Here is a 57,671-nt window from a genome sequence, read left to right as displayed (position 1 = left end):
GCCTTCAGCGGCACCAACTCGAACGCGGCTGAGGACTGCGGCGGACTGGACACCGCCCTGCAGAACAACCTGAACTTCATCGCGGGCCAGCAGGCCAACCCCGACGCCCAGTCGGACGCGCGCATCCAGAACCGCCAGCAGGTGGTCAACCTCATCAACCAGCGCCGTGCGGCGGCCGGGTGCGGCAACAACGTGCAGGCCAAGCCCGAAGCCGGGCAGGCCGCGACGTCCGGTGAGGACTGCGGCGGGCTCGACAAGGCGTTGCAGAACAACCTGAACTTCATCGCCGGGCAGAAGGCCGCCCCGGACTCCCAGTCCGAGGCCCGCATCGCGAACCGGCAGGCCGTGGTCGACCTCATCCAGCAGCGGCGCAAGGCGGCGGGCTGCGCGGGTGACGGCGGCGCGGGCAACGCGAACGCCGGCCAGGGCAACGCGAACCAGGGCAACGCCGGTAACAACGGTGGCAACCAGGCCCAGCCCACGCAGCAGCCCCAGCAGCCCGACGCGAACCAGGGTGCCGGCGACGGCGCCACCGGCCAGCAGGTCTGCAACGGCTCCACCGTCACGCTCTCCGGTGAGGGTGGCGCGCCGGCCGCGTCCAGCGGCACGTTCCCGATCGGCACCACCCTGAAGGTCACCAACCTGGACAACAACAAGTCCACGACCGTCAAGGTCGCGTCGGTGTCCGGCAGCTGCGCGCTGCTGAACAACGCGGCCTTCGAACAGGTCCGCGAGCCCGGCAAGTTCCTCATCCGCAACGCGCGCATCGAGAAGATCGGCTGATCTGTCCGCAAAGGACGGTCAGAACAGCACGGCGGGCGGGTGTTCCCTTCAAGGCGCGGGGGAACAGCCGTCCGCCGTGCTGTTTCGCGCTCACTGGGAATAGTGATCTCAGGTGTGGCCACCGACCCGTCCGGAGTGAGACTTTAAAAGCCGTGACGGACAAAGCGACGGCGCCATCTGTCCTGCGGAACACCGCGTTCCTGCGGCTGTGGACCGGCACCACCGCGTCGGGGCTCGCGATGTGGGCGCTGCCGTTCGTGCTGGGCCTCGCCGTGCTCGAACGCTCGATCACCGCCGTGGAGCTCGGTGTCGTGCTCGCCACCAGAACCGTCGGTTTCCTCGTCGCCGTTCCCGTCGCCGGTGTCCTCGCCGACCGGCACTCGCGTCGCCGCGTCGTCTTCTGGTCGTGCCTCACGGGTGCGGTCATGACACCGGTGATCGCGCTCGGCATGGGCCGGTCGCTGCTCCTCATGGCCGTCGCGGCCGCGGTCGTCGGCGCGGGTCAGGGCGGGTGCCGGCCCGCGTTCCAGGCGTTGGTGGCCGAGGTGGTGCCGGAGCCGCAGCGGCAGCAGGCCAACGCCGCCACGACGCTCGCCATCAGGGTCACGACGCTGGTCGCGCCGAGCCTCACCGCCCTCGCGGCCCTCGTCACCGACGCGAAGGTGCTGCTGGTCGTCACGGCCGTGCTCTGGCTGGTCGCGGCGCTCGTGCCGCCCAAGGGTGGCGACGCACCGGCCCGGACGACCGGGAGGACGAGCTTCGCGGCGGACTTCCTCGACGGTCTGCACGAAGCCCGCCGGCACCCGTGGCTGCTCGCCGGCCTCGGCGCGCTGACCTCCATGGTCGCCCTCGGCTACTCCGCCACGGCCGTGCTGCTGCCGGTGGTGAGCCGCGACCGCTACGGCACGGAGGCGGTGCTGGCGGCGGCCACGACCGCGTACACGATCGGCGCGCTGGCGGGAGCCGCGCTGATGGCCCGCTGGCGCCCGAGGACACCGGGCTGGACCGCGCTGGCCGGCATGGCCTGCTACGGCCTCGTCCCGCTCGCCCTGCTCCTGCCGGTGCACCCGTTCGTGCTGATCGCCGCGTACGTGGTGGGCGGCATCGGGATGGAGCTGTTCAACGTCCCCTGGTTCACCGCGGTCCAGCGCGAGGTCGAACCGGGCAAGCTCGCCCGCGTCTCCTCGCTCGACTTCCTGCTGTCCTTCGGCCTCGCCCCGGTCGGGCTGGCCTTCATGGCCCCGGCCGTCGACGAGTTCGGCAGCGGTGTCGTGCTCGGCGCCTGCGCCGTCGTCTGCTTCGCCGCCCCCGCGGCCGCCGCGCTGGTGCCGTCCTCGAAGGGGTTCACCAGGTCCAGCTGAAGCCGCGCACCCCGGGCCGCACGTCCAGCGCCACGTCCAGCAGGGTGCGGCCGGGAGCGACGGACGACCCGTCCGCGAGCTGCAGGACCGAGGTGGGGGCGTCGCCCTCGAACGTCACCTCCAGCACGTACTCCCGCGTCGGCAGCCGGAACTTGCGCTCGTAGTTCGACGCGGGCGGGCACGGGTCCTGGTTCACGAGCTCGTGCTCGATCACGACGCTCTCACCCTTGCGCAACGGCCGTTCGAACAGCAGCTCCGCGACCAGCAACCCCTCGGCAGGCTCCCGCACGACCTGCCCGACCGTGCAGTTCTTCAACGCGTTGACATGCGGCAACGGCCGGTCGTGGTCGTCGAGGTGCATGATCACGACCCACCGGTCGGGCCCGCTCATGGACGCCGACAGGACCTGCCGCGACCGGAAGACCCGTTCGGTGCGGTCGGCCCCGATCGTCACGAAGTCCTGCTGGCTCACCCGCAGCAGCTGGTCGTCCCACTGGGTGTCGAGGTCGTGCAACGCGTGCTCGACGGGCGCCGGGAACGGCCAGAACGCGGACATGGGCGCCGGTGCACCGCGCAACCAGCGGCCACGAGGCCGGGGCGGACCGAGGAGCTCGGACAGGTGGCCCGGCGGCACCTGCAGGATGTGCTCCAGGTGGACGACGGCCTGCAGCGACTTCTGCCGCTCCGGTCGGCTGCGGCCGGTCTGCCAGTAGCTCAGCGTCGCCATGGAGACGGAGACGCCGTTCTGCGAGAGGTGCTCGCGCAGGCGCTCCAGACCGAGACCGCGATTCGTGATCGCCGTCCGGAGAGCCTGCGCGAACTCGTCCACGCTGGTCACGCTAATGCATCTGCACGTCCTGCTGCACCCCTCCCGGAGGCTGGTACCGCCGGTAGGTGACCTGGCCGCCGTCGAGCACCAGCTCGACCTCGACGGTGTCGGGGAACGGCGGTCCCAGCGGGCGCAGCAGCTCCGGCTCGCGGCCTGCCTGGTGGATCCGGATGTTGACGCCCTGCTCCGTCGCGATCAGGTGTCCGAGCAGGTCACGGGCGTTGTAGAAGCCGTTGTTCTCGGCCGGGTCGCTGTGCATCCGCCAGTTGAGGTTCTCCACCAGCGCCCCGTACAGGTGGCCCTGGTGCATCGGGCGGCCGACGGAGTAGTCCGCGACGGCCTTCGTCACGGCCTGGTGGGTCGCCGCCAGGCTCACCACCTGCCGGCGCAACGCCACCGGGTCGACACCGCGGGCCTCACCGATGACGGCGTACAGACCGTTGCTCGTCACCGGTGGCACGGGCTGGCGCACCAGCACGCTCTCGTTGAGGTAGCGCAACTGCCGCTGCGTGGTGCTGACGTGGTCGGACGACACCAGCCCGTGCGCCGCGACGACCTTGTGCTCCTTCTGGATGCCCGCCTGCACCTGGTCGAACGGCGCGGGCATCGGCGCGGACACCGCCGGGTTCATCCGGTTCTTCTGCGGTGCGCCGAGCTGGGTCTCCACCTTCTTCGGCGGGTTCCACGTGTTCGTGGTCCGACCCTCGGCGGGTGGCAGGAACGGCTCGACCACGGCGTGGTCACCGGTGCCGAGGCGTTCGCGCTCCTCGGCGAACTTCGTGCCCGCCTTGGCGGACTTGCCGTCGAGGAACCGCTCCGACACGTTCGGCAGCGCGGTGTGCGACTGCGGCAGCTTGCCGTCCTTGATCAGCCCGTAGGCGATCCGGGACAGGTCGGTGCCGGTGTCGCCCCCGACGAAGTCCGTCGTGAACGCCTCGCCGCGCACCGGGTGCCGGTTGTTCTGGACGTCCACCTTGGCCAGTTCCAGCGCCGCGTCCATGCCCGCGGCGTCGGCCGGGGTGTGCAGCTTCACGATCTCCGTGGCGTAGAACCGGTTGAGCGACTGGCCGAGCTGCCCGAACTCCGCCTGGCCCTCGCCGAACCGCACCTTCGGCTCCACGAGCGGCACCAGGCCGTCGACGAACAGGTTGGGCTCCGGCGTGTAGGGCAGCAGCGGGTGGATGCCCTGCTGCGTCCGGCGCGCCTGCATGTCCGCGTCGATCGCCTGGACGAACTTCTCGTAGAAGCCCGCCTCGGCGAGCTTGTCCCGCAGCGCCTCCTTCTGCGCGTCCGAGGTCTTCGAGTCGCCGTTGATGCGGTCGAGGACGTCGCTGTGCAGCTTCTCCGGGGTGACGGCGACCCGGTAACCGCCGCCGATCAGCAGCGGCCGCGACGGGTCGCCCGCTTCGTCACCGACGCGACCGTCGATCAGCTGGGTGACGTGGTCGAAGACGTGCCCGCCCTGGCGGGTCGTGCGGTCGCCCGCGTCGAAGTCCATGACCGACACGTACGGGTGCGTCCCGTTGGCGGCCAGCGCCGTCACCGCGAACTCGTGGGCGTTGCTGTCCAGCGTGGCGTTGCGCGTCTCGCCGAACTTGAAGCCCTTGCGCCCGTGGGGAACGCTCACCAGCGCGACGGGCTCGGTGCGCCCGTTCATCGTCGGTGCGTGGGCCGCCATCGCGGCGTCGATCTCCGCCTGCGTCGAGGCGTTCACGCCGAGCACGAACGCCACGCGGCCGTCCACGTCCTGCGCTCCGGCCATGACGCCGTCGATCACGCTGTCGAGCTGGTCGAGCTCGCTCGCCCGCACGATCATGCTCACCACGAACGACGGCTTCTCGTTGTTCGCGATGCCGTCCCGCGTCCGCTGCAGGTAGTTCGCGGCGGTGATCGGCGTCAGGACCTGACCGTTCGCGAGGTTCTCGAACGCCGCGTTCTGCACGCCGTTCTCGTTGTCCAGCACGACGTGCCGGTCGGTCATCTCGACGTCGGTGTCCTCGATGGACATCTCGGCGAGGTCCTCGCGGGCGCGCTTGACGGCATCACCCGCCGGGTCGGCCGGCAGGTGCTCGTTGCCGCGCTTCGGCATGTTCGGCGCCGGCAGGTCCGACCGCTCCGCGACCTCGGGCTGCGGCCTGTTGTGCGACTGCAGCGCCTTCATCCGGTTCTCGACCAGCTCCAGGTGCCGCGGCTTGAGCCTGGCGTCCGCCTTGTCGATGCCCTGGGTCATCGGGGTGTTGTCGTTGACGACGTGACCCCGGCCGTCCTGGTGCTGGAAGATCGGCTTCACGTCGCCGGGCTCGAGGTACTCGTCGCGCAACCCGACGAAGTGCCCGACCTCGTGGGCCAGGCGCCGCGCGTCCGTGTGCGCGGGCCAGGTGAGCTGGTTGGCCCGCCCCTGCGGGTCGTTCGTGACGTCGATCGTGGCGTGCGCGTCAGCGGGGTCGTTCGTGAACTCGACCGTGACGTGGAACTGCTCGCCGCTGGGCAGCCGGTAACCCTGGTTGTACATCTCCTCGACGCCCGCGAGCGTGCGCTGCCGCACGTCGGCGTCGCCGCCGTTCAGGTGCAGCCGGACGGTGAAGTCCCGCACCGGCACGCCGTCGACGTCCAGGACGCGGTTGTCGTAGGCGATCGGGCCGCGCCAGGCCTTCATGGAGATGCCGTGCGGGCCGACCTTGGTGGAGTCGAGGACACCGCCGTCCTCACCGCGCACCCAGCTGGTGGCCGGGGTCGTGGCACGGGCGTCGGCGATGGCCTGCGAGGACACCGGGTCCCGCGGGTCGAACCACGGCGCGCTGGAGTCGGTGCTGTGCAACGAACTCGGGTCCGCGGGCGGCTGGTGCGACACGGGCGCGTCGACCGGGGGAGCGGACGGTTCCGCATCCGGGTCGTCGTCGACCATGCCGTACGACTGCAGGGTCTCCTTCAGCTCGTTGACCAGCTTCGGCGTCAGGTCGACGTCGAGCTTCGCGCCCAGTTCGGCCCGGTTGTCGGTGACTGCCCGGGTGAACACCTCGGGGTCGACCAGGCCGTCCGGCACGAGCTTCGACTTGGCGAGCACCTCGTGCACCCACAGCGCCTGGTGGGACGACTCCGTGCCCTGGAGCGCGACCTTGTTCATGGAGTCCGCCAGCGGCGGGGCGCCCATGATGTCGAGGAGGGCGGTCTCCTGCGCCATGTTGAAGGCGCGGTTGTAGCCCTTCTCGTGGTTGAACACCTCGGACGCGATCCTCGCGGGATCGGCCGAGTAGGTGGCGCTGCCCTCGAGCGTGCTCCACAGCTGGTGCGACCAGTCGCCGAACCTGCCGGGGTCCTCGGCGAACGCCGTGAGCTGCTGGCTCTCGATGATCGGCCGCTTGAACTGGTCGTTGAACGCCTTCGTGACGGCGTCGAGGCCGTGCTCGTCGATCAACGCCGAGATCTCGTCGGAGCGGGTGTGCAGGACCACCGACGCGCGGAGCAGGTGCAGGCCGGCCTCGTGGTCGAGGTAGGTCCGGGGCTTGCCCTCGAGCTCGGCCTTCACCTGGTTCATCAGCGGGGTGGCCGTGTCCATGGCCTCGTCGGTGAGGGCGAGGAGCTTGGCCTCGGCCTCGGGGAGCGGGGCCGGGGCGGACGGGGGGAGGAGGTCGGAGCGGTCGGTGGTCGTGTCGCGGGACGCGGCCTCCGGCTCGGCGGACCGGTCGGCCACGTCGTGGACCGGGGACGAGCGCTCGGGCTCGGCGGACCGGCCGGTGGTGCCGTTGTCCTGGGACGTGGTCCCGGACTCGGCAGTGGTGTCCACTTCGGACACCACTGACACCTCAGGCGTGGACTCGGCGGTCGTGTCCACATCGGACACCACCGGCACCTCGACCTCGGACGCCGCTTCCACGTCCGGGTCGTCGGCCACCATGCCGTCACCCTGCAGGTGCACCTTGAGCTCGGCGACCAGCTCCGGCGTCAGCTCGACGCCGAGCGCCGCCTCCAGCTCGGCCCGGTTGCCGTCGACCGCCTGCGTGAACGCCTCGGGGCTCACGATCGCGTCGGACGGGATGACCTGCGCGTCGCCCAGCACCTTCTGCACCCAGAGGGCCTGGCTGTAGGTGTCGGTGCCGTACTGCGGGGTGCCCGCGATGGCGTCGGCCAGCGGCGGGGCGCCCACCAGGTCCGCGAACGCCGCGTCCTGCGCGAAGTTCGTGCCGCGGTTGTAGCCCTTGTCGTGGTTGAAGACGTCGGCGGCGAGCTTGTCCGCGTTCGCGGTGTAGGACGGCGTGTGGTTGACGGTCTCCCACATCCGGTGCGCCCAGCCGTCGAACGCGGCCCTGCTCTCCGGGGTGCTCAGGTCACCGAACTGCGCGAGCTGCGCGGTCTCGATGATCGGGCGGCCGAACTCGCTGTTGAACGCCCGCGCGACCTGCTCGACGCCGTGGCGCTGGATCATCGTGGCGATGTCGTCGGCCCTGGTGTCGAGCACGACCGACGCCCGCAGCAGGTCGAGGCCCGCCGCGGCCTGCACGAAGCGGCCGGGGTTCGCGGTGAGCGTCGCCTGGACCTGGAGGGCCAGGGGAGAGGCGTTCGACATCGCGTCGGCGGTGAGGGCCTGGAGGTGGCTGCGCACGACGACGTCCGGGACGCGCGTGGGCGCCTGGTCGTCGGCGTTGGCGGAGGTGGTGCCGTCGGCCGAGGGGGCGTTGGTCGAGGGGGCGTTGGGCGGCTGGGGCGCCGGACGCGTGTCCGCGTCCGGCGTCTTCACCATGCCCTGCTCTTCCAACTCCTTGCGCAGCTCCGCGATCTTCGCGTCGGTCAGCGGGAAGCCGAGCGCGTCCCCGAGCACGCCCCGGTTGGCGGCGGCGGCCTGCGTGAACACCTCCGGGGTGACGGCCTTGTTCGCCGGGATGACCTTCGCCTGACCGAGCACGGTCTGCACCCACATGGCCTGGTCGTCGAGGTCGGTGCCCCACGGAGGGGTGGCACCGACGGCCTCGGCCAGCTCCGGCGCGGGCATGATCTCGGCGAGGGCGGCGTCCTGGGCCATGTTGAAGCCGCGGTTGTAGCCCTTGTCGTGGTTGAAGAGGTCCGCCACCTTGTCGGCGTCGGAGCTCAGCGCGTCGGACTCCCTGACCGTGTTCCACAGCTGGTGCGCCCACTCGTCGAACCTGGCCCGGTTGTCCGGGTCGTCCAGGTCGGCGAACTGCTCCAGCTGCGCGCCCTCGACGTACGGCCGCTCGAACGCCTTGTTGAACGACGCCGCGACCTCTTCCACGCCGTGCGTCCTGATGAGCTCGGCGATCTCGTCGGTCTTGGTGTCGAGCACGACCGAGGCCTTCAGCAGGTGCAGGCCCGCCTTGGACTGCACGAACCTGCCGGGGTCGCCCTCCAGCTTCGCCTTCACGGACTTCGCGAAGTCCGAGGCGTTCGCCTCGGCGTCCGCGGTCAGCGCCGCGAGCCGGACGTCGGTCTCGGTCGGTGCGGGAGCCTCCTGCGTGGAGTCCGCAGTGGAGTCCACGGCGGACGACGACGCGGGAGGCGGCGGCGCCGGACGCGTCCGGGCGTCCTGGCTCGTCGAGGCCTCGGCCGACTCCTCGGCGGGCGGCGCGGACCGCGAGCTCTCAGGCGCCGAAGGAGGCGCCGGCGGGAGTGGCGGCGGGGGCGGAGGAGTGGACGACGACGTGGTCGTGTCCGGCGGGTTGTTGTACTCGGCGATCTTCTGGTCGACCGCCTCCTTCTTCTTCCACCACTCCTGCTGCCGCGTGTCGGCCGTGCGCCGGGCGTTGTCGAGGTTGGTCTCGGCGGTCCGGACCAGGGCCTCCTGCGCGGCGCGGTCGGCGGCGAGCTGGGCCGCCGCCTGGTCGTGCCGGGCCATCGCCCCGACGCGGGCGGCGTCGAAGCGGGCGACCTTCTGCTGCTGGGCGACGAGTTCCGCCCGTCGGTCGCCTGCCTCCGTGCGCAGGTCGCCGATCGCCGCGTTGGCCGCGTCGAGCTGCTTCTGCGCCTCCTGCATGGACTTCTGCGTGTTGGTGAACGTGGTCTCCGCGTTCTCCAACGCCGTCCGGGCGTCCGCGTGCGCCTGGCGTGCGAGGTCGACCTGGCTCTGCAGGCCGGGGTTGCCCGCCAGTTGTTCCTCGAGCGACCGCAGCGTCTCCGCCTTGGTCTCGACGTCGGCCTTCGCGTCGTCCACCTCGAACTGCGCCGTCATGGCCAGCGCGCCGAGGCCGCCGACCTTCGGGGACAGCTCGGAGATCGACTGCAGCGTCCGGGCGACCTCCTGCCGGGCGCTCTCGGCCCTGGCCTCGAGCTCCGGGAGCTTCGCCTGCTGCTCCTCGAACTTCCCGATCGCCTTGTTGTAGTCGATCTGGACCGAGGTGAACGCCGAGTCGTTCTTCGCGAGCACGGCGGCCGAGGTGTTGATCACCTGCTGGGCCTCGTGGCGCCGGTTGTCGACCTCGACCTCGGCGGCGCGCCAGGCGTCCGCGGCGGCCTTGACCTCGGCCTGGGCGGACGTCAGCTCGGCGCTGAAGTCCTTGCGCAGCACGACCTGCGCGTCGGACGTGGGCATCCGGACCGCGGCCGAGTTCGGCACGGAGAGGTCGACCACGGCGGTCTTGCCGCCGATCGTCGCCACTACGCGGTACTCGACGCCGAACTGCACCAGGCCGGTCGTGGCCTTCGGCTTGAGGTTGTTGACCTTGTTGTCGGTCTGGCCGCCCGAGTTCGCGGTGGCGTCCTCGCCGGCGTGGCGGACCTCGAGGCCGCTCGTGGCGAAGTTGACGTTGTCCTTCGGGTCGGTGTTCTGCTTGATCCCGGCGCCACCGGTGGCGAGACCGGCGGACAGGTCACCGGTCTCGGTGACCTTCGAGTCCGTGCTGGTCGCGGTGATCTGCGTCTTCGGGTTCTCGAGCGCCACGCCGTCGCTGAGCGAGCCCAGCGTCGGGTCGACCAGCTTGGCGTACACCTTGACGTCGGCGTCCTGGCCGAACGTCAGCGCCGCCTCGTGCAGGCCCGGCACCGACAACGGGCCGGACAGCATCGACGGCAGGTGCGGCTGCAGGTTCTCCGGGCTGAGCGTGGCCAGCAGGCTGTTGAGCGAGCCCGTGCCCTTGCCGGTCAGGCCCTTCTTCGCGCCCGCGTCCTGCAACGCCTGGATCGCCGCGGCCCGCAGGTCCTTGGCGCCGCGCAGGTTCTCCACCGACGCGCCGGGCGGCAGCGCGGAGGGGCTGCCCTCCTGCCGCCAGTCGTCGATGGCCTGCGCGTTGCCCTGGTCGGGGGTCCGGGAGTGCTGTTCCCTGCTGTACGGCTGCGGCGCCGCGCCGCCGTGGACCTTCTGGTTGTCCGCGTGCAGGCGGACGGTCATCTCCCGCACGCCGCTGGGCGCGGTCGCGATGACCTTGTCGCCCTTCTCCACGACGAGCTCGAACTCGATCGGCACGGTGTAGCGCGCCGCCGGTCCGCTGCCCGCGCGGAAGCTCGCCTGCTGGTCGGTCGTCGAGGTGGTGACCGAACTGCTCGTCGACTGCCCGATGTTCGCGGTGGCGATCACGCCCGCGGTGCCGGAGACATTCGGGTTCGCGCTGCCCGGCGAGGCGAGGCCCGGTGCCTTGAGCCCGATGCCCCAGCCGGTGGCGCGGCCCTGGCCGTCGGTCACCTTGTGCGAGCCGGCGATCGTCGACTCCATCTCGACGCCGTCGTTCACCACGTTCTCGAACTTCGGCGTGTCCGCCTTGGCCCGCAACGTGACCTGGAACGAGTCCTTGCCGAACGTGCCGGGCTGGTGCACCAGCAGCGGAACACCGCCGTCCAGGGCGCTGTCGATCATCGCCTTGACGCTGGCGGGCGAGCTGAAGTCGACCAGGCGCTGCAGGTTGCTCATCGAGTCCTTGAGCACCGAGTCCGGCAGCAGCGGGTCGCCGAAGCGCTTCGCCGTCTTCTCGTTGACCTTCGTGGAGAGGTCCGCGACCACGTCCGACAGGTCGGGCACGCTCTCCACCACGGACAGACCCAGCGCGCCGGGCTCGTCCTTCGCCACCGTCGCCGGCGGCGCCATCTCCGGGAAGTCCGGCTTGGGCACGTTCGGCTGCACGTCGGGCAGCAGACCCATGTCCCGCGCCACGTCCTCGGTCACCCGCACGAACACCGACTTCGGCAGGGTGATCGTCGCGCCCTCGGACCTCGGCGTGGTGCCGGCGATGAAGTTCGCCGCCCGGCTCTCGCCGACCACGGTGACGTCCGCATCGAGCTGCACCAGCACGGTGCGGGCACCCGCGGGCGTCACGTAGTTGCGGTCGTGGCTGCCGCCGACCTCCTTGCCCGTGGTCTTCGAGTCCGACCACGGCGTGACCTTGCCCGCCACCGCGAAGCCACCGGCGCCGCTGGTGGGCGTGGGCTCCCCGGCGGGCGGAGCGGGGTCGTTCGGCTTGATCGGCACGTTGATGCCGCCGGTGATGTCGACGGCCCGGTTCGTCGTCGACGACTGGCCCGCCTTGTACCCACCCGTGCTGGCGTTCTCGGTACCGGTGTTGTCCGAGATGGACACGATCTTCGGGTTGCTCAGCCCGAACTTCACACCGATCGCGCCGGTGCGGTCGATGACCCGGCGGTCGTACTTGAGGCCCTGCTCCTGGATGCCCGTCTCGGTCAGCGTGCGCAGGTTCGCCTTGATGTTCTCCGGGGAGAACATCTTGTCGATCTGCGCGCGGGACGCGGTGCCCGGCACCGTGAGCGCCGAGTCACCACCGGCCGCGCGGTTGAGGGCGTCGATGGCCTGGTCGCGCAACGCCGTCGTGTTCGCGACGGCCTCCACGTGCAGGAACTCCGGCGCCTTCTCCTTCGGCTTCGTGCTGAGGAGCTTCTTGACGGACGGGGCGTCCGCCAGCGTGCCGACCTCCGGCTTGCCCGGCTCGAAGCCCTTGCCGGGGTCGTCGTCCAGGGTGGAGCTGTCCGACACCCAGAGGTTGACCTCGCCCTTGATGGGCGCGAGCTTGCCGTCGCCGGTCTTCGCGACCGTGGTCTGCTCCGGCGAGTGGAAGCCGGGGGCGCCGGGCACGACCCGCCGCACCCAGGCCCGCGGCCGGGTGAACGTCGTGATCTCGACCTCGAACTCGACGTCACCGCGGAACACCTGGGCGTTCGGGCTGCCGACGCTGAGCGACGTGCTGTTGACCGTCGGCCCGGCGGTGGTCTTGTCCGTCCAGGAGTGGTTGTACTTGACGCCCGCCTGCGGGGCCGGGCTCAGCTTCGCGGCCTTGGTCTCACCGGGGATCACGACCTTGCCCTCGACACCGCCGCTCCAGCCCTTGGTGGTGCTGGAGGAGCTGTCGAGCTTCGGGCCGGTGGACGAGGCGTCGCGGACGTTGCGCGCGTCGGCCTGCCCGAGGTGCTTCGGGTCGGTGACCTTCGCCTTGACCGTGATGTTGACGTAGGTGTTGGTCGACGTGCCGCTGTTCTTCAGCTGCACCTGGACGCCGGGACCCATGAGGCTGTCCATGTTGGTCCGCAGCGCCGCGGGGGAGAGCTGCGAGGTCAGCTTGCGCTGGTTCGCGAGCTGCTCGGCGACGTCGGCGAAGCCCTTGCCCTTGCCGCTGCGCGGGTTCACGGACGGGTCGTTCCACGTCGGCAGGAACTTGGCGAACCCGGGGATGTCCCGCAGCGCGTCCTCGACCTGCGTCTGGACCTCCGAGGCGACCGCGAACTCGCCGACCTTGGCGTTGCCGGTGGCGATCGCGTCGCCCATGTACGGCGGCGGGAACTTCTTGCCCTTGTTGGACTCGTCGACGAGGGAGCGGCGGGTGCCGTCCGGCGTCGGCAGTCCGGCGTGGGCCGCCTCGGGCAGACCCACGCGCATGTAGGTCGTGACGGGGATCGTCACGACGCCCTTGGGCGTGCGGACCTGGACGTCGGCCGTCACCTCGTACAGACCGGTGTCGCCCTTGAGCTGGATGCCGCTCTTGTGGGCGGTGTTGATGCCCGCGTTGACGTTCTCCGCCGTGCGCGCGGCGTAACCGACCGTGGCGCCGGCCTGGCCGCCCACCACGTTCGGCAGACCGGCGTTGAAGCCGAGACCGGCGGTGACGTCACCACCGGACTTGGTCGTCGACGAGACACCACTGCTGTGCGCGGTGGTCTCGTGCAGGCGGAGCTGACCGGTGTCGAGCGTGCCGACGAGCCGCGCGTCCTTCAGCGTCGCGGTCATCTGCACCGCGGCGCCCTTGCTGGCGTGCGGGCTGATCAGGTCCGGCGACGTCACGTAGGCGCCGCCGAGCATCGCGCCGAGGTTGTTGCGGATCTCCGTGGGGCTCAGGAAGTTCTGCAGCGCCTCACGGCCCGGCGAGCCGATCTTGACGATCGACGGGTGCAGGTCGCGTGCGACGTCGGCGAACGCCTTGTACGGGTCGCCGACCGTCACCGCCTCCGGTGCGGGGTGCTCGAGCTTGGTGCCCCAGTTCGGGTCCGCCGGGGGAGCGGACACCGTCGAGTTGCCGGAGGCCGTGATCTTCGCGAGGTCGTTCGGGATCTGCAGCGTCACGTCGGTGCCGGTGTCGACCGTCGCGACGGGCCTGAGCCCGCCGTTGGGGTCGGCCAGCGTGATCTCGTAGGACACCTTGACGGTGGCCTGCGTCGACCCCTCGCCGGCGCGGATGATCCGCTGGTCGGTGAGCGACGTGGACGTGCTCTGCGACTGCGCGGGCGTGGCGAACTGCGCCTTGCCGCCGAGCGAGCCGTACGCGCCGAACCCGGCACTGGCCGAGGCCGAGCCGCCGATGTCGTTGGCCGTGGCGACGGTGTGCGCGGTCGAGGACGAGTTGCCCGACTGCGCGGTCGCGTCGACCTTGACGCCGGGCGCCGCCTCGGGGGCGACGTCGGTCTGCGCCTGCATGGTGGCGCGGATGTTCGCCTCGTACCAGGTGTTGCCGATCTTGACCTGGAAGTTGCGGCCCTTGTCGAGGAACGACTCGAAGTCGCCCTTGATCGCCTGCTGGATGCGGGCGGCATCGGCCGGCTTGAGGTTGTCGATCGCGTTCGTGACGTTCTCGGCGCCGCGCACGTCCGTCGGCGCGATCGTGCCCAGCGCCTTGTTGCTCTGGAAGAAGCCGGGCAGCGTCTGCGCGGCCGGCATGACCTGGCCGACCGGCTGCGGGGCCAGCACGGTCATCGGGATGACGGGGTTCGGCGGTGCCGGCCGCGTCGGGGCGTCGGTCTCCGGCGCGGTCCACACCGGGGGCGCCGACCGGGTCGACGGTCCCTCGCCCCGGTCGTCGTGCGCGCTGAAGGTCGACTTGCCGTCGGGGTTGGTCTGCCGGTCGATGTGCAGCTCGGTCCCGTGTGCCGGCGCCTTCCACTTCTTGGCCTTGTCCTTGTCGGCCTTGGTGGAGTGCTCCTGGACCTCGGGCTTGAGGTCGTGCAGCGGCGCGAACGTGTCGACCGTCCCGTCCGCGTTGTGCACGACGATCGGCCGGTTCAGCTCGGTCGCGAGCAGCTGGACGGTGAGGTCCTCGGCCCTCTCGGACTTCTCGATCTCGGCGGCATCGGGCTCGTACGGCGTGACGGGCGGTGCCTGCGTGTGGCCGGGGAGCGGCGTCGTGGGCCTGGGCTCGATGAACGAGTTGACCAGGTGGCCGTTCTCCAGGTCGTGCTGCTGGCGGAACTGCGAGATCTGCGTCGTCACGCTCGTCGACGCGAGGGAGCCCTTCTGGATCGTGCTCGTGCGCAGATCCGTGGGGCTGGGAACCGCGACGCCGCCGCCCTGGGCGTTGGCCTCGTTGGTCAGCACCTCGTGCACGGCGTTGTACACGCCGTTGGTGCGTGGCGGGGCGACGTTCGGTGCGATGCCGTGTTCGAGCATGCCGAACGTGCGGGCCACGTTGCTGTTGTTGTCCGACAGCGCCATGTTCAGCACTGTCGCCATCTTCTGCTGCTTGGCGGTGGGGACGATGTGGCCGAGCTCGGCCTCCGTCCGGGGCGCGAGCGGCTTGCCGCCGGCGGGCTTCTGCCGGGGCGGCGGGTACTGCGTGCTCGCGTCGGTCTGCGGGTCGACCCCCATGTGGCCGTGGCCCGGGATCTCCTTGGAGATGCCGTAGTTGAGGGTGTTCTTGTCCTCCCAGCCGAGCTTGAGCGAGTCGACCTTCGACGGGTTCCAGCCACCGGTCCTGGTGTCGATGATCTTGCCGGTCGCCGCGTCGCGGACGTACCGGTGGTCGATCCGCGTCTGGGACTCCCGCTGGGCGTGCGACTTGCCCTGGAACCCGTTGCGGATGTCCGCGGCACTGATCTCGCCCTTGGCCGCCTTCGACGCCTGACCCGGCTCACCGCCGAAGGTCCGGTTCGGCACGGTCTTCAGGTCGACGTGCGACTGCGCCCACGACTTGCCGTCGTTCATGGCGAAGTCGAGCGCGATGCGGGACAGGTCGGTGCCGACCGCGCCCCCCACGAAGTCGGTCGAGAAGGTCTGACCGCGGTAGGGGTTGCGGTTGGACTGCAGGTCGACCTCGATGCCGGACTCGATCGCGACCGCCGTGACCGCGGCCTCGAACTCGGCGTTGCCCCGGACGAACCTGTCGTTCGCCTCGATCTCCCTGTTCACCTGTTCCAGGACCCTGGTCTGCCCCGCGCTCGCCCGGCCGCCCTGCTCGGCGATGTCGGCCTTGATCTGCGCCCTGGCCTCCAGCAGGTCCGCGTTGAGCTCCGGCCGGGGCAGCTTCGCCGTGTGGATCTCGACGATCTCCTTGCCGGCGAACTCGTTCATCGACTTGCCCAGGCCGTTGAACTCGGCCTCGGCGTCGCTGAACCGCACCGACGGGTCGACCATCGGCACGTTCGCGTCGATGAACAGGTTGGGCTCCGGCAGGTACGGCAGCAACGGCGCCGAAGCACCCTGCCGCACGCGCGCGTCCATGTCGTCGCGCATGGCCTGCTCGAACTTCTCGACGAACGCGGCCTGGTTCTCCGGCTTGAGGTGGTCGGCGACCAGGTCCAGCTGCCGCTGCTTCTCCGCCTTCTGCTTGGCGGTCAGCTTCTTGTCGGCGTTGAGCTTCGCCTGCTCCTTGACGCGGCGGGCCTCGACGTCCCGGACGAGCGCGTCGGCGTCTCCGACCCGGTAGCCACCCGCGTACATGAGCGGGCGGATCGGGCCGGTCTCCGGAGAGTGCAGGGTCTGGTCGAAGTGGTTGAAGACGTCCGTGCCGGACGGCACCCTCCTCGACCCGGAGTCGAAGTCCTGAATGGACAGGTACGGGTGCGTGCCCTTGCCGTTCAGCGCGCTGACCGCGAACTTGGTGGCGGAGCTGTGCATCGTGCCGTTGCGCATCTGGCCGTAGGGGAACGCCCCCTGCTCGGGCAGCTTGCCCAGCGGCACCAGCGCGATCGGCTCGGTGCGGTTCGCGACGGCGGTGTTCGCCGTGGCGATGTTGGCGTCCATGTCGACGCCGCTGGCACCTTCACGGCCGTTCACGCCGACGACGAACACCATGTTGTTCTTCAAGTCGCCGGCGTCGGCGGTGATCGCGTCGATGACGCTGTCGATGTCGCCGAGCTGGTCGTGGCTGACGATCATGTTGATGACGAACGACGGCGGGGCGTCGTTCTCGACGTTGCTCCTGAGCTTGTCGAGGTACGTGGCCTTGTCCGGCACCTCGAGGTTGCCGCTCGCGAGGTCCCCGAACGCCTTGTTGTACTGGAAGTCGACGTTGCCCAGCGACAGGCCGCCGAACGCCTCGGTCAGGTCGGCGAACTGGCCCTCGTTGCTGGAATCGACCTCGATGTCGGAGTCGACATCGCTGTCGGAGTCGACTTCCATCGCGTCGGTGTCGGCGTTGCTCGGACCGGCCTCGGTGTTGGTCCACCGGTTCGCTTCGGGCTTCTTCTTGGTGGTGCGGTCGTCGGCCCGGCTCCCGTTGTCGCTCTCCGGGCTGCGGTCGCGCTTCACCGGCCGGGTGTCGCCCTCGACGTCCGGCTTGGCGGTGGCGGGGGCCGGGTTGGCCGTGCCCGTGGTGGGCTTCGGCGTCCAGCCCGCGGGCGGCGGCACGGTGGCCGGGCCGGCCGGGTTGATCGTGGTGTCGGGCACCATGACCTGGCTGTTGGCGGTGCGCTCGACCAGCCACAGGTGCCGCGGGCGCAGGCCGGGCTCCTTGCCGTGGACGTCGGCGCCCATCATGCCGCCGTCGTCCTTGTGCACGCCCGAGTTCGTGTCGTGCTGTTGGAAGACGCGCGACGAGTCGCTGTACTCGTCCGGGACGCCGAGGTAGTGCAGCGTCTCGTGGGCGAGGACCTCGGGACTGGTGTTCGGGTTCCAGTGCGTCTGGTCGGCGTTCGGGTTGTTCGGGTCGACCTTGACCGTGGTGTGCGCGTCGGCCTTGTTGTCGACGAACTCCAGGTTCAGGTGGAACTGGTCACCGCTGGGCAGCCGGTAGCCCTGGTTCAGCAACGAGTCGACGCCCTGGGAGGCGTTCTCCTTCACCTGCGCCACGAGCGCGGGGTCGGTGTTCGCGGCGGGGTCGACGTACACCTTGACGGTGTACTCCTGCACGAAGTTGCCGGGGCTCGTCTCGATGCGGCGCAGGTCGTAGTTGATCAGGCCCTGGTAGGACTTGATGTTCGACGGCGTGCTGTCCGTGCGGACGTCGTGCACGACGACGTCGACGGTGCGCACGTCCTTGTCGTTGCGGCGGTCGGCCCACGTGCTGCGGTCGGCGGGCTTCTCCGGCGCGAACCAGTCGGCGGTCTTCGCCGGGTCGTGCCGCCACGACTCGTCGGTCAGGACGTCCTTGCCCTGGTGCGACTCCGGGGTCGGGGGAGTCATGGCGGGCGGCGCACCGCCCGCGCGGACGTTCTTCGGCTGCGCGTCGGCGTTCGCGGGAGCGGGACGCGACGAGCCCGCCTCGGCACCGCTCCTGCTCGACTCCGCGACGGAGGAGTCCTGCGGAGGCAGGGCCGGCAGCGGCTTCTGGTTCGCGTCCGGCGTGGTGTTCGTCGCCGGCGTGGTGCCGGTGTTCGCCGGCGTCGTGCCGTCCTTCGGCGGCACGGGCGGCGGCGTGGTGTTGAAGGTGGTGATCTCGCCGTCGACCTTGGCCTTGGCGTCCCACCACTTCTGCTGCTTGGCGTCGGCCTCGCGGCGGGCGGTGTCGAGCTTGGTCTCCGCGTCCTTGATCGCCTTCTCAGCGGCGGACTGCTCGTCGACGAGCTTCTGGCGCGCGGCCTCGGCCTCCGCCCGGGCGGCGGCCTTCTCGGCGGCGATCGCCTCGTGCGCCTTGATCTCGGTGCGGGTGTCCGTCGCGGTCTGGCGCTGGGAATCGAGTTCCGCACGCGCGTCGGCGACCTGCTGCTGCGCGTCGGTCAACGCGGTGTGCGCCGCGTCGGCCTCCTGCGTGAGGCGGTCGATCTCGGCCTGCGGCGCGCCGTTCGCCTTGGCGTCGGTGACCGCGTTGTCGGCCACCTGCGCGTCCTGGCTCAGCGACACGACCTGCGCGTTGAGGTCCCTGATCGTGGTGCGCGTCTGCGCCGCGTCCCTGATCGTGTTGTCGAACTGCGTCTGCCGCGACTCGACGTCGGCCACGGCGGCCTTGTGGTTCTCGATCGCCGTGTTCGCCTCGACCGAGGCCTTGCCGAGCGGCTGGTCGGTCCGCGCCATCACGGCCGCGGCCTCGTTGATCTTGTCCTGGGCGTCGTGCCGGGCGTCCTCGACGGCCTTCTCGGCGGTCCGCCAGTCGTCGGCCGCCTTCTTGACCTCGGCCTGCGCGTCCTTGAGCGAGTCGCTGAACTGGTGGTTCAGCACGGTCTCGGCGTCGGCGGCGGGCATGCGCACACCGGCGGAGCCGGGCACCGTCAGGTCGACGACACCGGTCTTGCCGCCGATCGTCGCCACCACGCGGTACTCGACGTCGAACTGCACGAGACCGCTGCGGGACGCGTCCTTCGGCTTGACCGCACCGGATGCGGACTGCGTGGGGTTGCCGGACACCGCCGAGGAGTCCTCGGCGCCGTGCCGCAGCTCCACGCCGCCGGTGCCGAAGTTGACGGTGTCGGTCGGGGCACCCTGCTTGATCGCCGCGCTGCCCTGAGCGAGACCGACCGACACGTCGGCGGTCTCGGAGACCTTGGCCTCGCTGGAGGTCTCGGTCGACCTCGAGTCGAGCGGCTTCTCGATCTTGACGTCGTCGCTGAGCGACCCGAGCTGCGGGTTGACGAGCTTCGCGTAGACCTTGACGTCGGCGTCCTGGCCGAACGTCAGCGCCGCTTCCTTCAGGCCCGGCACGTCGAGCGGGCCGGACAGCATCGACGGCAGGTGCGGCTGCAGGTTCTCCGGGCTGAGCGTCGAGAACAGGGCGTTGAGCGAGCCCGTTCCCTTGCCGGTCAGGCCCTTGCCCGCGCCCGCCTCCGTCATGGCCCGCACGGCGGCGTCACGCAGGTCCTTGGCACCGCGCAGGTTCTCCACCGACGCGGCCGGCGGCAACTGCGAGGCACGGGGGTCCTGCTGGAACGCGGCCGCCGCCTCCGGCGTGCCCTGGTCGCTGCCGCGCTTGCTGGCCGCGGACATGTACGGCTGCGGGGTCGCGCCGCCGGCGATCTTCTGGTTGTCCGCGTGCGTGCGGACCTTCATCTCCTGCGGGCCGCTCTCGGCCCGCGCGATCTCCTTGGAGCCCTTCTCGACGACGAGCTCGAACTCGACCGGGACGGTGTACTGCGCCGCCGGTCCGCTCGCCGTGCGGTTGGCGCCGAAGCCCTCGGTGACCGAGGTCGAGACCGAGGTGCCCTTGCTGGCACCGATGTTCGCTCCCGCCGCGACACCGGCGGTGCCGGAGACGTTCGGGTTCGCGCTGCCCGGCGAGGCGAGGCCGGGTGCGCGCAGACCGGCGCCCCAGCCGGTGCCGCGACCGGTGCCGTCGGTGGTCTTGCTGGAGCCGGCGACGTTGTGCGACATGTCGACGCCGTCGTTGACGACCTGGTCGAACTGCGGCGTGCCCGCCTTGGCGCGCAACGTGACCTGGTAGCTGTCCTTGCCGAACGTGCCGGGCTGGTGCACCAGCAGCGGCACGCCGCCGTCCATGGCGCTGTCGATCATCGCCTTGACGCTGGCCGGCGAGTTGAGGTCGACGATGCGCTGGAGGTTGCTCATCGAGTCCTTGAGGACCGAGTCCGGGATCAGCGCGTCGCTGCCGAACTTCTTGGTCTTCGTCGAGAGCTCCGCCGTGAGGTTGTTGACGACACCGGACAGGTCCGGCACCGACTCCACGTTGGACAGACCGAGCGCGCCCGGCTCGTTCGTCGCCACCGTCGACGGCGGCGCCATCTTCGGGAACTCCGGCTTCGGCACGCTCGACTCGACCTTGGGCAGCGCGCCCAGGTCGCGCGCAACGTCCTCGGACACCCGCACGAACACCGACTTCGGCATGTTCACCGTGACGCCCTCGGCGTTCGGCGTGCCGCCGTGCAGGAAGTTCCCGGCACGGCTCTCACCGACGATGGTGAACTCGGCGTCGATCTGGACCAGCACGGTCCGCGCCTCGCCGGAGGTGCTCTTGCCGCGGTCGACGGTGCCGCCGATCTCGTTCGACGTCGTCTTGCTGTCCGACCACGGCGTGAACTTCGCCGTCGCGGCGACGCCACCGGACCCGCTCGGGTTCGTCGGCGTGCCGGCGGGCGGCGGGGTCACGTTCGGGCGCACCGGCACGTTGATGCCGGCGGTCAGGTCGACGGACCGGCTCGTCGTGGACGACTCACCGGCCTTGTAGCCACCGCTGACCGAGTTGTCCGTGCCCGTGGTGTCCGAGACGGCCACCAGCTTGGCCTCGCCCAGCTTCACCGACATGCCGATGGCGCCGGACCGGTCGGTGACGCGCCGGTCGTACTTGAGGCCCTGCTCCTGCACACCGGTCTCGATGAGCCGCTGCAGGTTCGCCTTGATGTTCTCCGGGGCGAACATCTTGTCGATCTGCGCGCGGGACGCGGTGCCCGGCGTGGTCAGCGCCGAGTCGCCCTTCGCCGCGCGGTTCAGGGCGTCGATCGCCTGGTCGCGCAGCTCGGCCGTGTTCGCGACGGCCTCGACGTTGAGGAACTCCGGCGACTTCGGCCGGGCCTCCTTGGGGCTCAACAGGTCCTTGATGGACGGTGAGTCGTCGAGCTTGGTCGACTGCGGGTCACCCGGCTTGAAGCCGTCGCCGGGGTTGTCCTTGAGCGTCGCGCCGTCCTGCACCCACAGGGTGACCTTGCCGTCGATCTTGTCGAGGCCCGCGCCGGTCTTCGCGACCGTCTTCACCTCGGGCGACTGGAACCCTGGTGCGCCAGGGGTCACCGAACGCACCCACGTGCGCGGCCGCTCGAAGGTCGTGATCTCGATCTCGAACTCGACGTCGTTCGAGAACACCTGGGAGTCCGGGCTGCCCGACTGCGACTGCGTGGCCGAGACCGCCGGTCCTGCCGAGGTCTTGTCCGTCCACGAGTGGCTGTAGGACACACCCGCCTGCGGCATCGGGGAGACGGTGGCGACACCGGTCTTCACCGGGATGTTCGCGCGGCCCTGCACGCCGCCGGTCCAGCCCTTGGTGGTGCTGGTGTTGGCGTCGAGCTTCGGGCCGGTCGTCGTCGAGTCGCTGACGGTGTGCGCGTCCGCCTTGCCGAGGTGCTGCGGGTTGCTGAGCTTGGCCTTGACCGTGACGTTGACGTAGGTGTTCTTCGTCGTGCCGGAGTTCTTCAGCTGCACCGAGACGCCCGGACCGAGCAGGCTGTCCATGTTGGCCTTGAGCGCGGCGGGGGAGAGCGTCGCCGTGATCTTGCGTTGGTTCGCGAGCTGCTCGGCGACGTCCGAGAAGCTCTGGCCCTTGCTGCTGCGCGGGTTCGCGTCCGGGTTGTTCCACTTCGGCAGGAACTTCTCGAAGCCGGGGAGTTCCTTGAGCTTGTTCTCGACCTGGCTCTGCACCTGGTTGGCGGGCGTGAACTCGCCGACCTTCGCGTTGCCGGCGGCGAGCGTGTCGGCGACGAACGGCGGCAGGTACTTCGTGCCGGCGGTGGCCGGGTCGGTGATCGAGTTCCTGGTGCCGTCCGGGGTCGGCAGACCCACCGCACCGGCCTCGCCCAGGCCCATCCGCTGGTAGGTCGTGACCTGCATCTTCACGCTCTCACCGGAGGGCGTGCGGACCTCGACCTCGGCCGTGACCTCGTACAGGCCGGTCTCGGACTTCACGCCGATGCCGGTCTTGTGGTTGCTGCTGGAGCCCGCGTTCACGCCCTCGGCGGTGCGCGTGGAGTAGCTGCCGGTGGCGCCGACCGTGCCGCCGACCTGGCCGGGCACGCCGATGTTGGCGCCGACGCCCGCGGTGATGTCGAACCCGGTCTTGGTGGACGCGGACACACTGCTGCCGAAGGCGGAGGTGTCCTTCAGGTCCAGCGCGGCCTTGCCGCTCGTGCCGACGAGCTTCGCGTCCTTCAGTGTCGCGGTCATCTGTACCGCGCCGCCCTTGCTCGCGTGCGGGCTGAGCAGGTCGGGCGAGGTGACGAAGCCGCCGAGCATCGCCGGCAGGTTGTTGCGGATGGAGGTGGGGCTGAGGAAGTTCTGCAGCGCCTCGCGGCCGGGCGAGCCGACCTTCGTGATCGACGGGTGCAGCTTCGCGGCGACGTCGGTGAAGGCCTTGCCGGAGTCCTTGACCACCACGGCTTCCGGCACCGCGTTCTCGACCTTGGCGCCCCACTGCGCGTCGGGCGGCGTGACGGAGGCCGAGGTCTTGCCGGAGTCGACGATCGAGCTGAGGTCCTGCGGGATCTGCAGCGTGACGTCCGTGCCCGTGCTCAGCGTCGAGAACTGCTTGACCTCGCCGCTCGCGTCGGTGAGCGTGATCTCGTACGAGACCGGGACGGTCGCCTTCTTCGAGCCGTCGTCCGAGCCCTTGATCGCGCGGGCCTCGGTGACGGAGTTGCTGGTGGACTGCGAGACAGCGGGCGTCGCGAGCGCGGCCTTGCCGCCCAGCGAGCCGTACGGGCCCGCCGCGACACCGGCCGTCGCCGAAGCGCCGACGTCGTTGGACGTCGAGATGGTGTTCGTGGTGCCCGTGGACGCGCCGGCCTGGTAGCTCTTGTCCACCTTGGTGTCGGCGTTGGCCTGGACGTCCGTGGACGCGTCCGCGTGCATCTCGGCGCGCACGTTCGCCTCGAACCAGGCGTTGCCGATCTTCACCTGGAAGTTGCGGCCACCGTCGAGGAACGTCTCGAAGTCGTTCTCCAGCGCGTCCTTGATGCGCGCCTGGTCGTTCGGCTTGAGACCGGGGATCTCGGCGACGACGGCGTCGGCGCCCTTCACGTCGGTCGCCGTGATCGAGCCGAGCGCCTTGTTGTCCTGGAAGAAGCCCGGCAGGTTCGTGCCGGGGACCTGGCCGACGGGCTGCGGCGCCATGGTGGTCATCGGGATGACCGGGTTCGGCGTCGGCTTCGGCGGCGCGGGCCGGGTCTCGACCTCGGTGTTCGCGTCGCTGTTCGCGTCCGCGGCGGGGGCCGACCGCGTCTGCGTGTCGGGCGCGGGCGGTGCGGGGCGCGTGTCCGCGTCGGGGGCGGGCGGCGCCGGGCGCGTGTCCGCGTCCTGCCGCGCCTGCTGGACCTCCTGCGTGAAGTCCCGGAACGCTTCGAGGTGGCTGGTGTTGTGCCCGCCCTCCCGCGCGTCCTGGATCTGCTGGTCGACGTGCGCCTGCACGGCCGCGACGTCGGCGTCGCTGAACTGGCGCCAGCCCGGAGCGTTCGGGTCGGCCGGCAGCTGCAACGCGTAGGTGGTGATCGACGCGTCGCGGTTGGCCGTGAGCTGGTCGACCTGGTTCTGCCGCCACTGGACGTCGCGGCCTGCCCGCTCCCGGCGGGCCGCCTGCTCGTCCAGCATCGACTGGGTCTTGAGGGCGTCGGGCACCATGTCGGCGGCGTTCCACCGGGTGCTGTCGGCCTTGGCCTTGGCGAGACCCTGCTCGGCGATCTGCGTGCGCTGGTCGTAGATGTGCGGCGGACCGGCGTTGCGGGAGATGTCGAGCGCGTTCTGGATCGCGGCCGCGCGGTCGGGATGGGTGTTGTACGCCGGGTTCTGCTGCATCTCGCGCAGCGCCGCGGAGTCGAGGCCGTACAGCGACGCCGCGAACGACCGCGGCGAGGTGCCCTCCTGCACGGGGCCGAAGCCGCCGGGGACGACGAGGTCCACGTCCGGGTTCGCGGGCCGCGCCGCCGGGTCCTGCATGAACGGGCGCGGTTCGGGCTGGGGGGCGGGCGCCGGTGCGGGCTGGGCCTGCTGGTTCGCGTCCGCCGCCGCGGTGTCCCGGACGTCGCCGGCCGGCTGCGCCGGGGCGTCGTCGTCCGAGCGGACCGACGAGGCGTCGTCCACGTCCGCCGGCGGCGTCTCCGGGCGGTAGGACATCGCCGCGTCGGTGAGCTTGATGTCCTGGAGCTGACCGTAGAGCTGGTCCAGTTCCGGGGTCGGCCGGCCGCCCACGCGCGCGTCGTGGATCAGGTCGGTGACGTGGTCCATGAGGACTTCCACGTCCTGCGGCGTCACCGACTGCCAGCCGGGGGCGTCGAGGTCTGCGGGCAGGCTCAGCGCGTAGGTCGTGAGCGCGTCCTTGCGGTCGTACTGCAGCGTGAGCAGCTCGTTGGAGAGCTGCTGCTGGTGCTGCTTGAGGTTCCGCACCTCCGCTTCGCGCTGGGCCTGGTCCGTGCGCTGCACCTCGGACTTGAACATGTCCGGAAGCGCGTCGGCGAAGTGCTTCAGGTCCTTCGCCTTGCCGTGCGAGGTGTTGATCTCGCTCTGGAGGTCGCTCAGGTGCTGCTGGATGCCACCGGGCTTCTGGGCGATCTCCAGGTTGCGGGACATCTGGTCGATCTCTTGCAGGTGGAACGGGTCGTTGCGGTGCTGCGTCCTGAGATCGGCGAGCTCGGCCGGGGTCTTGCCGAAGAGCTCGGCCCGGAACGCCGCGAACTCCTGCCGCGGGCTCAGCTCGCGGCCGCCCGCGCGCGTGTCCACATCGGACTGTGCGTCCGACTGCGAGTCGACGTCGGACCGCACGTCGGAATCGGGGCCGTCGACGGCGGCCTCGTTCGCCCTCTCCTGCCGGATCTGCTCCAGCTGCAGCTCGAACTGGCGGTTGTTGAACTCCCGGGTCCTGGCGTCGAGGTCCCGCAGGCGTTCCGCGCGCGCCTCGGTGTCCGCGTTCATCTTCGCGATCCGCTCCTGGACGGACACGATGTTCGCGTGCGCGTCAGCGGCCTTGGCGAAGCGGTTGGCGTAGTCGGGATTGTTGACGAACGACAGGTTGCGTTCCGCCTGCGCCTTCAGCCCCTCGATCTCGGCGATCTTCTGGTCGAAGTCGGTCGACGTGTCGACCCCGCCGCCGAACACGTAGTTCCAGGCACCGGTGAGACCGGTGTTCGCCGCCTTGCCGGCGCGCGTGTTCTCCAGCGCGACCGTCAGGTCCTCCACCTGGGTGGCCAACCCGTCCACACCGCGCGTCGAGGCGTGGCCGAGCACCGTGCGGACGTCCGCCTCGTTCTGCACCCGCTGCTGCAGGTCCCTGAGGTTCTGGGCGTCGAACCCGGCGTTCTCCGCCGCCGCGATCTGCTGGGTCAGGTAGGCGTCGAGCTGGGGGAGCACGTCCGGCTTGATGTCCGCGAGGCCGTCCGCGTTCGGACCCGCGACCTGGGTGTCGAGGATGTGCGTGACGCCCACCCTCGGACCCTGGGCGTTCAGGGTGTTGATCTGGTTGTCGGTGTTGTTCTTCAGGTCGGTGAGGGTCGCGACCTGTTCCTTGATCGCCGCCGTCTGCGCGAGCTCCTGCGGCGACTGCATCATCTCGGGCTTGCGGGAGCCCTGGGACTTCGCCTCGTCGATCCGGCTCTGCAGGTCCGCCGACCGCTGCATCAGGTCGTTCATGAAGACCTGGGGGCCGCCGGGGTGCGCGGCCGCGCGCTTGATCAGCTGGGTGTTCTGGGCCGCGGTGTAGAGGCCCTCGTCCTGGCGTCCCTTGTAGAGGTCGCCGATGGTCTGGTTGACCTCCGCGGAGGACTTGCCGCCGAGCCAGGCCTCCATGCCGGCCCGTACCTCCTGCGGCGTCGGGCCGCCCAGCGCGCCGAACGTGCCGTTCTGCGTGTTGATCTGCACCTGAGGCGCGCCATCGGGGCCGTGCACGGTCGGCACGCCGTTGTTGTCGACGACGATCTGCACGCCCAACGACTGCGCGATCGAGTCGGGCAGGTGCGAGCCGACGTGCGAGTCGGCCCACGACGGCGTCTGCAGGGCGTGGTCCACGAGGTCGGCCGACGAAGGCAGCGCGCCGTTCGCCTTCACCTCCTGCGTGACGTGGTTGATCATGTCCACGTCACCGGGCTTCATGCCGCCGGTGTTCAGGCCGGCGTTCACGACGTCCCAGCGCCTGCCGGACCCGTTCGCGAGGTCGTTCGCGACGTTCGCCCGCCACTGCTCGACCTTGGCGTCGCCCGTGAGGCCGGGCACGTTCGGTTCCAGGTCGGGGTGGAACTTCGCGAGCGAGTCGGGGGAGACCTGGTTCGCGACCCAGTTCGACAACGCGGGCGGGTTCAGCCCGGGGTGGTCGTGGTTCTGGGGGTTCTGCTGGACGTCGGCACGAACGTTGTCCACAGTGGACTTGACGTCGCTGATGCCCACCAGCGGCGAGGAGTTCGGGACCTGCACGCCCTGGAACGCGGCGCTGCGCAGCACCGACTCGACCAGGCCGACCCTGTCGAGGTTCGGCAGGTGCGTCTGGTTGTTGGGCCGGACGTCGGCGTCCACGTCCACGTCGGAGTCGACGTCGAAGCTGCCGGGCAGGCCCGGCGTGTCCGTGGGCATCGGCCGGGTCTGCACGTCGGGACCGATGTCCGGGCCCGACTTGGCGTCCTGGGTGGACGGTGCGCTGTCCGGTGCGGGCTTGGGAGTCCAGTCCGCGGGCGGAGGCACCGTGGCGGGGCCGGCCGGGTTGATCGTGGTGTCGGGCACCATGACCTGGCTGTTGGCGGTGCGCTCGATCAGCCACAGGTGGCGCGGCCGGATGCCGGGGTCGTCCAGGTGGATGTCGGCGCCCATCATGCCGCCGTCGTTCTGGTGCACGCCCGAGTTCGTGTCGTGCTGCTGGAAGACGCGGGTCGAGTCCTTGTACTCGTCCGGAATTCCGAGGTAGTGCAGCGTCTCGTGGGCGAGGACCTCGGGGCTGGTGTCGGGTCCCCAGTGCGTCTGGTCGGGGTTGGTGGTGTTCTTGTCGACCTTGATGCTGGTGTGCGCGTCGGCCTTGTTGTCGGTGAACTCGAGGTTCAGGTGGAACTGGTCACCGCTGGGCAGCCGGTGGCCCTGGTTCAGCAGGTTGTTGACGCCGTTGGTGGCGTTCTCCTTGACCTGCGCGATGGCCTCTGGCGTCATGTTCGCGGCAGGGTCGATGTGCACCTTGACGGTGTACTCCTGCACGAAGTTGCCGGGGCTCGTCTCGATGCGGCGCAGGTCGTAGTTGATGAGGCCCTGGTAGGACTTGACGTTCGACGGCGTGCTGTCCGTGCGGACGTCGTGCACGACCTGGTCGACCGTCCGGACGTCGGTGTCGTTGCGGCGGTCCGCCCAGGTGCTGCGGTCGGCCGGGTTGTTCGGGGTCGACCAGTCCGCCGTCCTGGCGGGGTCGTGGCGCCACGACTCGTCGGTGAGGACGTCCTTGCCCTGGTGCGACTCCGGGGTCGGGGGAGTCATGGCGGGCGGCGCACCGACCTTCGGCACGTCCTTGCGGGTGCCGTCGGGGTTCAGGTTCGACTGCGGTGCGGGTGGTGCCGGGGGAGCGGGAGGTGCCGGCGGGGCCGCGGGCGGCGGAGTGGCCGGTGCGTCCCTGGTCGGCGCCGGGCCGTTGTTCTGCGGGGTGGTCTGGGGAGCGTTGCGGGACGGCGTGTCGGTGTCCGCGGACGTGGTCGTTTCGGTGTTCGGCCTGACCTCGGTGCCGGGCGCAGGGGGCGCGCCACGGGTACCGGGGTTGGACTCGGCGTCGAAGAAGGCGTCGTTGTCGGACTCGACGTCGCTGGTGGTGCCGGGATTCGACTCGGCGTCCACGAAAACGTCGCTGTCGGACTCGCTGTCGCTGTCGGACTGGGCGTTGGCGCCGGTGTTGGTCTCGACGTCGCTGTCGAATCCGAAGAGGCCGCCGCTCATGTCGGGGCCTTCGGATTCGGTGTCGGACTCGACGTCGCTTTCGACGTTGGTTTCGGCGTTGGTGTTGGTGCCGGTGTTGGTTTCGACGTCGCTGTCGAATCCGAAGAGGCCGCCGCTCATGTCGGGGCCTTCGGATTCGGTGTCGGACTCGACGTCGCTTTCGACGTTGGTTTCGGCGTTGGTGTTGGTGCCGGTGTTGGTTTCGACGTCGCTGTCGAATCCGAAGAGGCCGCCGCTCATGTCGGGGCCGTCAGACTCGGCATCGCTCTCGACGTCGCTGCCGGTGTTGGTCTCGACGGTGGTGCTGGGGGTCGTGACGACGGGAGGCGCCACCGAAGCAGGGGCCTGCTGGGCCGGAGCCTGCTGGGCCGGGGGTGCCGATTCCACCGGCGTCTGCGGACTCGGCACCTCGGCGTCCGGCGTCTGCTCTGCCGGGGCAGGCGGCGGCGGGGACGGCGGGTCCTGCCGGAGGGTCAGCGCCTGGAGAACCTGGTTGTTCTGCGGTGCGCGAGCGTCCTCGAACACCTGGGCGAAGTAGTTGCTCTCGGGACTGTCCTTCTGCGAGAGGTTCTTCAGCAGGTCAGCGAGCTGGGCAACGTCGTTTCGACCCGAATCCGGGTCGGTGGGATCGACCGGATCGCCCGGCTTGTTGCTCGGGAAGTCGTCGGCCAGCTGTTGCTGCAGCTCCGGCTTCCGCGACTCGAGCAGATCGATGATCTGGTCCACCTGCTCCTTGGTGAGGTCGACCGCATATTCGGAGTCGTCGAGGAACTTCGGCGACGGCTGGTTGCCGTTGATGACGCTCTTGATCTCCTGGGCCGCGTCCTCGGGGATTCCGGAGAGGATGTTCGTGACCTCCTCGCCCTTGCCGTGGAGCGCGGGCGAGAGCATGGAGGAGATCTGGGAGACAGAGCTGGCGGCCTCGCCGGGCTCGCGGTCCGGCGACACCACGTAGTCCCCGAGCGCCTTGAAGGTCTCGATGGCGGTGGTCACCTTGAACGCCTGCTTCGCAGGCGACGGGTTCTTGGGGTCGGTGTCCGCTTCCAAGGCCGCGTTGAAGCTCGCAGTCCATGCGGTGTCCGCCCGCAAGCCGTTGCTCGCGTTGTTCAGGTTCGTGGTGGCGGCGTCGGCACCGGGGACGTTCGGGTAAGGGGTCTTGCTGGTGAGAACGGAGATGTTCGGCCGTTCGACGAGGTGCGCGAGGTTCGTGGAGTTCGCGCCCTCGTTGATCGCGGGCAGGGTGCCGAGCTGGAAGACCTGCTGGAACACCGCCTGGGGCATGGACCCGGTGTTGACCACCAGGACGTCGCCCTGCTTCAGGTTGTCGATCTTCTCCTGCAGGTCGGGTGAGGTGATGTCCGCGCGCTGGATCCCGTCCACCTCGGGCTGCGGCACGAACCAGACCGACGAGGGGGTGATCTCCATCATGATCGCGGGCTTCTGGTCCAGCGAGTGCAGAGCCATCGCGAGGTGGTTGGACACACCGGGACGGCTGATGGGGTCGACAGCCACGAGGCCGTAGACCGGCATCATGTCGGCCTTGCCGCCCAGCACCGCGTCGGCGACCGTCTTGATGCCCTCCGCCTTCGGGTTGCCGGGCATCTCCTGGTCGATGAGGTTGGCCAGCGCCTGCGGATCGGTGATCTTCGGAACGTCGTAGACGTACCTGGCGTCCGGGCTGATGTGCGGGTCCAGATCGATGATCTGGACCTCGCCGCCAGGGGCGTCGCGCTTGATCAGAAGCCGCTTGCTGCTGTCCCAGGCATAAGGCTTGAGGATGACAGCTTCGTTGACCTTGTTCTTGTCGAGGTAGTTGGCGGCGGTTTTCGTGTCGTGCGCGTTGAGCGAGTCGTCGCCTGCCGACATCAGCAACGTGTTGCTGTCGGCGGGATGGTTCGGCGAGCTGCTGACCTCGACCTCGCCCAGGTCCGGCGTGATCAGGAGTTCCATCTTCGGCACGGATTCCGGATCGGTGACGAAGGTGATCTTGTCCTGGTAGCCGCCGTCGCGCAGCGCCTTCACCAGCGTCGTCGCGGCGGCCTGGTGGCCGAGTCCCGCCGCGTTGTCCACCGCGACGATGACGTTGTCGACGTCCGCCAGCAGGTCCTTCACCGTCGGAGCGGCGTCAGAGGGCGGGGTCTCTTGCTGGACGTCGGTGGACGAGTCGGTGTCGGTGTTGGGATTGGCGTTCGTTCCGGCGGCCGCCGGCGGCAGCACGACGAGGTCGGGCGTGACGGTGGGGTTGGCCGTCGGGTTCGCCGTGGTGTTCGGGTTCGGCGCCGCGCCGGTGGGCGGCGCGGGCGCCGGCCGCGTCTGGACGGGCGGTGCGTCGGTGTTGGGGCCGTTGACCGGCGCGTCGACCTGCGGCGCCGGCCGCGTCTGCGGGCTGGCCGGCGGCACGTTCGCCGCGGTGTTGGGCGACGGCGTGTTCGCCGGGGGGACGGTGGTGTTCGGCGCCGGGTTCGGCGTCTGGACGGGCGGAGCCGAGGTCTCGGACCTCGGCGCGGGGGCCGGGTTCGGGTTCGGGTTCGGCGAGGTGTTCGGCGCCGGGACGTTCGTCTCCGGACGCGGTGAAGGCACGGCGGGGGGCGGCGTCGCCGTGTTCGGCGGCGGGGTGGTGGCCGGCGGGGTGTTCGGGTTCGGCGACTGCGTGTTCGGCGCGGGAGCCGGGTTCGGCGCAGGCGCGGGTGCCGGGTTGGGTGCGGGTGCGGGTGCCGGGGGCGGCGTGTTGACCGGGGGTGCGGCGGGTGCCGGGCGCGTCTGTGCCGGGGGCGGGGTGTCGGCCCTGGGCTGCGGGGCCGGCGTCGTGTCGGGCCGCGGTGCGGGCGTGGCGGCGGGCGGAGGCGTGTTGACGCTCGCCGGCGGCGTGTTCACGTTCGCCGGAGGCGTGTTGACGTTCGGCGCAGGCGCAGGCGCCGGGTTCGGCGTGTTGACCGGGGGTGCGGCGGGTGCCGGGCGCGTCTGTGCCGGGGGCGGGGTGTCGGCCCTGGGCTGCGGGGCCGGCGTCGTGTCGGGCCGCGGTGCGGGCGTGGCTGCGGGCGGAGGCGTGTTCACGCTCGCCGGCGGCGTGTTGACGTTCGTCGAGGGCGCGCTGACGGGCGGCGCGCTGACGGGCGGCGCGCTGACGGGCGGCGCGCTGACGGGCGGCGCGCTGACGGGCGGCGCGCTGACGGGCGGCGGGGCCGGGCGCGAAGAAGCCGGGGGCGGCGTGTTCGTGTTCGGCGCGGGCGTGTTGGGCGGAGGCGTGTTGACCGGCGGTGCGGCTGGTGCGGGACGCGTCTGTGCCGGAGGCGTCGTCGTGTTCGGCGCCGGGGTGCCGGGGGTGTTGACCGGCGGTGCCGCGGGGGCGGGGCGCGTCTGCGCGGGCGGAGCGGTCGCCGCGTTGGGCGACGGCGTGCTCGGCGGAGGCGTGTTCGGCGACGACGTGTTCGGCAGCGGGACGTTGGCGTTGGGCTTGGGGGCCGGCGGGGGCGTCGAGGGCGACGTTCCCGGTGCCCTGGTGATGGTGTTGTCGGGCGTCGGGGCCTTGGGCGCGTCGAACACGCCCTTCGTGCCGCCCGTGCTGGGGACGTACTTGCTGCCGCCTCGCTCACCACCGGTCGCGCCGGGCGCGCCGCCCGGTGCCATCGGCGGGGCCATGCCGGGGGAGGCGGCCGGCGGGGTCGGCGTCATGCTCGGGGCGGCGCCGCCGCGCGGGCCCGCGCTCTGCGGCGGGGTGCTGACGGCGCTCTGCGAGCCGGGGGTGCTGCTGGGGTCCTTGTAGCCGGGTGCCGTGGGCGTGTACGCCGCGGGGGTCTTCGCACCGCCACCGGGCGTGGAACCACCGGGCGTGGAACCGCCGGGCGTGGAACCGCCGGGCGTCGAGCCACCGGGCGTCGAACCACCGGGCGTGGTGGAACCACCGGGCGTCGGGCCACCGAGGCTGGGGTCCTTGTAGCCGGGTGCGGACGGCGTGTACGCCGCCGGGGTCTTCACGCCACCGCCCTGAGTCGCGCCACCAGGCGTCGAGGTGGGCGGCAGCGGGACGTTGGCGTTGGGCTTGGGGGCCGGAGGGGGCGTCGAGGACGACGTTCCGGGCGCCTTGGTGATGGTGCTGTCGGGCGTCGGGGGCTTGGGCGCGTCGAACACGCCCTTCGAGCCACCGGTCGGGACCTTGCTGCCGCCGCGCTCGCCGCCGGTCGCACCAGGCGTCGCGCCACCCATCGGCGGGGCCATGCCGGGCGCCATCGGGGGAGCGGCCGCGCCGCCGCGCGAAGGCGACGTCACGGCGTTCTGCGGCCCGGGAACGGTCGTGGACGGCTTGGTGCCGGCCGCACCACCGGGGTCCTTGTAACCGGGCGCCGACGGCGAGTAGGCCGCAGGGCTCTTGGCACCACCACCGGGAGTGGCACCGCCGGGGGTGGCACCGCCGGGCGTCGCGCCGCCCTTGCCGCCGGGAGGGGTCGCGCCGGGAGTGCCGGGAGGAGTCGCGCCGCCCTTGCCGCCGGCGCTGCCGGGCGGGGTGTAGCCGGGGGCCGTCGGGGTGAAGGCGGCCGGGCTCTTGACGCCGGGGGTGGACCCGCCGCCCTTGCCGGCCGCGCCCGCGGCACCGGGAGGGGTGTAACCGGGAGCGGTGGGCGTGAAGGACGCGGGGCCCTTGGTGCCGCCGGGCGTGGCTCCGGCGCCGCCCTTGATGTTGGGTGCCGCGCCGGCGGTGGTGCCGCCGGGGGTCTTCCCGCCGGTCGTGCTGGTGCCGCCCTTGCCGCCCGCACCACCGGGAGGGGTGTAGCCGGGCGCGGTGGGGGTGAAGGCGGCGGGTGCCTTGGTGCCGCCGGGGGTGGCTCCCGCGCCGCCCTTGATGTTCGGCGCAGCACCGGCGGTGGTGCCGCCGCCGGGGGTCTTCCCGCCCGTGGTGCCGGTGCCGCCCTTGCCGCCCGCACCACCAGGGGGCGTGTAGCCGGGCGCGGTGGGGGTGTACGCGGCGGGTGCCTTGGGGCCGCCGGGCGTTGCTCCCGCGCCGCCCTTGATGTTGGGTGCGGCAGTGGCCGCGTTGCCACCGGGCGTGGTGACACCGCCGCCGGGCGTCGCACCGGTACCGCCCTTGATGTTCGGGCCGGCGGCGGCGGGGCCACCACCGGGTCCCTTGACACCGGACGTCTGGTTGTTCGCGCCGCCCTTGATCGCCTGCGGGCCGTTGGCCGTGGCGCCGCCGGGCGTGAAGTTGCCGGAGCTACCGGTCCCGCCGCCCTTGATGCCCTGCGTGCCGTTGGCCGTGGCGCCGCCCGGCGTGAAGTTGCCCGACGTGTTGTTTCCGTTGCCGCGGACGTTCTTCGCGTCGGTCGTCGTGTCGATCGACTTGATGTTCGTCTGGTTGGTCTGGTCGACCTGTTGCGACGTCTGCAGCGTCGCCTTCAGGTTCGACTGGACGTCGGTGAACGCCTTGGAGCCGCGGTCCGCCTGCGTCACGGCGTTGTCGTTGGACGCGTTGAGCGCCGGCACCGCGAACAGGCCGATGGGGCCGAGGGCGTTGCCGCTGAAGTTCAGGCCCCGCAGGCCGCTCGAGATGCTCGACAGCCGGGACCCCAGGTCACCCGCCTTGTTCTGCAACCCCTGCATCGAGGAGTCGTTCATGGAGTAACCGCTGTTGCCGGTGGGGCCGCCCCCACCCGTTCCGCTGGTCGGCGGCGTCGAGGGGGGCGGGGTGGCCCCGGGGTTCGACGACGGGTTCGGGTTGACGTTCCCCTTGGCCATGAGTGGCGATTCTCCAGAACTGCGTCAGAACGAGGCGGGATCGGGGGATCCCGGCTGTTGGCTGGGTCTTACTCTGTCGGCCGGACGGAACGCTCGTACGAGGCGGCACCGCCGGTGGCCTCGTAGGACTGGAGGGGCTCGCCCGACATGAGCGGGTTGACGCTCTCGTAGTGGGCGGGCTCCGCGTCGACGCGCGCATACACCTCACGCGGCTGCGACGGCTCGAGAGCGTCGTAGGCGTGCGACATCTGCGTGCGCGCGAGGGGCTCGTAACCCGACTGGGCCTGCAACGGCTCCGACGGGGCCTCCGGGCTGATGTACATCTCGCGCGCCTGCATCGGCTGCACGGGCTCGTGCATCCCGCCACCACCCGAGGTCATGCTGACGCCCGAGACCATCGTGGAGTCCGAAGCGTCCACGCGGGAGAACGCCATGGGCGCCTGGACGGCCTCGGCGCGCTGGAACGCCATCGGGGCCTCCACGGCCTCCGCCCGCTGGAACGCCATGGGCGCCTGCACGGCCTCGGCCCGCTGGAAGGCCTGGACCGGCTGCAGCGGCTCCGCGGGGATCGACCGGCTGACGGCCTGCATCGGCTGCAGCGGCTCGGCGTCCACGAGCCGGGCGGCCTGCATCGGCTGCAGCGGTTCCGCCGCGATGCGCTGCGCTGCCTGCATCGGCTGCAGCGGTTCCGCCGCGATGCGCTGCGCTGCCTGCATCGGCTGCAGCGGCTCGGCGTCCACGAGCCGGGCTGCCTGCATCGGCTGGAGGGGCTCGGACGCGAGGCGCTTGGTCGCCTGCATCGGCTCGGCCGCGTCCATGGCCTTGAGCGCGTGCGTGGGCTGCATCGGCGTGCCCGCGTCCCTGGCCCTCAGCGTGGCCGTGGCCTGCATGGGCTCGCCCGCGTCCATCGCCCTCAGCGTCGCGTTCGGGAGGGTCGCCGCCACGGCGTCCTGCTGGACCATGCCGACGCGGGCGTTCGGGAGGGTCGCCGCGGTCGCGGTGGCGGTCGTGTCCGCCGCGGTCTTGCCGTCGGTCGCACCGGGAGGCGTGTTGCCGCCACCACCGGCGCCGCCGCGGTTCGCCATGGCCTCGTCGATCTTGTCGTTGACGCCGTCCTGCGCCTTGTAACCCTCGTAGGTGATCTCGGCGACGTCGGCGGAGTTCTCGAACCGCTCCCAGCCCTTGCTGACCTTCTTGGTGATCTCGTCGAGGTCGCCGATGCGCTTCATCTGACGGCCGAGGGCCGCGACGACGCGGGCGACGCGGGACGCGATGTTCACGCCCAGGGCGACGGCCTTGCCGACGGCGAAGCCGCAGAAGATCGGGATCGACGCGCCGAAGGTCGGGATCATCATGGCGGCGGCGATCAGCGCGCCACCGATCAGCGAACCGATCAGCTGGGCGATCAGGTCGCGGACGATGTCACGCAGGACCGTGACGAGCATGCCCATGATCGCGACGATCTTGGCCTTGGTCTCGACCGCGTTCGCGAGGTCCTCGAGCTCGTGGGTCATGTTGTCCATCGAGGCCTTGAAGCGCTCGGAGGACGCACCCGTCCAGCCGTCGAACGTCGCGAGGCCGCTCTTGTGGTCCTCGGCGAGCACGCGGAGCTCGGCCGCGCGGGCCTTGTTGGCCTCGACGTTGGCCTGGATCTCCTCCGGGTTGCCCATCACCTGGTTCAGGGCGTCGCGCAGGAACGACACGTGCTCGATCAGCCAGCCGACACCGGCGCCGATGATGCTGCCGAGCGGGTCGATCGCGAGCATCACCGTGGCCGAGGCCGCGCCGATGGCGTTGAACGTGATGTCCAGGGCCTTCTCGGTCTCGGACTCCGCGTCCTTGCTGATGCCGTCGATCAGGCTGCCGTAGGCCTCGATGAACAGCGAGCCCTTGAGCTTGTTCTCCTCGGTGATGTGCATCCCGGGAGGAGACGAGATTGGAGTTTCCGGCGCGGTCATCGCTGTTCCTTACCAGGGCTGGTTGTCGTCGTCATCGTCGTCGGCCGCGCGGGGCCTGCCGCGGACGGGCGCCGGCTGGGGCGCCGCCGCGGGACGGCTCGCGGGCGGCGGAGCCGGAGCAGGTTCCGGCTCGTCGTCGACCTCGTCGTAGTCGTCTTCGGTGTCCTCGTCGACCTCGTCGTCCGGGATCGAGTCCGACACCATCTGGTAGGCCTCGGTGCCCTCGCCGAGAGGCTTGAAGAGCTCGAGGACCTGCGTCGCCGCCTGCTTCTGGGCGGCGCGCGCGGTCTCCAGGATCAGCGCGGTGAGCCGGGGACCGCCCAGCTCGACCGCGCGGTGTCCCAGCTGCAGGTTCTGCAGGCCGCCGTTGGGACCGACCGTCACCGTGACCGAGCCGTCCTTCGACGTCACGGTGGCGGAGGCCGCCGCGAAGTTCTCCGTGAGGTCCTCCGACTTCTGCTTCAGGTCGGCCAGCTTGGCCTCGTACTCTTCGACCCACTGATACGGGTTCGCGGCAGTCACACGGTCCTCCGGCGGCGGCGGTTCAATTGCGGTCGGGCTGTGGTGCGTCAGATCACGCGAGCACAGCGTTGATTCGGGTGGCGATGCGGTCGTTGTCGGTGGGCGAGAGGCTCATCCAGCCGTCCGAGTTGACCATCAGGTAACGGCCCTGGTGGGTGTCGAACCAGTTGATGACGACACCGGACCGCTGCCGGCCCTGGGTGACGCCGAACTGGCCGCCCGCGACGCGGTTGGACGCGAGCTCCTCGAACTGCTTCGCGTCCTGGGCGGACAGGCCGGCCTGCTGCAACGCCTCCTGGTCGTCCAGGCCGCCGTCACCGAACAGGTCGTCGGCGTCCTTCGCGTCCTCGGCCTCCTGGAGGGCGACCGCGTCCTGCAGGGACTGGACCCGCACGTTCACCGCCGTGCCCGGTCCCGGCACGGCGTCGGGCAGGACCTTGACGATCTCGCGGGCGATGCCGGTCTCCCGGATCTCCAGCAGCCCGACCCGGTCGCCGTCGATGATCGCCAGCGCGGCGCGCTCGCCGTTGGAGACGGCGAGCGCGCGCACGGTGCGGTCGAGACCGGCGACGGCGTCCACGGACACCTTGTGGTCGTCGAGCAGCCGCAGGAAGTCCTCGAGGCGGTGGTTGTCCACGAGCCCGCGCGAGCGCAGCTCGTCCAGCGTCCTCGTGACCAGCACGCGGCGTTCCTGCTCGGTCGCGCCCTCGCTCGGCACGTCCAGCGGGTACGGCACCCTGCCGAGCCGCAGGTCGTGCCACAGCACGTCGAACTCGAGCGGCGAGAGCAGGAACTCGGGCGTGATCACTGCGACTCGGCCCCCTTCTGCTTCTTCACCTTCGCGGCACCGATCACCGACGGGGGCAGGTTCTCACCGGGGACCTCGAACAGGTCGCCGCCCATGATGTAGCTGGCGGAACGGTGCTCCTTGTCCTCCTCGCCGCGGCCACCGGCGGGAGCGCCACCCATCGGCGCGCCACCCATGCCCGCACCCGCGGCCGCGGCGCCACCGGGACCCATGCCCATCGGCATGCCCGGACGGCCGCCCTGGCCCTGGACACCGGCCGCGCCACCGGGCTGCATGGCACCGGCCGTGCCGGCGCCACCCGCGCCACCGCCGAAGCCGCCACCACCGCCACCCGCGCCCATCTGCGGGGAGTAGGGCATCGGGCCCTTCATGCCGCCACCGGCACCGCCGCCGCCACCAGCGCCGCCACCGGCACCGCCGCCCGCGCCACCGGGACCCGTGTAGCCGGGAGCCGTGGGCGAGTAGGGAGCGGCACCGCCCTTGACACCCTGCGGGGTGTAGCCGGGGTTCTGCGGGTTGTAGTTCGGGTTCGCGACGTCCTTGCCCACCACCGGAACCTTGGGGACGTTCTGGTTGTTCTGGCCGGAGGTGTTCCTGCTGCCGCCCATCTGCGGCGTGTAGCCGGGGGCCGTGGGCGTGTAGGCCGCGGGGCTGCCGCCACCGCTGCCGCTGGTGTACGTGCTGCCGGAGGTGTTCTGGGGCGTGTACCCCGGAGCGGTCGGCGTGTACGCCGCGGCGGTGTTCGTGCTCGTGTTGCCGAAGTTGTTGCCGCCCATCTGCGGGGTGTAGCTGCTGCCCGCGCCACCGCCGGCACCGCCACCGGAGCTCGCGGCCGGGTTGTAGCCGGGCGCGCTCGGGTTGTAGGCCGCCGCGGCGGGCTGGTTCGCGCCACCCGCACCGGCACCCGCGCCGGAACCGGTCGGGGAGCCGACGGGGGCCGTCGCCGTGCCCGCGCTCGCGGCCTGGGTGGTCATGAGGCCGTCCACACCGCCGGTGAACGCGGCCACGTCGGACTGCGGCAGCGCCAGGACCGGCTCTTCGACCTTGCCGGTGTTCGGGTTGAACGGGGGCTTGAACGCCGGCGTCGACGAGTCGATCTGCCGGGAGTTGTTCTCCATGTCGGTCATCACGGTGACCGCCTGTTCGTGCGCCGCGCGCGAGGCGGCGTTGGCGAGCGCGATGTCCGCGGAGGCCAGCACGAAGGCGGGCGTGCCGGGCTGGGAGAGCGCGGCCGTGGCCTTGGCCCAGTCGAACTGGACCGGCTGCGGCATCTGCGCGCGGGCGGTCTCCATGACCCGGCCCTGGTCGGCGACCTTGTTGCCGACCTCGACGGCCGTGCGGGCGGTCTCGTCGACCCAGTCCCCGAGCTTCTTCATCGCGGCACGGGCGGCCTCGGCAGCGTCGCCGGTCCACTTGGACTCCGACGAGGTGATGACCGAGTTGATGGTCCTCGACGCCTCGGTCAGCTCGTTGCCGTACTTGCCCCAGTCGGAGCTGATCTGGCCGGCTTGACCGGGGTCGTTGTTGTTGTGCACCGCGGCATAGAGCTCTTGGTGCGATCGGGACGCCCAGTTCTGCGGGTCCGTGAGGACCGGGACGTTCTCGACCTCGCTCGGGTCGGTCTCGGGGGGCATGACCGGCTCGCCTCTCACGTCGTTGGATCAGCTGGCCACAAGATCAGCTGTTACCCATGTGCTTCTTCAGTTCGGCCTGCTGGTCCTCGTCGAGCGCCTGGAAGTTCCCGATCGCTTCGACGATGGAGTTCTTCGTCTGCTCGAGAACCGTGCGGTAGGCGGTCATCACGCTGACGAACGAGTACTGCTCACCCTCGGCCCGATGGGTGAACTTGTCGCGCATCTTGTCGCCCACCGGGTTCGCACCCAGCGGAGCCGGCCGGGCGATGCTGGTGTTCGCACGCTGGATCCACGTGTCCACCTGATCGATCTGGGCCTGCAGCTGCTTGCGCAGGTCCTCGCCCGCGGTCGGGTCGATCTGGACCTGACCCGAGCGGACGGTCTCGCTCAGCGGGACAGCGTCTTTGTCACCGACGATGTACATGCGGGCAGTATCGGGTGTGTTTTGGTGCATCGCTGACTTTGACGCGAACGAGTTGCCAATTGAGACCCGCCTTCACAATGCGTTGCCGCGTACCAAAACGGGCCACTACCAGGTGAACGTCGTGTAACGACGTGATCGTTTGCCCTGGTTGTGGGAGCGCTCTCGGGTTGCTGCCCGTACGGGCTTCCGATCTCTGTTCACATCCCTGGATCGGCCCTTGACCACGCCTGGATGTGACCTAAATCACAGTGGCTATTTAACCGGGATTTAGGGCTGTCTTGAGGTCGTCACCGGCTGGTTCGGCTTTCACCGGATCGGCTGAAACGATCGGTGGGCGCAGAAACGCGGGCGCACCCCTCAGAGTACGCCCGCGATGTCCGTTTTGGATCATTGTTGTGCGCCACGACGCATGATGTTCACGATCAGGCCAGCACCGCGTCGATCCGCGTCGCGATGCGGTCGTTGTCGCTGGGGGACAGGCTGAGCCAGCCGTCCGAGCGGACCATCAGGTAGCGGCCCTGGTGGGTGTCGAACCAGTTGATGACCACGTCGGCGCGGTGCCGGCCGTGCGTGACGCCGAACTGGCCTCCCGCCACGCGGTTCTGCGCGAGCTCGTCCATCTGCCTCGCGTCCTGAGCGGACAGTCCGGCCTTCAGCAGCGCCTCCCGGTCGTCGAGCTCCTCGTCGGCCGCACCCCAGGGGTCCTCGGACTCCTCTTCCTGCTCCGCCTCCTGCAGTGCGACGGCCTGCTGCAGCGTCTCCAGGCGGACGGACAGCGCGCTGCCGGGCCCGGCCACGCCGTCCGGCAGCACGCCGACGATCTCGCGGGCGAGCGCGGTGGGCCTGATCTCGGAGAGGCCGACGCCGTCACCGTCGATGACGGCCAGCACGGCCTCCCCGCCGCTGGCGGCGGCCAGTGCCCGGACGGTCCGGCCGAGCCCGGCGACGGCGTCCACGGACACCTCGTGGTCGCCGAGCAGCCGCATCAGGTCCTCGAGCCGGGGGTCGTCCGCGATGCCGCGTTGCCGCAGTCCGGCGATGGTCCTGTCCTGCAGCTCCTTGACGTCTCGCTCGGTCGCTCCTTCGCTGGGCACGTCGAGCGGGTACGGCATTCTGCCGAGCCGCAGCGTCTGCCACAGCACCTCGAACTCGCGGGTCGACAGCAAGTACTCGGGCGTGATCACGAGTGCTCGGAACCTTTCTGCTCTGCCTGCTTTGGGCGCAGTATCGGGCAGAAATGCGCAATCCGTTCCTGATCGTGCGAATGCCCACCCGGTTGAGACGGAATGTTCACAATGTGGGTCGATGCCCGCAATCGGCCCGCTTTGGCGGGCGGCGACCTGGGAGGGGCTTGTTCGCGCGGGATTTGGGAGCGCTCTCATCGGGTCGTGTGGACGGTCGGGAGAGGCTCGTTCGCCCGCGTCGGAGGGGCCTCCGGACTGACTCGCTGTGATGTAAATCACACAGTGGGTGAGTGCTGACGCTGTCCGATACGTCCGAATGGGGCTGGGGCGGGGTCGTCCGGTCTCCCGCGGTCGCAGTCGCCGGGCACGGCGGCCCGTGCTCGGCAGCGCGCACCCGCAGGTGTGAGGATCGACGGGTGACTGTCTCCCCGTGGGCGCCCCTGCGTCGCAGCGCGTTCCGTGCGTTGTGGCTCGCCCAGTTCGCCTCCAACATCGGCACGTGGGCGCAGACCGTCGGCGCCCAGTGGCTCATGGGTGACCTCGGCGGCAGTGCCCTCCAGGTCGCCCTCGTCCAGACCGCCACGACGCTGCCCGTGTTCCTGCTGGTCGTGCCCTCCGGGGCGCTGGGCGACATCCTCGACCGGCGGCAGGTGCTGATCGCCGGCCAGGCGCTGATGCTCGCGGGCGCGGGCGGGCTGATGCTGCTCGCGGGTACGGACAGGGCGACCCCGGCGAGCCTGCTCGGCCTGCTCGCGCTCATGGCGGTCGGGCAGGCGCTGTCGATGCCGTCGTTCCAGGCCATCCAGCCGGAACTCGTGTCGCGCGAGGAGATCCCGCAGGCCGCTCTCCTCAACGGCGTCAACATGAACGTCGGCCGCGCCATCGGCCCCGCGCTCGGCGGCCTGCTCATCGCGCTGGCCGGCTCGGAGGCGACGTTCGCGTTCAACACGGTGAGCTTCTTCGGCGTGCTGATCGTGCTGGCGCGGTGGAAGAGGCCGTCCGACCACCGTCCACTCGGGACGGAGCACATCACGACCGCCATGCGCACGGGCGCCCGGTACGTGGGCAGCTCACCGCTGTTCCGCCGGGTGCTCACGCGGCTCACGCTGTTCATCGTGTTCGGCAGCGGCCTGTGGGCCCTGCTCCCGGCGATCGCCCGCGGCCCGCTGGAACTCGACGCCAGCGGCTACGGCGTGCTGCTCGGCAGCGTCGGCGCGGGCGCGATCGGCGGCGCGTTCGTGGTGCCGAAGCTGTTGCAGCGCATGAGCAAGAACAGCATGGTGCTGCTCGCGACGTTCGTCTACGCCGCCGCCACCAGCACCGCGGTGCTGACCAGGAGCTTCCCGCTCGTGATCGTGGCGATGCTGCTGACGGGCGCCTGCTGGATCGCCACCCTCTCGACGTTCAACGCCACCGCCCAGGTCCTCCTGCCGGCCTGGACCCGAGCGCGCGCCCTGGCCTACTACCAGCTGATCCTCATGGGCGGCCAGGCCCTCGGCGCCGTCGTGTGGGGCGCCATCGCGGACGCCTACGGCCTGCAGGTGGCCATGATCGTGCCCGCGGCGGCCATGGCCGTGCTGGCACTGGCGGCCACGCGCTGGCTGCCGCTCAACGACCGCCCCCTCGACGTCAGCCCCGCCACGTACTGGGAGGAACCACCGGAGATCACCGACACCGAGGCGGGCCCCGTCCTGGTCACGGTGGAGTGGTCCGTCGCCCCGGAGAACGAGGAGGCGTTCATCGAGGCCATGCAACGGGTCGGCAGGGCACGGCGGCGCACCGGCGCCACGATGTGGGGCCTGTTCCGCGACACCGAGGAGGTCGAGACGTTCCTCGAGACCTTCACCGTCGCGACGTGGCACGAACACCTGCGCCAGCACGTCGAGCGCGGCACCGTCGTGGACCAGCAGAACCAGGACGTGGCCCGCGGACTCGCCAAGGGGCCGGCGCGGGTGCGGCACCTGCTGTACGCGGAGCCGACCAAGCCGGAGTGAACGGCCATAGGCGCGGGCTATGAGCGGAAGGGATGATCGCGGCACGCCGGGCGGTGTGACGCTCTGGGGCACCTCGAACCCTGCGGAGGAACCCCATGAGAACACTCGCCCTGGTGGTGGCGATGTCGGCCGGGCTGCTGGTCCCGGTGAACGCCGACGCGCACGCGGCCCCTGCCGACGCCACTGCTCCCGCCGCCGCTCCGGCCCCCGCTGACACCGCGGTCCCCAGCGCCAACGCATCCCCGAACAGCCCTCTGCTCCCACCCGCAGTCGCCAGGACCATCCACCACCCCACGACCGACGCGGCGATCCAGACCGCCGCCGTCACCGACTACCCGGCCGAACTGCGTGCGTTGACCCGCACGCTGGACACCTACACCAGCGCCGACGACGAGGCCGTGCACGCCAGCATGCTTCTGCTCTACTACGGCCACACGCAGCCGGAGTTCCTCGCCGCGGTGCGCGCCGAGCCGGAGGTGCTGCGGGCCCTGCGCCGGTTCGTCCTGAGCCACCTGGACTTCTTCGGCACCGACCGGCAGTACCTGGTCCAGAACGCGACCCGCGAACTCGGCAGGTTCCTGCAGCACAAGGACATCGCGCCACGCGTCCGTCCGCTGCTGGTGGACCTGGCGTCACGGGGTGACGTCGTCGGCCGCCTCGCGCCGTTGTGGGTCGGCGTCGCGGAGATGGTCGACTGGTACGACAAGGCGAACTGCCGTCGCTACAACACGTGCGACTTCCGCGCGAAGATCGACCGTCGCGTGCTCACCGTGCGGCACACCTGCAGTGCCACGCTGAGGATCCGCGCCCAGCAGCTCACGGCGGCGCAGCTCCGCCAGACCTGCGCGTCGCTCGCGGGGCAGGACGCCGCCTTCCACCGCGTGGTGCGGGATCCGGGGCCGGTGGCGGGGGACAACAACACCTCGCTGGAAGTCGTCGTCTTCAACACCAGCAACGACTACCGCACGTACGCCGGGGTGCTGTTCGACATCTCCACCAACAACGGTGGCATGTACCTCGAAGGCGACCCGGCGCTCAACCAAGCGCGGTTCATCGCGCACGAGGCCGACTGGCTGCCCACGTTCGCGATCTGGAACCTCAACCACGAGTACACCCACTACCTCGACGGCCGGTTCGACATGCACGGCGACTTCGAGGAGAACATGACCACGCCGACGGTGTGGTGGATCGAGGGCTTCGCCGAGCACCTGTCCTACAGCTACCGCGGTGAGGTCTACGCCGACGCGCTGGCCGAGGCCAAGAAGCGGACGTACGCGCTCAGCACGTTGTTCGACACCACCTACGACCACGACACCAAGCGGGTCTACAACTGGGGTTATCTGGCGGTCCGGTACCTGCTGGAGAAGCACCCGGAGGACATCGCCGCGGTGCTGGCGGACTACCGGGCAGGCGACTGGGCCGGTGCGCGCGACCACCTCACGCGGGTGATCGGCAGCCGCTACGACGCCGACTGGTACGGCTGGCTCGCGGCCGTGCGCTAATTCGACAGCTGGGCCCTCAGCGACGGTTGGACCGACTGCCACCACTCGCGCATCACCGGACTGGTCAGCGCCTGGTCCGAGTAGGCGCCCAGCACCTCGGCGAACACGCGGCTGGCCTGGCTCCAGGTCAGCCGCTCCCGCCGCCACGCGAAGACCAGCCTCATCCGCATCGGGGCACCGGCCAGCGGGCGCACCGCCACTCCCGGACCACCTTGCGACGTCGGTTCGACCAGCTGCACCGCCTTGCCCGCGGCGATCAGCTGGCGCCCGGCGCCGCTGGGCACCTCGAACCGGATCCGCGGCACGAACCCGACTGCCCGGCAGGCCGCGCGCAACGCCGTCAGCGACCCGTCCTCGGCGCCCGGCGGGCCGACCCAGGCCTCCCCGGCGAGGTCGGCGAGGTCCACCTCCCGCCGTGACGCCAGGGGGTGGCCGGCGGGGATGGCGATGTAGACCGGCACCCACGGCACGACGACGCGTTGCGCCACCCCGCGCGGCAGGCCCAGGTCGCCCTCCTCGTCCACGGCGATCACCGCCGCGTCGAGGTGGCCGTTCGCCAGCGCCAGCGAAAGGCCCGTCGACGACGGGTCGACCACCAGCGTGACGTCGTCCAGCGCCTCCTCGAGGCGGGAGTACAGCGACGCCACGCACTCCATGTGCACCGAACCGAACCGGACGGTTCCGCCGCGGCCCGCCGTGTCCGAGCCGAACGCCTCCAGTTCGACCAGCAGCAGCCTGGCCCGCTGCAGCATCTGCGCGCCCAGCGGGGTGGGGGCCGCGCCGGAGCGGCCCCGGTCGAAGAGAGTGCCGCCGACCATGCGCTCGACCCGTTGCAGGAGCGTGGTGAGGGACGGCTGGGAGATCCCGAGCTGCGTCGCCGCGCGGGAGAGGCTGCCCGCGTCGCCGATGGCGCAGATGGCCCGCAGGTGCCGGATCTCCAGTTCCATAGCCCGAGGCTATACGGGATCAGCACGAACCGTCGCGCTCGGCTTCGGCGCGCGAGAACTCCAGGCGCACGTCGTTCGACCGGGGCAGCACCAGGGCGGCGCCGTCACGGCGGTTCCACTCCCTCGGCAGCAGCAGGCTCTGCCCGCCCGACTGCACGACCAGCACCAGACCGTCGTAGCGGAACCTGTACGACGAGTCCGCGGCCGTGCACGCGGTCATCGTGACGCCCGGCCCGTGGAACGCGATGTCCTTGGTGCTGAACACGACCGTCCGCGGCATCGTGCCGAGCTTCGTCTGGTACTCGTAGCCCCTGGCCTCGCCGACCGCCGCCGAGTAGTCGTTGACCGCCCAGAACAGGCCGATGCTCGCGAGCACGAACGTGAACGTCCACTGGACCACCGGCACGACCCCGGTGGCGTGCCTGCCGGCCACCGTCGCGTGCAGGCGCTCCGCCAGCGGGAACGAGATCACCCCGAGCGCCACGCACACGCCGGGCAGGCCGGGCACCTCGTAGAGCAGCAGCGGCACGGCGAGCCCGCTCAGCCCGAGCAGCAGGAACACGAGACCGAACGCCACCAGCACCGGGACGGCGCGCCTGGCCAGGACGCGCCACATCTTCGGGGCCAGCACCGAGTGCAGGAGGCGGTAGCCCCACAACGCCGCGAGCCCGGCGGCCGACAGGACCGTCAGCGGCACGAACATGCCGTCCGCGCTGCGGATCAGGTAGTCGGGCGCGGACAGGCCGAGCACCGAGTAGTGCACGCCGAACCACTCGCAGAAGAACGTCGCGTGCCGGACGCCGAAGTAGAACAGCAGGGCGGTCAGCACGGTCGTCGGTGCCAGCAGGGAACCGAACACCTTCAACGCCCTGGATGGCGCCTCGTCCTTCGGCCTGGCGGGAGCGGCGCGCACGGCTCACGCCCCGGCGCAGTTGATGTCGTTGTTGACCCCGAACACGATCTTGTCACCCACGAACAGGGGATCGGGCACCTTGATGCTGACGACGGTGCAGTCCCCACTGGCCTCGGGCGACGCCTCGACGACCCGTGTGTGTCCGACGCACGGCTTCTCATCGGGACAGAACTCCGCGAACCGACCCGTGGTCTGCTGCCAGGACTGCGAGAACGGAAGCCCGGTCTGGGACTCGATCGACTTGCGCAGGTTGTCCGTGAGCACCAACCGGTCCGGGGGCTTCGGGGGTGGGGGTGGCGGCTTCGTCGTGGTGGTGACCCGGGGCGGTGGCTTCGGCGGTGGCGTCGTCGTGATGACAGGTGGTGGCGCGACGGTGGTCGTGGTGGTCGTCGTCGTGGTCGTGACCTCGACAGACGGCACCGAGGGCGGCGGCGCGGCGGGCGGCGCCGAGCTGGGCGGGGCCGGTCGGCCGCAGGCGGCGAGCACGGCGGCGGTCACCAGGCAGACGTGGATTCGGTTCATGGCGGATGCCTCCTCCAGTACGTAGGGGCGTGCCGCCGACCGGTGGATACATCGACCGCGTTCCATAGCTCGAAGCTATGGCCAACTGGGATTGGCGGGACCCCTCCCGGCACGGGAAGGCTGATAAGGCGAGGACAACCCTGGAAGGACCCGAATTGGCTCGGACACGCCGCGACATGGCGAAACTGGTGGACGCGGACGGTTTCCGCACGTACATCCGCGACAACTGGGGCGAGTGGTATAGCTCCGTCGACCTGCCCCCGGGCACCGCGGAAGCGGCCGCGGCCCACCGCGCCCGGCTCACGGCGGCGCTGCCGGGCAAGCGGATCGCGCTGGCCGCCGGGCGGGCGCACGTCCGGTCGAACGACACGTTCCACGAGTTCCGCGCCGACAGCGACTTCGTGTGGCTGACCGGCTGCCAGGTCGAGGGCGCCGTGCTGGTGCTGACCGACGCCGACGCGACGCTGTTCGTGCCGGTGCCGTCCGAGGCCCACAGCGTCGACTTCTTCGGTGACGCCGACCGCAGCCCGTTCTGGATCGGCGCCGCCGCCGGCCCGAAGGAGTGGGGCGAGGCGCTCGGCATCACGGCTCGCCCGCTCGAGGACCTGGCGAACGCCCTGCGCGGCCGCCACCCGGAGACGCTCGTCGCCAAGGGCGTCGACCCGGTGCTGGACGCGCTGACGGGCTCGCACAGCGACGAGCTGCGGACCGTGCTGGCCGAGCTGCGCCGCATCAAGGACGACTGGGAGGTCGACCAGCTCCGCCAGGCCGTCGACGCGTCGGTCAAGGGCTTCGCCGACGTCGCCATGGAGCTCGGCCAGGCCGTGCGCGGCGGGGGAGAGCGCTGGTTGCAGGGCACGTTCGACCGCCGCGCCCGCACCGAGGGCAAGGGCCCCGGCTACACCTCGATCGTCGCCGCCGGCCCGCACGCCCCGGTGCTGCACTGGACGCGCTGCGACGGCCGCGTGAACGACGCCGACCTGCTGCTGCTCGACGCCGGTGTCGAGATGAACTCGCTCTACACCGCCGACGTCACCCGCACGTTCCCGGTGAGCGGTGAGTTCAGCGAGCCGCAGCGCCAGGTGTACGACCTCGTGCTCAGGTCGCACGTCGCCGCGCTCGCGGAAGTGCGGCCCGGCAACGACTACAGCGCCTTCCACCACACCGCCATGCGCGTGCTCGCCGAGGGCCTGCACGACTGGGGCCTGCTGCCGGTCAGCGTCGACAAGGCGCTCGACCCGTCCGGCCAGCACCACCGCCGCTACATCGTCTGCGGCACCGGCCACTTCCTCGGCCTGGACGTGCACGACTGCGCCGACGCCCGCCAGGAGACCTACCAGCAGGGCATCCTGGAACGCGGCATGGCGCTCACGGTCGAGCCCGGCCTGTACTTCCACCCGAACGACGAGACGCTGCCGCCGGAGCTGCGCGGCATCGGCGTGCGCATCGAGGACGACCTGGTCGTGACGTCGACGGGCGCGGACGTCCTGTCCGACTCGCTCCCGATCGAGGCCGACGAGGTCGCGGCCTGGGTGCGCAAGCAGCGCTCCTAAGTGGACGGACTGGAGCGGGCCCACGCGAACGTGAGTTCCACGGCCCGCTTCCAGTTCGCGTACTCGTTCTCGCGGTACTTCGCGTCCATCACCGGGTTCCACCGGGCCGCGAGGTGCCAGTTGCGCCGCAACCCCTCCAGGTCCGGCCAGTACCCGGCGGCCAGACCGGCGGCGTAGGCGGCGCCCAGCGACACGGTCTCGGCGACCAGCGGCCGCTGCACCGGGATGTCGAGCACGTCCGAGATGAACTGCATCAGCAGGTGGTCGGCCGTCATCCCGCCGTCCACCTTCAGCACCGGCGTCGGCGCGCCGAGGTCGGCGTTCATCGCGTCGACGACCTCCCGCGTCTGCCAGCCCGTCGCCTCCAGCACGGCCCGCGCCAGGTGGCCCTTGTTGATGTACGACGTCAGCCCGACGACGAGCCCGCGCGCCTGCGCGAGCCAGTGCGGCGCGAACAGCCCGGAGAACGCCGGCACGATGTAGCAGCCGCCGTTGTCCTTGACCGTGCGCGCCAGCGTCTCGATCTCCGGCGCCGAGTGGATCAGCCCGAGGTTGTCGCGGAACCACTGCACGAGCGACCCGGCGACGGCGATCGACCCCTCCAGCGCGTACGCGGGTTCGCCACCGATCTGGTAGCCGATCGTGGTCAGCAGCCCGTGCTTCGACCGCACGAGCTCGTCGCCGGTGTTCATCAACAGGAACCCGCCGGTGCCGTACGTGCCCTTGATCGATCCCTTCTCGAAGCACGTCTGCCCGAACAGCGCCGCGTGCTGGTCGCCCAGCGCCGCCGTGATCGAGATGCCCGGCACCACGCGGGTCGTCACACCGCTGATCTCGGTCGACGGGCGGATCTCCGGCAGCACCACCGCCGGCACGCCGAAGAACTCCAGCAGCATCGGATCCCATTGGCGCGTCGAGAGGTTCATCAGCATCGTCCGCGACGCGTTGGTCACGTCGGTGACGTGCAGGCCGCCGTTGACGCCGCCGGTGAGGTTCCAGATCAGCCAGGTGTCCATGGTGCCGAACAGGACGTCGCCGCGTTCGGCCTTCGCGCGCAGCCCGGCCACGTTGTCGAGCATCCACCGCAGCGACGGCGCCGAGAAGTAGGTGGCGAGCGGCAGGCCGCAGCGGTCGCGGACCTCCTCGATGCCGGGCTTGCGCCCGAGTTCCGCGACGAGGTCCTCGGTGCGGATGTCCTCCCAGACGATCGCGCGTCCGATCGGGACACCCGTGTGCCGGTCCCACAGCACGAACGTCTCGCGCTGGTTCGTGATGCCCATCGCGACGACCTGCTCGGCGCTGATCCCCGCCTGCCGCAACGCCTGCGGCACGATCCGGTCGACGTTGCGCCAGATCTCCACGGCGTCCTGCTCCACCCAGCCGGGACGCGGGTGGTACTGCCGGTGCTCGCGCTGCGCGACCGCGACGAGGCGGGCGTTCTGGTCGAACACGATGCAGCGCGTCGACGTCGTGCCCTGGTCGATCGCCATTACGAACCGTTGCACGGCGAGCCCCTCAGTTCTCGTCGACGAGAGAAGTGGTGACCGCCTCGGCGGCCTGGACGACCTGACGCACCAGCGTCGCACGCGGACGGCCCGCGGAGTCGCACAACCGGTCCGCGGCACCCGAGATGCCGATCGCACCGACGACGAGCCCGCCGGGGATGCGGATCGGCGCGGCGATGCTGGCCTCACCCGGCATGTACTCCTCGGCCTCACCGGCCCAGCCCTGGCCGCGCACCTCGGTCAGCACGCGCTCCAGCATCTGGGTGCGCGTGATCGTCCTGCGGGTCAGCGACGTGAGCTCCCGCCGGCGTGCGGCCGCCGACAGGTCCGGGTCGTAGGCGAGCAGCACCTTGCCGAGCGCGGTGGCGTGCAACGGCAGCATCGCGCCGATGCCGAGTGTTTGCACGGAGTCATCGGGCCGGAACACGTGGTGCACGACGAGCACGGCGCCGTCGTGGTGCATTCCGATCCGCACCTCCTGACCGCTGCGCGCGGCCAGGGTGTCGGCCCAGTTGATCGATCTAGAACGCAGTTCGTTGGCGTCGAGGTAGGACGTTCCGAGGTGCAGCAGCGCCGCGCCGAGGCGGTAGCGGCCCGTCGCCGGGTCCTGCTCGACGAACTCGACCCGTTGCAGCGTACGGAGAATCCCGTGCGCGGTGCCCCGCGCCAGCCCGAGCGAGTCGGCTATCTCCGTGAGACCGTGGTGGCCGGAGCCGCGCGCCAGCAGCCGCAGCACGGCGGCGGCGCGTTCGATCGACTGGATGGGTCCCGGCACGCGAGAAACGTAATTGAGACGACCCGTGTCGGCAATGTCGAACAGCTACGACGCCCGTCACCTCCGGATACGAGCCTGAAACGCCTTGTCTGCGCGCAGCGTGACCGGTCGGTCACGCGTTCGGGGGTCACAGGTGTCGACATTGTCGAAACGTGCCTGTTGAGCAGGTGTTCGGAAGCTCATTACGTTCCGCGTCAATCACCACGGGGTGATCAGCCGTTCAAGGACGAATGGGAGGCCAGCGTGGGTCTCGGGACAGTGTTCCTCAGCGAGGTGCTCGGTACGGGCGTCTTGCTGTTGCTGGGTGCGGGCGTGGTGGCGAACGTGCTGCTCGCCAAGTCGAAGGGCTTCGACGGCGGCTGGCTGTTGATCAACTTCGGCTGGGGCCTCGGCGTCTTCGCCGGTGTCTACATCGCGTACAAGTCGGGTGCGCACCTCAACCCCGCCGTGACGGTCGGCATCCTCACCAGCGGCGCGGACGAGTTCGCCCCCGGTGTGCCGGTCAGCGTGGGCTCGACGCTCGTCTACTTCGCCGGCGAGATGCTCGGCGCGTTCCTCGGCGCCGTCCTCGCGTGGCTCGCCTACAAGCCGCACTTCGACGAGACGCCCGACGAGGGCCTCAAGCTCGCCGTCTTCTCGACCGGCCCGGCGATCCGCAGCTACACCTGGAACCTGGTGTGCGAGATCATCGGCACGTTCGTCCTGGTCTTCGTGGTCCTCGCCCTGGGCAAGACCCCGACCCAGCTCGGCCCGCTGGCCGTCGCGATGCTCGTCGTCGGCATCGGCGCCTCCCTCGGTGGCCCCACGGGCTACGCGATCAACCCGGCCCGCGACCTCGGCCCGCGCATCGCGCACGCGCTGCTTCCCCTGTCCTACAAGGGAACCGACGGCGAGGCAGTCGGCAAGAAGGACTCCGACTGGGGCTACTCCTGGGTGCCGGTCGTCGGCCCGATCATCGGTGGCGCGCTCGCCGGTGTGATCGCCTCGCTCGCGTTCTGACGCTGACCATCCCGAAAGGACTTCTTCGATGACGCAGTACGTTCTCGCCGTCGACCAGGGCACGACCAGCACGCGGGCGATCATCTTCGACCACAGCGGCTCGATCGTCGCCGTGGGCCAGAAGGAGCACGAGCAGATCTTCCCGCGCGCCGGCTGGGTCGAGCACAACCCGGTGGAGATCTCCGAGAACACCCGGTTCGTGATCGGTCAGGCGCTCGCCAAGGCCGACCTGAACACCGGCGACCTCGCCGCCGTGGGCATCACCAACCAGCGCGAGACCGCGGTGGTGTGGGACAAGAACACCGGCGAACCCGTCTACAACGCCATCGTCTGGCAGGACACCCGCACGCAGGCGATCGTCGAGGAGCTCGGCGCCCTCGGCGGCGGTGCCGAGCGCTACAAGGCGAAGGTCGGCCTGCCGCTGGCGACCTACTTCTCCGGCCCCAAGATCCGCTGGATCCTCGACAACGTCGAGGGTGCGCGTGAGCGCGCCGAGGCAGGCGACCTGCTGTTCGGCAACACCGACACGTGGACGCTGTGGAACCTCACCGGCGGCCCCAACGGCGGTGTGCACGCCACGGACGTGACCAACGCGTCGCGGACCATGCTGATGGACCTCGACACGCTGCAGTGGGACGCCGAGATCGCCGGCGAGATGGGCATCCCCGTGTCCATGCTGCCGGAGATCCGTTCCTCCTCCGAGGTCTACGGCACCGGCGGCCCCGGCGGCGTGCTGAAGGGCGTGCCGATCGCGGGCATCCTCGGCGACCAGCAGGCGGCCACGTTCGGCCAGGCCTGCTACGAGCCCGGCACCGCCAAGAACACCTACGGCACCGGCAACTTCATGCTGCTCAACACCGGTACGGAGAAGGTCGCCTCGAAGAACGGCCTGCTCACGACCGTCTGCTACAAGATCGGCGACGAGGCCCCCGTCTACGCGCTGGAAGGCTCCATCGCCGTCACCGGGTCGCTGGTGCAGTGGCTGCGCGACAACCTCGGCATCATCGGCTCCGCGCCGGAGATCGAGACGCTCGCCCGGTCCGTGGAGGACAACGGTGGCGCGTACTTCGTGCCGGCGTTCTCCGGCCTGTTCGCCCCGTACTGGCGTGCGGACGCCCGTGGTGCCGTGGTCGGCCTGACCCGGTTCGTCAACAAGGGCCACCTCGCCCGTGCCGTGCTGGAGGCGACGGCGTTCCAGACCCGCGAGGTGCTGGACGCGATGAACGCCGACTCCGGTGTGCCGCTGACCGAGCTGAAGGTCGACGGTGGCATGGTCGCCAACGAGCTGCTGATGCAGTTCCAGGCGGACGTGCTCGACGTGCCGGTCGTCCGTCCGGTCGTCGCCGAGACCACCGCTCTCGGTGCCGCGTACGCCGCCGGTCTGGCCGTCGGCTACTGGTCCGGCCTGGACGAGCTGCGCGCCAACTGGGCCGAGGACAAGCGCTGGACGCCGGAGCTCGACGGCGAGGAGCGCGAGCGCGAGTACCGCAACTGGAAGAAGGCGGTCACCAAGTCGTTCGACTGGGTCGACGCCGACGTCCGCTAGGAAATCCTTCCTTTAGGAGCTGAAGAAGTTGTTCGCGAGGCTGGATCCGGCTCGGCGCGCCCAGGCCCTGGAGGCGTTGGGCGGCACGGAGTTCGACGTTCTCGTCGTGGGTGGTGGTGTGGTCGGCGCGGGCGCTGCTCTCGACGCGGCGTCGCGCGGCCTGTCCGTCGCCCTGGTCGAGGCCGACGACTGGGCGGCGGGCACGTCGAGCCGGTCCAGCAAGCTCGTCCACGGCGGGCTGCGGTACCTGGAGCAGCTGGAGTTCAAGCTGGTCCGGGAAGCCCTGAAGGAACGCGGGTTGCTGCTGCGCCGGCTCGCACCGCACCTGGTGCGGCCGGTGCCGTTCCTCTTCCCGCTGAAGAAGCAGTGGGAGCGCGCCTACGTCGGCGCGGGCGTCATGCTCTACGACTCGATCGGCGGCGCCGGTGCCGTGCCGATGCACCGCCACCTCTCGCGCCGCAAGATGTCCGCGGTCGGCCCGTCCATCGACGCCGACGCGTTCGCCGGGGCCATCCGCTACTACGACGCGCAGATGGACGACGCGCGGCTCGTGTCGACGCTGGTCCGCACGGCCGCCCAGCACGGCGCCACGGTCGTCTCACGCGCTCGGGTCACCTCGTTGCTGCGCACCGACGGCCGTGTCTCCGGTGCGTCGGTGCGCGACGAACTGTCCGGCGTGACGCACGTGGTGCGGGCGCGGCGGGTGATCAGCGCGACCGGCGTGTGGACCGACTCGCTGAACGCGATGTCCCCTGGTGAACCGCCTTTCGAGGTGCGGATGTCCAAGGGCGTGCACGTGCTCGTGGAGAGGTCGAAGATCCAGCTGGACGGCGGCCTCATCACGCAGACCGAGAAGTCGGTGCTGTTCGTGATCCCGTGGGGCGCCTACTGGATCATCGGCACCACCGACACGCCCTACTCCGGTGCGCCCGAAGCCGTCGCGGCCACCGCCGAGGACGTCACCTACATCCTCGACCACGTGAACGCCGTGCTGCGGTCGCCCCTGTCGGTGGACGACGTCGTCGGCACGTACGCGGGCCTGCGTCCCCTGCTCGCCGGCGCCTCCAGCGACACCTCGAAGCTGTCGCGCGAGCACGCCGTCGCCGAGCCGGAGCCCGGCTTCTTCGTGATCGCGGGCGGCAAGTACACGACGTACCGCGTGATGGCCGCCGACGTCGTGAACGCCGCTGTCTCAGGCCTGGGACGCGCGGTGGCACCCTCCCTGACCGCGCGGCTGCCGTTGTGCGGCGCCGTCGGTTTCCAAGAGCTGTGGGCGGACCGGGCTCGAGTCGCTGTGGAGTCCGGCCTGCCCACGTCCACTGTGGAGCGTCTGCTGCGCCGCTACGGCTCAGCCGTGTCCGACGTGCTGGCCCTCGTCGCGCAGGACCCGTCGCTGGCTTCGCCGGTGGCCGGGTACCTGGCCGCGGAGATCGTCTACGCGGTGACGCACGAGGGCGCGCTGGGCCTCGAGGACGTGCTGGCGCGGCGGACGCGCATCGCGATGGAGCACCTGGACTTCGGCGCATCGGTTGCGGGCCAGGTGGCTGATCTGATCGCCGGACCTCTGAATTGGTCCTCCGAAGAGCGTGATGCTGCGGTAGAGGCTTATAGGGCAGACACGAGTTTGGCGGCCCAGACGGGAACGTGACAGTGAGATGGACAGCGCTGAGCTGATCGAGAGGTTGCGGCGGGAGGGCGGCTTCCGGCTGCTCCCGTTGCTGGGGAACACCGGGCAGGTCGCAGGGGTGCACCTGGCCCGGTTCCTCCCCGGCGGGCACCTCGACGTGATCCAGGCTTGGGACGAGCGGTGGGCCGTGTGGGCCCGGATGCCGGATTCGCTGGACCCGGCGGCGCCGTTCGCGGGACCGGGTGGGGGAGTGGCGAAGAGCGGGCCGTTCGGGCAGGTGGTCGCGCCCTTGCTGCCGCTGCAGGCCGGGTTGCTCGCGCCCTGACGGCTCGGCCGCGGTCGTCCTGACGCTCGTGTCGTCGTGCCGGCGCTTTTCGCCGCGACTTACCGCCTCTTAAGCGGCCCGCGCGAGGGTCCGAGCCATGATCAGAGCACTCGCGCTGGCCCTCCTGGCCGTCGTCGCCACCGCCCCGGCCGCCCACGCCGCCAGTCCCGTCGGCCTGACCGACGGCTTCTACGTCGACCCCGGCTCCAACCCCGCCGTGTGGGTGCGCGACCACCCGGGCGACGGCCGGCAGGCCGCCATCAAGGCGAACATCTCCACCAAGCCGATCGCCCGCTGGTTCGGCGCCTGGAGCGGGGACATCGGCCCCGCCGTGTCGTCGTACGTCGGCGGGACCGGCACCAAGCTGCCCGTGCTGGTCGCGTACAACATCCCCGGCCGCGACGCGTGCGGCGGCCACTCCGGTGGCGGTGCCGGCACGCCCGCGGCGTACCGGACGTGGATCTCCTCCTTCGCCGCCGCCATCGGCACGCGCCCGGCCGTGGTGGTGATCGAGCCGGACTCGCTGGCGGACTTCAACTGCATGGACGCGGCCGAGGTCGCCGAGCGCGCGGCGATGATCAAGTACGCGACCGAGCAGTTCAAGGCCAAGGCGCCCAACACGTGGGCCTACCTCGACGCGGGCAACGCGCAGTGGGTGCCGGCCGCGACCATGGCCTCGCGCCTCGACTCGGCGGGCGTGCGCAACGTCCGCGGGTTCTCGACCAACGTGTCGAACTACCACACCACCGCGGCCTCGACGACGTACGGCAACGCCGTCAGCGCGGCGCTTCCCGGCTACACCAAGCCGTTCGTGATCGACACCAGCCGCAACGGCAACGGCCACAACGGCGAGTGGTGCAACCCCGGCGGCCGCAAGCTCGGCACGCCCGCCCGCACCGGTGGCGGCGCGGAGATGCTGCTGTGGGTCAAGGTGCCCGGCGACTCCGACGGCCGGTGCGGCAAGGCGCCGGGCGTGGACGCGGGCGAGTTCGACCCGCAGCTGGCGTTCGACCTGGTCTACGGCTACTGAGTCCTGGCCAGCGCGCGCAGCGGTGTGGGCCCGCGGTACTCCGCGAGCTTGCGCCGCGACTGGTTCTCGTCCAGGGCGACCTCGTCGAGCAGGTCGAAGAGCCGCCGGCTCCGCTCGACCGCGGCCTCGTCCTGGGCGAAGACCTTGGCCAGTCCGGACTCGGCGTAGACGAGCGGCGAGGCCTTCTCGAACTCGAACAGCGTGCAGGCCGACTGGAACGCCGCCGAGCTCGCCTCCTCGGGCACGACGCGCACGATCGAGGAGTTCGCGAGCAGCCACACGAACTGCTCCTCCATCACCCGTGCGTCACCGAGCCGCATTCGCAGCGCCAGTTCGTGCAGGTAGAAGACGCACCGGGGACCACCGGGCCGGCGCATGACCGCCTGCCTGTCGAGGTCCTCGATCGGCTGCCCGGTCGCAGCCTGCACGGCGCGCGCGTACTTCGGCGTCTGCAGGAGGCTGTTCACGGTCAGGACGTCGTACGCCGTGATGTCGGTGGCCATCGCCTCCGTCATCGAGAGCGTGCGCAGGTTGTCCGGGTCCTGCGCGAGGTACGCGTCGAACGCGTTGTGGTAGCGGCGGACGAAGTCCTCGAAGAAGTCGATGTCCTTGCCGCACGCGGTGAGGTACTGCGCGAGGTCGATCTCGCTGCCGCGGATCTTGCCGTGCTCGAGGTTGGACACCTTGCTCGGGTCCCAGCCGAGCAGCTGCGCCATCGCGCGGCCCCTCAGACCGGTGAACCTCTGCCGGAGCCGGCGCAGCTCGTCGCCCAGGTCCCTGCTGTACGCGGTGGAAGTCGTCACTGTCACGACACCGAACGTATGGGTTGGAACGACTCCAAGGTACGGGCTCGTTCGGGTGAAAACCCCGCGCTCAGTCGAGCAGCTTGCGCAGCTCCGCGTCGAAGTCGACGTAGTCGTTCTCGCAACCGGGGGCGACCACGTCGTAGGTGGAGTTCAGGAACTCCTGCAGCTCGGACGACTGCACGTGGAACACCGCGTGCGACACGTCCGACCGCAGCTCGAGCACGGCGGTCGTGGAGTTGTGCGGCCGCAGCCTCACGTCACCGGCGCCGCTCGTGGTGATCAGCCCGTCGGCGAGCAGGTCGCGGCTGACGAGCCACACCGTCTCCTGGCGTCCCATGCGGAACGTCATGGTCACCGCGTGCGGGTCGTCGGCGCGGTAGCCGAGCTCGACGTCGACGGGCAGGGGACGCCCGGACGGAGCGATGAAGGCGAATGTCGAGTCGGCGCCCACTCGTGTCACGTTCCTCATGCCCCCTTAGACGTCCGGCAACCGCCGTGGATGCCTCGATCAGGAAAAGCGATCGGAACGTGATTTTCAATGGTCCCGAAGTATGACTTTTGACATCCAGCGGCGCTGACCAGCTGAGACGATGTTGCTCACCTGGCCTGACCTGGCTGTTCACGGTGTTTAGCGTGAATGTGTTCGGTCATCTGTGGACAGGATCACGAGTGCTTGCGGACCAAATCCTGGGACCGTGGGATGACCTCACCTTAAATTCGACTTAAGGAAATTGGTGCTATCCGTAGCTATTTCGGCACGGATAGTGAGCGGGCTCGAGGCCTGCCGTGCGTCGGTCGTCACGGAGCAGGGCCGGGAGGGGCTCGGTGACGAGGACGTTGTCCACTCCGTTGAGGTACAGCAGTGCGCTGCGCTTCCTCCTCGACGACCGCCGCCCGGCGGCGTCAGGCCGGGTTCCCCCGCGGCCGCAGACGCCCGCCCGGCAGCGCCGGCGCCGGCAGCCGGTCACCGGGGTACCCCTGCACCCGCCCGAACCGCTCGCCCTCCGCCTGCCACTCCTCCCGGAACGCGGCGATCTCGTCGTGCGTGCGCCCGACGAAGTTCCACCACATGACGATCTCCTCGCCGAACGGCTCCCCGCCCAGCAGCACGACCCGCGCGCCCTCGCGAGAGGACAGCGTGAGGGTGGAACGGCCCGTGCCCACGTACCCGAGCGAGCCGGGGGACAGGACCGTCTCCTCCACCGACACGTCACCGGTGTCGAGCAGGACGCCGTGCTCGAACGACGGCGACACCTCGAACTCGACGCGGGAAC

General features: G+C 70.6%; 27 protein-coding genes (2 of these 27 only partly in view). 11 read left to right on the top strand and 16 right to left on the bottom strand.

The features are described 5' to 3' along the window. On the top strand, positions 1 to 783 hold the 3' portion of the coding sequence (locus tag BMY74_RS28020; RefSeq protein WP_177229957.1) for an RlpA-like double-psi beta-barrel domain-containing protein. It extends 81 nt beyond the left edge of the window; the window shows 783 of its 864 coding nt (coding positions 82–864); its start codon lies off the left edge, out of view; it ends in the stop codon at positions 781 to 783. Between the two features lie 152 nt (positions 784 to 935). Beyond that, positions 936 to 2,144, top strand: coding sequence for an MFS transporter (locus BMY74_RS28015; protein WP_245786399.1), 1,209 nt, complete (start codon positions 936 to 938; stop codon positions 2,142 to 2,144). Here BMY74_RS28015 and BMY74_RS28010 read toward each other — a convergent pair. From BMY74_RS28010 to BMY74_RS27975, 8 genes are all read right to left on the bottom strand, one after another. Further along, positions 2,128 to 2,973 carry an XRE family transcriptional regulator gene (locus BMY74_RS28010; protein WP_245786398.1) on the bottom strand — a complete coding sequence of 282 codons (846 nt, stop codon included), beginning with the start codon at positions 2,971 to 2,973 and terminating at the stop codon, positions 2,128 to 2,130. The genes BMY74_RS28015 and BMY74_RS28010 overlap by 17 nt on opposite strands. A 10-nt stretch (positions 2,974 to 2,983) precedes the next feature. Beyond that, positions 2,984 to 33,823, bottom strand: a complete 30,840-nt coding sequence (locus BMY74_RS45255) for a hypothetical protein (protein ID WP_089921391.1) — start codon at positions 33,821 to 33,823, stop codon at positions 2,984 to 2,986. Positions 33,824 to 33,891: 68 nt separating this feature from the next. Then, on the bottom strand, positions 33,892 to 35,742 hold the full coding sequence (locus BMY74_RS28000) for a hypothetical protein (RefSeq protein ID WP_089921388.1): 1,851 nt from the start codon (positions 35,740 to 35,742) through the stop codon (positions 33,892 to 33,894). Positions 35,743 to 35,790: 48 nt separating this feature from the next. After that, positions 35,791 to 36,303 (bottom strand): YbaB/EbfC family nucleoid-associated protein, encoded by a 513-nt coding sequence (locus BMY74_RS27995; RefSeq protein WP_089921386.1) that lies wholly within the window; start codon positions 36,301 to 36,303, stop codon positions 35,791 to 35,793. Between the two features lie 52 nt (positions 36,304 to 36,355). Continuing rightward, positions 36,356 to 37,111: an ESX secretion-associated protein EspG gene (locus tag BMY74_RS27990; protein ID WP_089921382.1), complete on the bottom strand. Its 756-nt coding sequence runs from the start codon at positions 37,109 to 37,111 to the stop codon at positions 36,356 to 36,358. Continuing rightward, entirely contained in the window at positions 37,108 to 38,745 is a 1,638-nt protein-coding gene (locus BMY74_RS46685; protein ID WP_089921379.1) for a PPE domain-containing protein, read from the bottom strand. Before BMY74_RS46685 ends, BMY74_RS27990 begins: the two co-directional genes overlap by 4 nt. Before the next feature lie 43 nt (positions 38,746 to 38,788). Further along, positions 38,789 to 39,169, bottom strand: a complete 381-nt coding sequence (locus BMY74_RS27980; RefSeq protein WP_089921377.1) for a hypothetical protein — start codon at positions 39,167 to 39,169, stop codon at positions 38,789 to 38,791. 422 nt (positions 39,170 to 39,591) lie between these two features. Continuing rightward, entirely contained in the window at positions 39,592 to 40,353 is a 762-nt protein-coding gene (locus tag BMY74_RS27975; protein ID WP_089921375.1) for an ESX secretion-associated protein EspG, read from the bottom strand. A 416-nt stretch (positions 40,354 to 40,769) separates the two neighbouring features. On the opposite strand from BMY74_RS27975, the gene BMY74_RS27970 reads away from it, so the two are divergent. Then, complete coding sequence (locus BMY74_RS27970) at positions 40,770 to 42,347, top strand: MFS transporter (protein WP_089921373.1); 1,578 nt, start codon at positions 40,770 to 40,772, stop codon at positions 42,345 to 42,347. Positions 42,348 to 42,442: 95 nt separating this feature from the next. After that, entirely contained in the window at positions 42,443 to 43,849 is a 1,407-nt protein-coding gene (locus BMY74_RS27965; RefSeq protein WP_089921371.1) for a collagenase, read from the top strand. On the opposite strand, the gene BMY74_RS27960 is transcribed toward BMY74_RS27965, so the two are convergent. The 3 genes from BMY74_RS27960 to BMY74_RS45250 are packed head-to-tail and all read right to left on the bottom strand — an operon-like array spanning position 43,846 to position 45,973. Further along, the gene (locus tag BMY74_RS27960; protein WP_089921368.1) at positions 43,846 to 44,796 is read right to left on the bottom strand and encodes a LysR family transcriptional regulator; all 951 of its coding nucleotides are present in this window, start codon (positions 44,794 to 44,796) and stop codon (positions 43,846 to 43,848) included. The two genes, BMY74_RS27965 and BMY74_RS27960, sit on opposite strands and share 4 nt — an antisense overlap. A 19-nt stretch (positions 44,797 to 44,815) precedes the next feature. After that, a complete protein-coding gene (locus BMY74_RS27955; protein ID WP_143091728.1) occupies positions 44,816 to 45,709 on the bottom strand; it encodes a hypothetical protein in 894 nt (297 codons plus the stop codon). Between the two features lie 3 nt (positions 45,710 to 45,712). Continuing rightward, a complete protein-coding gene (locus BMY74_RS45250) occupies positions 45,713 to 45,973 on the bottom strand; it encodes a hypothetical protein (RefSeq protein WP_177229956.1) in 261 nt (86 codons plus the stop codon). On the opposite strand from BMY74_RS45250, the gene BMY74_RS45245 reads away from it, so the two are divergent. Further along, the gene (locus BMY74_RS45245) at positions 45,966 to 46,256 is read left to right on the top strand and encodes a hypothetical protein (protein ID WP_177229955.1); all 291 of its coding nucleotides are present in this window, start codon (positions 45,966 to 45,968) and stop codon (positions 46,254 to 46,256) included. The genes BMY74_RS45250 and BMY74_RS45245 overlap by 8 nt on opposite strands. A gap of 151 nt (positions 46,257 to 46,407) precedes the next feature. Continuing rightward, entirely contained in the window at positions 46,408 to 47,784 is a 1,377-nt protein-coding gene (locus tag BMY74_RS27940) for an aminopeptidase P family protein (RefSeq protein WP_425434864.1), read from the top strand. On the opposite strand, the gene glpK (BMY74_RS27935) is transcribed toward BMY74_RS27940, so the two are convergent. Both glpK (BMY74_RS27935) and BMY74_RS27930 read right to left on the bottom strand, forming a co-directional pair. Beyond that, on the bottom strand, positions 47,781 to 49,274 hold the full coding sequence (gene glpK / locus BMY74_RS27935; protein ID WP_089921358.1) for a glycerol kinase GlpK: 1,494 nt from the start codon (positions 49,272 to 49,274) through the stop codon (positions 47,781 to 47,783). The genes BMY74_RS27940 and glpK (BMY74_RS27935) overlap by 4 nt on opposite strands. 25 nt (positions 49,275 to 49,299) lie before the next feature. Beyond that, positions 49,300 to 50,064, bottom strand: a complete 765-nt coding sequence (locus BMY74_RS27930) for an IclR family transcriptional regulator (protein WP_089921355.1) — start codon at positions 50,062 to 50,064, stop codon at positions 49,300 to 49,302. Between the two features lie 243 nt (positions 50,065 to 50,307). Here BMY74_RS27930 and BMY74_RS27925 point away from each other — a divergent pair, with 243 nt between their 5' ends. The 5 genes from BMY74_RS27925 to BMY74_RS27905 all read left to right on the top strand — a co-directional run bounded on the left by BMY74_RS27925 (position 50,308) and on the right by BMY74_RS27905 (position 55,591). Then, positions 50,308 to 51,063: an MIP/aquaporin family protein gene (locus tag BMY74_RS27925; RefSeq protein ID WP_089921352.1), complete on the top strand. Its 756-nt coding sequence runs from the start codon at positions 50,308 to 50,310 to the stop codon at positions 51,061 to 51,063. Between the two features lie 28 nt (positions 51,064 to 51,091). Beyond that, entirely contained in the window at positions 51,092 to 52,609 is a 1,518-nt protein-coding gene (glpK, locus tag BMY74_RS27920) for a glycerol kinase GlpK (protein ID WP_089921350.1), read from the top strand. A gap of 28 nt (positions 52,610 to 52,637) precedes the next feature. After that, on the top strand, positions 52,638 to 54,257 hold the full coding sequence (locus BMY74_RS27915; protein ID WP_089921347.1) for a glycerol-3-phosphate dehydrogenase/oxidase: 1,620 nt from the start codon (positions 52,638 to 52,640) through the stop codon (positions 54,255 to 54,257). A gap of 7 nt (positions 54,258 to 54,264) precedes the next feature. Then, entirely contained in the window at positions 54,265 to 54,561 is a 297-nt protein-coding gene (locus BMY74_RS27910; protein ID WP_089921345.1) for a hypothetical protein, read from the top strand. A gap of 97 nt (positions 54,562 to 54,658) precedes the next feature. Continuing rightward, positions 54,659 to 55,591, top strand: coding sequence for a glycoside hydrolase family 6 protein (locus BMY74_RS27905; RefSeq protein WP_089921342.1), 933 nt, complete (start codon positions 54,659 to 54,661; stop codon positions 55,589 to 55,591). On the opposite strand, the gene BMY74_RS27900 is transcribed toward BMY74_RS27905, so the two are convergent. The 3 genes from BMY74_RS27900 to BMY74_RS27890 all read right to left on the bottom strand — a co-directional run. Beyond that, on the bottom strand, positions 55,585 to 56,400 hold the full coding sequence (locus BMY74_RS27900; protein ID WP_089921339.1) for a helix-turn-helix domain-containing protein: 816 nt from the start codon (positions 56,398 to 56,400) through the stop codon (positions 55,585 to 55,587). The two genes, BMY74_RS27905 and BMY74_RS27900, sit on opposite strands and share 7 nt — an antisense overlap. A 64-nt stretch (positions 56,401 to 56,464) precedes the next feature. Further along, on the bottom strand, positions 56,465 to 56,866 hold the full coding sequence (locus BMY74_RS27895) for an SsgA family sporulation/cell division regulator (RefSeq protein WP_089921336.1): 402 nt from the start codon (positions 56,864 to 56,866) through the stop codon (positions 56,465 to 56,467). A gap of 434 nt (positions 56,867 to 57,300) precedes the next feature. Then, on the bottom strand, positions 57,301 to 57,671 hold the 3' end of the coding sequence (locus BMY74_RS27890; protein WP_089921335.1) for a pirin family protein. 571 nt of this gene lie beyond the right edge of the window; only the last 371 of its 942 coding nucleotides appear in the window; its start codon lies beyond the right edge, outside the window; it ends in the stop codon at positions 57,301 to 57,303.

Origin of the sequence: Lentzea albida, from assembly GCF_900111005.1 — a bacterium.
In the GTDB taxonomy this organism is placed as follows: domain Bacteria; phylum Actinomycetota; class Actinomycetes; order Mycobacteriales; family Pseudonocardiaceae; genus Lentzea; species Lentzea albida.
Note: the sequence above shows the minus strand (reverse complement) of the source record. Positions and strands in the feature narration are given on the sequence as shown.

What these genes read in the sequence shown, in the direction of transcription:
- BMY74_RS45255 (WP_089921391.1), bottom strand. Translation starts at nt 33,823, where the DNA reads ATGGCCAAGGGGAACGTCAACCCGAACCCGTCGTCGAACCCCGGGGCC.
- BMY74_RS28000 (WP_089921388.1), bottom strand. Translation starts at nt 35,742, where the DNA reads ATGCACATCACCGAGGAGAACAAGCTCAAGGGCTCGCTGTTCATCGAG.
- BMY74_RS46685 (WP_089921379.1), bottom strand. Translation starts at nt 38,745, where the DNA reads ATGCCCCCCGAGACCGACCCGAGCGAGGTCGAGAACGTCCCGGTCCTC.
- BMY74_RS27980 (WP_089921377.1), bottom strand. Translation starts at nt 39,169, where the DNA reads ATGTACATCGTCGGTGACAAAGACGCTGTCCCGCTGAGCGAGACCGTC.
- BMY74_RS27965 (WP_089921371.1), top strand. Translation starts at nt 42,443, where the DNA reads ATGAGAACACTCGCCCTGGTGGTGGCGATGTCGGCCGGGCTGCTGGTC.
- BMY74_RS27960 (WP_089921368.1), bottom strand. Translation starts at nt 44,796, where the DNA reads ATGGAACTGGAGATCCGGCACCTGCGGGCCATCTGCGCCATCGGCGAC.
- BMY74_RS27940 (WP_425434864.1), top strand. Translation starts at nt 46,408, where the DNA reads ATGGCGAAACTGGTGGACGCGGACGGTTTCCGCACGTACATCCGCGAC.
- glpK (WP_089921358.1), bottom strand. Translation starts at nt 49,274, where the DNA reads ATGGCGATCGACCAGGGCACGACGTCGACGCGCTGCATCGTGTTCGAC.
- glpK (WP_089921350.1), top strand. Translation starts at nt 51,092, where the DNA reads ATGACGCAGTACGTTCTCGCCGTCGACCAGGGCACGACCAGCACGCGG.
- BMY74_RS27910 (WP_089921345.1), top strand. Translation starts at nt 54,265, where the DNA reads ATGGACAGCGCTGAGCTGATCGAGAGGTTGCGGCGGGAGGGCGGCTTC.
- BMY74_RS27905 (WP_089921342.1), top strand. Translation starts at nt 54,659, where the DNA reads ATGATCAGAGCACTCGCGCTGGCCCTCCTGGCCGTCGTCGCCACCGCC.
- BMY74_RS27895 (WP_089921336.1), bottom strand. Translation starts at nt 56,866, where the DNA reads ATGAGGAACGTGACACGAGTGGGCGCCGACTCGACATTCGCCTTCATC.